This is a genomic window from Plantibacter lichenum (assembly GCF_050587525.1).
Lineage (GTDB): Bacteria > Actinomycetota > Actinomycetes > Actinomycetales > Microbacteriaceae > Plantibacter.
Genome location: NZ_JBOBFT010000011.1, coordinates 57,672 through 113,956, shown reverse-complemented (window position 1 = coordinate 113,956; position 56,285 = coordinate 57,672). Strand labels below are relative to the sequence as shown.

The 56,285-nt window shown below is 67.8% G+C and carries 52 protein-coding genes and 1 pseudogene (1 of these 53 only partly in view); 21 read left to right on the top strand and 32 right to left on the bottom strand.

The features are described 5' to 3' along the window. The first annotated feature begins 6 nt into the window (after window positions 1-6). Window positions 7-1,026 carry a LacI family DNA-binding transcriptional regulator gene (locus tag ACQ3HB_RS15490; protein ID WP_430921127.1) on the top strand — a complete coding sequence of 340 codons (1,020 nt, stop codon included), beginning with the start codon at window positions 7-9 and terminating at the stop codon, window positions 1,024-1,026. Window positions 1,027-1,109: 83 nt separating this feature from the next. Then, window positions 1,110-2,303, top strand: a complete 1,194-nt coding sequence (locus ACQ3HB_RS15485; protein WP_430921195.1) for a CaiB/BaiF CoA transferase family protein — start codon at window positions 1,110-1,112, stop codon at window positions 2,301-2,303. Here the strand turns inward: ACQ3HB_RS15485 and ACQ3HB_RS15480 are convergent. Next, window positions 2,300-3,793: a PucR family transcriptional regulator gene (locus ACQ3HB_RS15480; RefSeq protein WP_430921126.1), complete on the bottom strand. Its 1,494-nt coding sequence runs from the start codon at window positions 3,791-3,793 to the stop codon at window positions 2,300-2,302. The two genes, ACQ3HB_RS15485 and ACQ3HB_RS15480, sit on opposite strands and share 4 nt — an antisense overlap. A gap of 84 nt (window positions 3,794-3,877) precedes the next feature. Here ACQ3HB_RS15480 and gabT point away from each other — a divergent pair, with 84 nt between their 5' ends. From gabT to ACQ3HB_RS15465, 3 genes are all read left to right on the top strand, one after another. Further along, window positions 3,878-5,248 carry a 4-aminobutyrate--2-oxoglutarate transaminase gene (gabT, locus tag ACQ3HB_RS15475; protein WP_430921124.1) on the top strand — a complete coding sequence of 457 codons (1,371 nt, stop codon included), beginning with the start codon at window positions 3,878-3,880 and terminating at the stop codon, window positions 5,246-5,248. 37 nt (window positions 5,249-5,285) lie between these two features. Next, window positions 5,286-6,446, top strand: a complete 1,161-nt coding sequence (locus ACQ3HB_RS15470) for an acyl-CoA dehydrogenase family protein (protein WP_430921123.1) — start codon at window positions 5,286-5,288, stop codon at window positions 6,444-6,446. 99 nt (window positions 6,447-6,545) lie between these two features. Then, entirely contained in the window at window positions 6,546-8,003 is a 1,458-nt protein-coding gene (locus ACQ3HB_RS15465) for an aldehyde dehydrogenase family protein (protein ID WP_430921122.1), read from the top strand. Between the two features lie 94 nt (window positions 8,004-8,097). On the opposite strand, the gene ACQ3HB_RS15460 is transcribed toward ACQ3HB_RS15465, so the two are convergent. Then, window positions 8,098-8,952, bottom strand: coding sequence for a 3-hydroxyacyl-CoA dehydrogenase (locus tag ACQ3HB_RS15460; RefSeq protein ID WP_430921120.1), 855 nt, complete (start codon window positions 8,950-8,952; stop codon window positions 8,098-8,100). 135 nt (window positions 8,953-9,087) lie between these two features. Further along, window positions 9,088-9,723 (bottom strand): TetR/AcrR family transcriptional regulator, encoded by a 636-nt coding sequence (locus tag ACQ3HB_RS15455; RefSeq protein WP_430921118.1) that lies wholly within the window; start codon window positions 9,721-9,723, stop codon window positions 9,088-9,090. A 103-nt stretch (window positions 9,724-9,826) separates the two neighbouring features. On the opposite strand from ACQ3HB_RS15455, the gene ACQ3HB_RS15450 reads away from it, so the two are divergent. The 5 genes and pseudogenes from ACQ3HB_RS15450 (at window position 9,827) to ACQ3HB_RS15430 (ending at window position 13,449) form a co-directional block, all read left to right on the top strand. After that, on the top strand, window positions 9,827-10,717 hold the full coding sequence (locus ACQ3HB_RS15450) for a hypothetical protein (protein ID WP_430921117.1): 891 nt from the start codon (window positions 9,827-9,829) through the stop codon (window positions 10,715-10,717). A gap of 155 nt (window positions 10,718-10,872) precedes the next feature. Then, window positions 10,873-10,998: pseudogene (locus tag ACQ3HB_RS15445) on the top strand (short chain dehydrogenase); the annotation flags it as partial. Between the two features lie 16 nt (window positions 10,999-11,014). Beyond that, window positions 11,015-11,254, top strand: coding sequence for an MmyB family transcriptional regulator (locus tag ACQ3HB_RS15440; RefSeq protein WP_430921116.1), 240 nt, complete (start codon window positions 11,015-11,017; stop codon window positions 11,252-11,254). 546 nt (window positions 11,255-11,800) lie between these two features. After that, window positions 11,801-12,232, top strand: a complete 432-nt coding sequence (locus ACQ3HB_RS15435; RefSeq protein WP_430921114.1) for an SLATT domain-containing protein — start codon at window positions 11,801-11,803, stop codon at window positions 12,230-12,232. Window positions 12,233-12,306: 74 nt separating this feature from the next. After that, window positions 12,307-13,449 (top strand): SIR2 family protein, encoded by a 1,143-nt coding sequence (locus ACQ3HB_RS15430; protein WP_430921112.1) that lies wholly within the window; start codon window positions 12,307-12,309, stop codon window positions 13,447-13,449. A gap of 72 nt (window positions 13,450-13,521) precedes the next feature. Here the strand turns inward: ACQ3HB_RS15430 and ACQ3HB_RS15425 are convergent, their stop codons facing one another. Next, a complete protein-coding gene (locus ACQ3HB_RS15425; RefSeq protein ID WP_430921110.1) occupies window positions 13,522-14,526 on the bottom strand; it encodes a LacI family DNA-binding transcriptional regulator in 1,005 nt (334 codons plus the stop codon). Between the two features lie 222 nt (window positions 14,527-14,748). Between ACQ3HB_RS15425 and ACQ3HB_RS15420 the strand changes: the two genes are divergently transcribed. The 4 genes from ACQ3HB_RS15420 to ACQ3HB_RS15405 all read left to right on the top strand — a co-directional run bounded on the left by ACQ3HB_RS15420 (window position 14,749) and on the right by ACQ3HB_RS15405 (window position 19,972). Beyond that, a complete protein-coding gene (locus tag ACQ3HB_RS15420; RefSeq protein WP_430921108.1) occupies window positions 14,749-15,699 on the top strand; it encodes a carbohydrate ABC transporter permease in 951 nt (316 codons plus the stop codon). Next, window positions 15,692-16,666 (top strand): carbohydrate ABC transporter permease, encoded by a 975-nt coding sequence (locus ACQ3HB_RS15415; RefSeq protein ID WP_430921107.1) that lies wholly within the window; start codon window positions 15,692-15,694, stop codon window positions 16,664-16,666. Before ACQ3HB_RS15420 ends, ACQ3HB_RS15415 begins: the two co-directional genes overlap by 8 nt. Window positions 16,667-16,786: 120 nt before the next feature. After that, window positions 16,787-18,121 (top strand): ABC transporter substrate-binding protein, encoded by a 1,335-nt coding sequence (locus ACQ3HB_RS15410; RefSeq protein ID WP_430921106.1) that lies wholly within the window; start codon window positions 16,787-16,789, stop codon window positions 18,119-18,121. A 3-nt stretch (window positions 18,122-18,124) separates the two neighbouring features. Then, the gene (locus tag ACQ3HB_RS15405) at window positions 18,125-19,972 is read left to right on the top strand and encodes a glycoside hydrolase family 2 protein (protein ID WP_430921105.1); all 1,848 of its coding nucleotides are present in this window, start codon (window positions 18,125-18,127) and stop codon (window positions 19,970-19,972) included. 34 nt (window positions 19,973-20,006) lie between these two features. Here the strand turns inward: ACQ3HB_RS15405 and ACQ3HB_RS15400 are convergent, their stop codons facing one another. Together ACQ3HB_RS15400 and ACQ3HB_RS15395 are read right to left on the bottom strand one after the other, a co-directional pair. Beyond that, complete coding sequence (locus ACQ3HB_RS15400) at window positions 20,007-20,384, bottom strand: hypothetical protein (RefSeq protein ID WP_430921103.1); 378 nt, start codon at window positions 20,382-20,384, stop codon at window positions 20,007-20,009. A gap of 101 nt (window positions 20,385-20,485) precedes the next feature. Further along, a complete protein-coding gene (locus ACQ3HB_RS15395; protein WP_430921102.1) occupies window positions 20,486-21,529 on the bottom strand; it encodes a medium chain dehydrogenase/reductase family protein in 1,044 nt (347 codons plus the stop codon). 111 nt (window positions 21,530-21,640) lie between these two features. On the opposite strand from ACQ3HB_RS15395, the gene ACQ3HB_RS15390 reads away from it, so the two are divergent. Beyond that, entirely contained in the window at window positions 21,641-22,270 is a 630-nt protein-coding gene (locus ACQ3HB_RS15390) for a TetR/AcrR family transcriptional regulator (RefSeq protein WP_430921101.1), read from the top strand. A gap of 43 nt (window positions 22,271-22,313) precedes the next feature. Here the strand turns inward: ACQ3HB_RS15390 and ACQ3HB_RS15385 are convergent, their stop codons facing one another. The 5 genes from ACQ3HB_RS15385 to ACQ3HB_RS15365 form a co-directional block, all read right to left on the bottom strand. Further along, a complete protein-coding gene (locus ACQ3HB_RS15385; RefSeq protein ID WP_430921100.1) occupies window positions 22,314-23,348 on the bottom strand; it encodes an SDR family oxidoreductase in 1,035 nt (344 codons plus the stop codon). 201 nt (window positions 23,349-23,549) lie between these two features. After that, window positions 23,550-24,173 carry a Fic family protein gene (locus tag ACQ3HB_RS15380; protein WP_430921099.1) on the bottom strand — a complete coding sequence of 208 codons (624 nt, stop codon included), beginning with the start codon at window positions 24,171-24,173 and terminating at the stop codon, window positions 23,550-23,552. Between the two features lie 263 nt (window positions 24,174-24,436). Next, a complete protein-coding gene (locus ACQ3HB_RS15375; protein ID WP_430921097.1) occupies window positions 24,437-26,158 on the bottom strand; it encodes an ABC1 kinase family protein in 1,722 nt (573 codons plus the stop codon). A 5-nt stretch (window positions 26,159-26,163) separates the two neighbouring features. Next, window positions 26,164-26,721: a PadR family transcriptional regulator gene (locus tag ACQ3HB_RS15370; RefSeq protein WP_430921095.1), complete on the bottom strand. Its 558-nt coding sequence runs from the start codon at window positions 26,719-26,721 to the stop codon at window positions 26,164-26,166. 104 nt (window positions 26,722-26,825) lie between these two features. Beyond that, window positions 26,826-27,191, bottom strand: a complete 366-nt coding sequence (locus tag ACQ3HB_RS15365; RefSeq protein WP_430921093.1) for a DoxX family protein — start codon at window positions 27,189-27,191, stop codon at window positions 26,826-26,828. A gap of 101 nt (window positions 27,192-27,292) precedes the next feature. On the opposite strand from ACQ3HB_RS15365, the gene ACQ3HB_RS15360 reads away from it, so the two are divergent. Continuing rightward, complete coding sequence (locus ACQ3HB_RS15360; protein WP_430921091.1) at window positions 27,293-28,087, top strand: alpha/beta fold hydrolase; 795 nt, start codon at window positions 27,293-27,295, stop codon at window positions 28,085-28,087. A gap of 3 nt (window positions 28,088-28,090) precedes the next feature. Here ACQ3HB_RS15360 and ACQ3HB_RS15355 read toward each other — a convergent pair whose 3' ends face one another. From ACQ3HB_RS15355 to ACQ3HB_RS15340, 4 genes are all read right to left on the bottom strand, one after another. Beyond that, window positions 28,091-30,226, bottom strand: coding sequence for an iron ABC transporter permease (locus tag ACQ3HB_RS15355; protein WP_430921090.1), 2,136 nt, complete (start codon window positions 30,224-30,226; stop codon window positions 28,091-28,093). Continuing rightward, window positions 30,223-31,278, bottom strand: coding sequence for an iron-siderophore ABC transporter substrate-binding protein (locus ACQ3HB_RS15350; protein ID WP_430921088.1), 1,056 nt, complete (start codon window positions 31,276-31,278; stop codon window positions 30,223-30,225). The genes ACQ3HB_RS15355 and ACQ3HB_RS15350 overlap by 4 nt, the downstream gene beginning before the upstream one ends. After that, a complete protein-coding gene (locus tag ACQ3HB_RS15345) occupies window positions 31,275-32,150 on the bottom strand; it encodes an ABC transporter ATP-binding protein (protein WP_430921086.1) in 876 nt (291 codons plus the stop codon). Before ACQ3HB_RS15345 ends, ACQ3HB_RS15350 begins: the two co-directional genes overlap by 4 nt. A gap of 299 nt (window positions 32,151-32,449) precedes the next feature. After that, window positions 32,450-33,274: a helix-turn-helix transcriptional regulator gene (locus ACQ3HB_RS15340; protein ID WP_430921084.1), complete on the bottom strand. Its 825-nt coding sequence runs from the start codon at window positions 33,272-33,274 to the stop codon at window positions 32,450-32,452. A gap of 117 nt (window positions 33,275-33,391) precedes the next feature. Between ACQ3HB_RS15340 and ACQ3HB_RS15335 the strand changes: the two genes are divergently transcribed. Beyond that, entirely contained in the window at window positions 33,392-34,036 is a 645-nt protein-coding gene (locus ACQ3HB_RS15335) for a hypothetical protein (protein WP_430921083.1), read from the top strand. On the opposite strand, the gene ACQ3HB_RS15330 is transcribed toward ACQ3HB_RS15335, so the two are convergent. The 15 genes from ACQ3HB_RS15330 to ACQ3HB_RS15260 form a co-directional block, all read right to left on the bottom strand. After that, window positions 34,003-34,374, bottom strand: coding sequence for a hypothetical protein (locus ACQ3HB_RS15330; protein ID WP_430921081.1), 372 nt, complete (start codon window positions 34,372-34,374; stop codon window positions 34,003-34,005). The genes ACQ3HB_RS15335 and ACQ3HB_RS15330 overlap by 34 nt on opposite strands. A 35-nt stretch (window positions 34,375-34,409) precedes the next feature. Continuing rightward, window positions 34,410-35,300 carry a siderophore-interacting protein gene (locus ACQ3HB_RS15325; RefSeq protein ID WP_430921080.1) on the bottom strand — a complete coding sequence of 297 codons (891 nt, stop codon included), beginning with the start codon at window positions 35,298-35,300 and terminating at the stop codon, window positions 34,410-34,412. Then, window positions 35,297-37,159: an ABC transporter ATP-binding protein gene (locus tag ACQ3HB_RS15320; RefSeq protein ID WP_430921078.1), complete on the bottom strand. Its 1,863-nt coding sequence runs from the start codon at window positions 37,157-37,159 to the stop codon at window positions 35,297-35,299. Before ACQ3HB_RS15320 ends, ACQ3HB_RS15325 begins: the two co-directional genes overlap by 4 nt. After that, a complete protein-coding gene (locus tag ACQ3HB_RS15315; protein WP_430921077.1) occupies window positions 37,152-38,798 on the bottom strand; it encodes an ABC transporter transmembrane domain-containing protein in 1,647 nt (548 codons plus the stop codon). The genes ACQ3HB_RS15320 and ACQ3HB_RS15315 overlap by 8 nt, the downstream gene beginning before the upstream one ends. Before the next feature lie 2 nt (window positions 38,799-38,800). Next, window positions 38,801-39,589, bottom strand: a complete 789-nt coding sequence (locus tag ACQ3HB_RS15310; RefSeq protein ID WP_430921076.1) for an ABC transporter ATP-binding protein — start codon at window positions 39,587-39,589, stop codon at window positions 38,801-38,803. Window positions 39,590-39,659: 70 nt separating this feature from the next. After that, window positions 39,660-40,772, bottom strand: a complete 1,113-nt coding sequence (locus ACQ3HB_RS15305; protein WP_430921075.1) for a FecCD family ABC transporter permease — start codon at window positions 40,770-40,772, stop codon at window positions 39,660-39,662. Then, window positions 40,769-41,899 carry a FecCD family ABC transporter permease gene (locus ACQ3HB_RS15300; protein WP_430921074.1) on the bottom strand — a complete coding sequence of 377 codons (1,131 nt, stop codon included), beginning with the start codon at window positions 41,897-41,899 and terminating at the stop codon, window positions 40,769-40,771. The genes ACQ3HB_RS15305 and ACQ3HB_RS15300 overlap by 4 nt, the downstream gene beginning before the upstream one ends. Beyond that, window positions 41,896-42,957, bottom strand: coding sequence for an ABC transporter substrate-binding protein (locus ACQ3HB_RS15295; protein WP_430921073.1), 1,062 nt, complete (start codon window positions 42,955-42,957; stop codon window positions 41,896-41,898). The genes ACQ3HB_RS15300 and ACQ3HB_RS15295 overlap by 4 nt, the downstream gene beginning before the upstream one ends. 210 nt (window positions 42,958-43,167) lie before the next feature. Further along, window positions 43,168-44,010: a helix-turn-helix transcriptional regulator gene (locus ACQ3HB_RS15290; RefSeq protein ID WP_430921071.1), complete on the bottom strand. Its 843-nt coding sequence runs from the start codon at window positions 44,008-44,010 to the stop codon at window positions 43,168-43,170. 54 nt (window positions 44,011-44,064) lie between these two features. Next, window positions 44,065-44,382, bottom strand: a complete 318-nt coding sequence (locus ACQ3HB_RS15285) for a metal-sensitive transcriptional regulator (protein ID WP_430921070.1) — start codon at window positions 44,380-44,382, stop codon at window positions 44,065-44,067. Between the two features lie 89 nt (window positions 44,383-44,471). Then, entirely contained in the window at window positions 44,472-45,059 is a 588-nt protein-coding gene (locus ACQ3HB_RS15280; protein ID WP_430921069.1) for a hypothetical protein, read from the bottom strand. A 177-nt stretch (window positions 45,060-45,236) separates the two neighbouring features. After that, window positions 45,237-45,530 carry a YHS domain-containing protein gene (locus ACQ3HB_RS15275; protein WP_430921068.1) on the bottom strand — a complete coding sequence of 98 codons (294 nt, stop codon included), beginning with the start codon at window positions 45,528-45,530 and terminating at the stop codon, window positions 45,237-45,239. An 80-nt stretch (window positions 45,531-45,610) separates the two neighbouring features. After that, window positions 45,611-47,899: a heavy metal translocating P-type ATPase gene (locus ACQ3HB_RS15270; protein WP_430921067.1), complete on the bottom strand. Its 2,289-nt coding sequence runs from the start codon at window positions 47,897-47,899 to the stop codon at window positions 45,611-45,613. After that, on the bottom strand, window positions 47,896-48,153 hold the full coding sequence (locus tag ACQ3HB_RS15265) for a hypothetical protein (protein WP_430921066.1): 258 nt from the start codon (window positions 48,151-48,153) through the stop codon (window positions 47,896-47,898). Before ACQ3HB_RS15265 ends, ACQ3HB_RS15270 begins: the two co-directional genes overlap by 4 nt. Continuing rightward, window positions 48,150-48,362, bottom strand: a complete 213-nt coding sequence (locus ACQ3HB_RS15260; RefSeq protein ID WP_430921065.1) for a heavy-metal-associated domain-containing protein — start codon at window positions 48,360-48,362, stop codon at window positions 48,150-48,152. Before ACQ3HB_RS15260 ends, ACQ3HB_RS15265 begins: the two co-directional genes overlap by 4 nt. 193 nt (window positions 48,363-48,555) lie before the next feature. On the opposite strand from ACQ3HB_RS15260, the gene ACQ3HB_RS15255 reads away from it, so the two are divergent. Next, entirely contained in the window at window positions 48,556-49,983 is a 1,428-nt protein-coding gene (locus ACQ3HB_RS15255) for an MFS transporter (protein ID WP_430921064.1), read from the top strand. Window positions 49,984-50,095: 112 nt separating this feature from the next. Here ACQ3HB_RS15255 and ACQ3HB_RS15250 read toward each other — a convergent pair whose 3' ends face one another. After that, the gene (locus ACQ3HB_RS15250; RefSeq protein ID WP_430921062.1) at window positions 50,096-50,947 is read right to left on the bottom strand and encodes a DUF1684 domain-containing protein; all 852 of its coding nucleotides are present in this window, start codon (window positions 50,945-50,947) and stop codon (window positions 50,096-50,098) included. Window positions 50,948-51,075: 128 nt separating this feature from the next. Here ACQ3HB_RS15250 and ACQ3HB_RS15245 point away from each other — a divergent pair, with 128 nt between their 5' ends. Next, a complete protein-coding gene (locus ACQ3HB_RS15245) occupies window positions 51,076-52,092 on the top strand; it encodes an LLM class flavin-dependent oxidoreductase (RefSeq protein ID WP_430921060.1) in 1,017 nt (338 codons plus the stop codon). Between the two features lie 185 nt (window positions 52,093-52,277). Here ACQ3HB_RS15245 and ACQ3HB_RS15240 read toward each other — a convergent pair whose 3' ends face one another. Continuing rightward, window positions 52,278-54,542, bottom strand: coding sequence for an FAD/NAD(P)-binding protein (locus tag ACQ3HB_RS15240; RefSeq protein WP_430921058.1), 2,265 nt, complete (start codon window positions 54,540-54,542; stop codon window positions 52,278-52,280). Between the two features lie 176 nt (window positions 54,543-54,718). On the opposite strand from ACQ3HB_RS15240, the gene ACQ3HB_RS15235 reads away from it, so the two are divergent. Continuing rightward, window positions 54,719-55,873: an LLM class flavin-dependent oxidoreductase gene (locus ACQ3HB_RS15235; RefSeq protein WP_430921056.1), complete on the top strand. Its 1,155-nt coding sequence runs from the start codon at window positions 54,719-54,721 to the stop codon at window positions 55,871-55,873. 43 nt (window positions 55,874-55,916) lie between these two features. Further along, window positions 55,917-56,285 carry the 5' portion of a GNAT family N-acetyltransferase gene (locus ACQ3HB_RS15230; RefSeq protein ID WP_430921054.1) on the top strand. It continues 249 nt past the right edge of the window, so the window shows 369 of its 618 coding nt (coding positions 1-369); the start codon lies at window positions 55,917-55,919; its stop codon lies beyond the right edge, outside the window.

Below are 56,285 nucleotides of genomic sequence, written 5' to 3'. Positions count from 1 at the left end.
CGCGACATGCAGGAGCGGGGACCGGCCAAACTCATCGATGTCGCGCGCCTCGCCGGCGTCGCCAAGACCACGGCGTCGGACGCCCTGAGCGGCGGCGGCCGCGTCTCGGAGGCGACGCGGGAGACCGTGCTCGCGGCCGCACGCGAACTCGGCTACGCGCCGAACTCGGCAGCCCAGTACCTCCGGAAGGGCGCGACGGGGACGATCGCCGTCGTCCTGCCGGAGATCCTCTCCCGCTCCCCGTACTACATGGCCGTCGTGTTCGGCATCGTGGGCGAAGCCGCCCTGCACGACTACGACGTGACGATCGTCAGCCCGACCGAGCACCAGCGCCGCGATCGCGCCATCCGCGCCGACGGCATCATCATCGGCGACCCTCGCCGCGGCGACCCGTCGCTGCCCGTGCTCCTCGGCTACCCCGTCCCCGTGGTCTCGCTCGAGCACGTCATCGGCGTCGAACAGGGGCCGGACGGGCTCGTCTGGTCCGCGCACGAGCGGGCGATGACGGAGCTCCTCGGCCGCGTCGACGCCACGGGGGCGACGCGGCCGGCCCTCATCGTCGCGGCCGACGACACCGACTGGACCGCTCAGCTCGCGCGGTCCTTCCGCGCCGGCTGCGAGTCTCGCGGCGTGGAGCCGATCGTCGGAACCGTGCCGTTCGAGGCGCTCAACGTGCAGGTCCGGGCGGCTGCCGAACGCCTGCTCGACGAGCACCCCGACATCGATGCGATCGTGTGCGCCCCTGACGCGAGCGCCGTCGAGGTGACCACACTGCTCCGCGAGCGCGGTCGGGTGCCAGGTGAGGACATCGTCGTCGTATCGTGCGTCGACAGCCTCAGTCTCTCCCACGTCCAACCGACCGTCACGGCGATCGACCTGCGCCCTCGGGACGCGGGGATCGCCTGCGCCTCGCTGCTCTTCGACCTCATCGACGGCCGCTCCCCCACCGGCACGGAGATCGAGTACCCGCTCACGATCGTCGACCGCGAGTCGACGGCGGCGCGGATCGGTTCGGGGCGGGTCTGACCGTTCGATTCGAACGACCGTCCTGGACGGATCGGACAACCCTCGGGTGAGCGAGCGCGAGTAGTGTCCGGCAGGTGAACGCCATTGCCGCCGAACCCGCTGCTGCACCGTCGACCGATGCTGCGCCACCCACCGATGCCGCGCCGCTCGCCGGGGTGCTCGTCGCCGACTTCTCGCGCGTGCTCGCCGGCCCGCTGGCCGCGATGACGCTCGCGGACCTCGGTGCCACGGTCGTCAAGGTGGAGCGACCGGGCACAGGCGACGACACGCGCGCCTGGGGTCCGCCGTACGGCGAGCGCGGCGCGACCTACTTCGAGAGCGTGAACCGCAACAAGCAGTCGATCGCACTCGACCTGACCGACCCGGAGGACCTCGCGACGGCCCGCGAGCTCGCCCTGCGCGCCGACGTGCTCATCGAGAACTTCCGCCCGGGCACCCTCGAACGGCTGGGACTCGGGCACGAGGAGCTGAGCGCAACGAATCCGCGGCTCGTGTCCGCGTCGATCAGCGGGTTCGGCTCCGGCGCAGGGGCATCGTTGCCCGGCTACGACTTCGTCGTCCAGGCCGTCGGCGGACTGATGCACATCACGGGTGAGCAGGACGGCGATCCGATGAAGGCCGGCGTCGCCCTCGTCGACGTCCTGACGGGCAAGGACGCCGTCATCGCGATCCTCGCAGCCCTCCAGCGCCGCGAACGGACCGGCCACGGCTCGCACGTGGAGGTCAATCTGCTGTCGAGTCTCCAGGGCTCGCTCGTCAATCAGGCGGCGGCCCACCTCGGCGCCGCCGTGAATCCGACGCGCCTCGGCAACGTGCACCCGTCGATCGCCCCGTACCAACTGCTCGCGTGCGCCGATGAGCCGCTCGCCGTCGCGTGCGGCAACGACGGCCAGTTCCGCGCCCTCGTCACGGCGTTGGACATTCCCGCACTCGCCGATGATGCCCGGTTCGCCACGAATCGCGAGCGCGTCGGACATCGCGTCGAGCTCGTGGCGGCGCTCGAAGCCGCACTCGCCTCGGACTCCGCGGAATCGTGGCAGCGTCGTCTCACCGCGGTCGGCGTGCCGGTCGGCGTCGTCGCCGACATCCCCACCGGGCTCGCGTTCGCGGCGGAACTCGGCCTCGAACCCGTCATCGAGGTGCTCGACGACACGGGCGAGGTCGTCGGCCGTCAGGTGCGCAACGCCATCTCGTGGACGCCGTCGTTCCCGGTCCCCCGCCAGGCACCGCCCGCACTGGACGCGGACGGTGCACGCGTGCGCGACTGGCTGCGCTAGAGCGGGCCGGCCTCCGGCGACTCCGAACCCGTCTCACCCGTCTCCTCGGCATCCATCCGTAGCACGAGCCACAGTTCCGCACCGACGTCCGGATCGTCCAAGCTCACGTCGAGCAGCCGCTCCACGAGGTCGATCCGATGCCGCACGGTGTTCCGGTGCACGCCCAGCAGGCGGGACGTGTCCTCCCAGCTGCGTCCGGTCCTGATGTACTCGCGCACCGTCTCGACGAGTGGCGCGCGGTCGTATGCCTGCAGTTCCGCGACCCGCTGCAGCGCGCGGCTGAGCCCGAGTTCGCCGGCCGGATGCGCTGCCGGACCGGTCAGGAGTGCCGCGAGCCGCCAGCAGGCGTCGCGGACACCGGCGAGGGCGACGGAGGGCACGTCGGCGAGGGCAGAAGCGTGTGCAGTGGCATGTGCAGATGCGTGCACGGCGGCCTCAGCGACCACGTCCGCGTCATGCAGCATGAAGCGGACACCGTCGAGCTCGGTGACGAGGGCATGGGCGGGCACCGCTCTGACCGCTTCCGCACCGTGTCCGGCGTCGTCGAGCGACCGCGCGGTCACCCGAACCCGCGCCGGGAGCGTGACGCCGACTTCGCCGGCGAGCAGGCGCGCGGCCTCGACGTGACCGTCGACGAGCAGCCTCGCGCAGAGCCGTCCCGGTGTCGTCGCATCGGTCGACTCACCGTCCGGACGACAGCCGTCGCGCGAGCGCAGCGCAGCCCCCAGCAGGGCCTGCGCCGTGAGGACGAGCTGCTTGTCGGTGCGGCTCGGAGCGCGCCCCGCACCGACGACGAGCGCGCCCGTCGTGCCGGCCCTCGTCGAGATCGGATAGCCGATGACATCGCGCCCCTCGGCCTGGAAGGTCGCGGCCGCGAACCCCGCCGAGCCGAACAGGCGCTCCACCTCCGGACGCAGCTGCGGAGCGATCCCGCTGAGCGAATCGGGCCAGAACACGGTCTCCTCGGCATCATCGAGCGGCAGGTAGGCCGCCCAGCCGCCGAGCGACTGTCCGAGGATCTCCACGATGCGCCGCAGCGCATCGTCCTCTCCTGCGGCACGCGCGAGGCGCGTCTGGGTGCCGAGCTGCTCGAGCACTCCGGCCCGGCCGCTCTCCCCCACGAGGTCCCAGAACGCCCGCGTCACCCGCTGGAAGGGCACACCGTCCGGCACGTGGAGGACGGGGAGCGCGACGGCGGAGCACTGCTCGACGACGTCCCGCGGCACGGTGTCGAGCCCTTCGCCGAGCCCCACGACGAGGCCGGCCACACCGGCGTCGACGAGGCGTGCGACGTAGGCCGCGATCCGATCGGCGCCGCCGTGGAGCGGGATGCCGGTGGTGAGCAGGAGCTCGCCGCCTTCGAGGTACGGGCTGGGGTCGGCGAGTTCGGACAGGTGCACGCCGGAGACGACCGCGGCGGGCGGCGGCGCGCCCGTGCCGGTCTGGAGCGCGGGTCCGAGCCGGGCGGACAACTGCAGGAGGGTCACCATGGATGACCACGCTAGCCGAATCGCTTCGGCATGATGGATGAAACATCCAATGATGGGTCTGACGCTCCGTCCTAGGGTGAGGCCATGACCGCCGTTGCTCTCACCACTCCCTCGACCGCTCCGTACTCCGTTCCGCAGTCCATCGCCGTGACGACCGCCGTCCCCGGCCCGCGCTCGACGGCCCTGCATACGGAACGCCGGAGCCACATCGCCGATGGATTCGGCATCACCCTTCCGGTGTTCGTCGAATGCGCAGAGGGCGGCATCATCGAGGACGTCGACGGCAACCGCTTCGTCGATCTGGCCTCCGGCATCGCCGTGACGAGCGTCGGCGCCAACCACCCGAAGGTGCGCGCACGGGTCGCCGCACAGCTCGAACGCTTCACCCACACGTGCTTCATGGTGACCGAGTACGAATCGTTCGTCCGCGTCGGCGAATGGCTGAACGCGCACACGCCCGGCGACTTCGAGAAACGGACCGCCCTGTTCACGACGGGAGCTGAAGCGGTCGAGAACGCCGTGAAGATCGCTCGCGCGTACACGGGCCGCACAGGCGTCCTGGTGTTCGACGAGGCCTATCACGGCCGATCCCTCCTCACGATGTCGATGACCGCGAAGGAGCACCCGTACAAGACGTCGTTCGGGCCGTTCCCCGTCGAGGTCGTCCGCGCACCGAACGCCAACCCGCTGCGGTCCAACGGCCCGGACGAGGCGGTCGCAGACGCCCTCGCCGCCGCCGAGCGCATCATCGCCGAGCACGGATCCGACGGCTTCGCAGCGATGGTCGTCGAACCCGTCCAGGGAGAGGGCGGCTTCATCGTTCCAGCCCCAGGCTTCCTCGCCGGTCTCAGGAGGATCGCCGACGCACACGGCATCGTGTTCGTGCTCGACGAGATCCAGGCCGGGCTCGGCAGAACCGGCACGCTCTTCGCAGCAGAGCACGAGGGTATCGTTCCCGACCTGATCCTCACCGCGAAAGCGCTCGGCGGCGGCCTGCCGATCAGCGCGGTCACGGGTCGAGCGGAGATCGTCAACGCCGTCCACGTGGGCGGGCTCGGCGGCACCTACGCCGGCAACCCGCTCGCGTGCGAAGCCGCCATCGCCGTGTTCGAGATCCTCGAGGACACCGAGACGCTCGTGAACGTCGGGCGGATCGAAGCAGCCGTCCGCGACGCACTCGATCCACTCGCCAGCGAACTCGATGTCGTCGCAGAGGTCCGCGGGCGCGGCGCCATGATGGCGATCGAATTCGCCGATGCAGGGACCCTCGCGCCTCGTCCCGACCTCGCGCAGCGGGTCGTCGCGGCCTGCCACCAGCGCGGCGCACTCGTGCTCAGCTGCGGCACGCACGGCAACGTCATCCGCCTGCTCCCGCCGCTCCTCATCGACATCGACCTGCTTCGGAGCGGGCTCGCGATCCTCGCCGACGAGATTCGCGCTGCGGCAGCGGCGTGACGACCACCGAACCCAACCCACCCGAGAGGAACCAGCCATGACCGAGTCAGCAGACCTGCTGTCCATCGATTCGCTCCTGAGCGAGCAGGAACTCGCCCTGCGGGCCCAGGTGCGGGAGTTCGTCGACCGTCGCATCCGCCCCTCGATCGCCGACTGGTACGACCGCGCCGTGTTCCCCACCGAGATCATCCCGGAGCTCGCCGAGCTGGGACTCCTCGGCATGCACCTGCAGGGCTACGGCTGCGCCGGGCGCTCGGCCGTGGAATACGGGATCGCCGCGATGGAGCTCGAAGCGGGCGACTCCGGACTCCGCACCTTCGTGTCCGTGCAGGGCTCGCTCGCGATGAGCGCGATCCACAAGCACGGTTCGGAGGAACAGAAGCAGCAGTGGCTGCCGCGCATGGCCGCGGGCGAGGCCATCGGCTGCTTCGGCCTCACGGAGCCCGATTCGGGCTCCGACCCGTCGAGCATGACGACGTTCGCCGCGCGGGACGGCGACGACTGGGTGCTCAACGGCGCCAAGCGGTGGATCGGGCTCGCGTCCATCGCCGACGTCGCGATCATCTGGGCGCGCACCGACGAGGGCGTACGCGGCTTCGTCGTCCCCACCGACACTCCCGGCTTCACGGCGACGCCGATCCCGCAGAAGCTCTCGATGCGCGCCTCCATCCAGTGCGACATCGACCTCGTCGACGTCCGTCTGCCTGCCGACGCGGTCCTGCCGGGCGTCACGGGTCTCCGCGGCCCGTTCTCCTGTCTGAACGAAGCGCGGTACGGCATCGTCTGGGGCGTCCTCGGCGCCGCCCGCGACAGCTACGAGACTGCGCTCGAGTACTCGGGTCGTCGCCTCCAGTTCAACCGGCCGATCGCCTCGTTCCAGCTCACGCAGCAGAAGCTCGTCGACATGGCGCTCGAGATCGGCAAGGGCACGCTCCTCGCCCTCCACCTCGGCCGGTTGAAGGACGCCGGCGCGCTCGAACCGCACCAGATCTCCGCCGGGAAGCTCAACAACACGCGCGAGGCGATCCGCATCGCCCGCGAAGCACGCACGATCCTCGGCGGCAACGGCATCACGGCCGAGTACTCGCCGCTCCGGCACGCCGCGAACCTCGAATCGGTGCGCACCTACGAGGGCACCGACGAGGTCCACACGCTCGTGCTCGGCCAGCATCTCACCGGCATCGCCGCGTTCCGGTAGGCGGGACGCCCCAGCGCCTCCCCGCACCTCCCCACACTCCCCGCTCCCCCACAGTTCCGCCCTCCCTCCGTTCCGCTCACCGCACAGACAGGTAGGCCCATGACCACACCACTGCTCCACTTCATCGACGGATCCTGGATCGAAGGCGCCGGCGAGGAGATCATCGACGAGAATCCGAGCCGCCCGGACGACATCGTCGCCTCGGGTCGCGCCGCGACGACACCGGACGTCGAACGCGCCATCACCGCCGCAGCCCGCGCAGGCAAGGTCTGGGCCGCGACGCCGGCACAGGAACGCGCCGCCGTGCTGCTGCGCGCGGCAGCGATCGTCGAACGGCACATCCCCGACTGGGGCGAGGAGCTCTCCCGAGAGGAGGGCAAGACGCTCGTCGAGGGGCGCGGCGAGGTCTTCCGTTCGGCTGAGATCCTGCGCTACTTCGCCCACGAGTCGGAGCGCGAGCAGGGCGAACTGTTCGCGTCGTCGCGGCGCGGCGAGCGGATCCTCGTCGTCCGGCGTCCCGTGGGCGTGATCGCCGTCATCACCCCGTTCAACTTCCCGATCGCGATCCCGGTATGGAAGATCGCGCCGGCCCTCGTCACGGGCAACACGGTCGTGTGGAAGCCCGCGTCCGTCGTTCCGTTGCTCGCGATGCGCTTCGCCCAGGCGCTCGAGGAGGCTGGACTCCCGCCAGGCGTCCTGTCGCTCGTCATCGGTTCGCCCTCGGTCGGTCAGGCGCTCGTCTCGCACCCGCGGGTCGATGCCGTCACCTTCACCGGCTCGACGGCGGTGGGTCGCGGCATCGCGGCGGAGCTCGCCGGGCGTGGCGTGCCGTTCCAGGGCGAGATGGGCGGCAAGAACGCGTCCGTCGTGCTCGCCGACGCCGATCTCGACCTGGCCGTCGAGCAGGTCGCGCTCGGAGCATTCCGTGCGACGGGCCAGAAGTGCACGGCGACCTCCCGTGTGGTCGTGCACGATGCCGTCGCGGACGAGTTCATCGAGCGTTTCGCCGCGCGGGCCCGTGCCATCGTCGTCGGCGAATCGATCGATCCGGCCTCCGACATGGGGCCGGTCATCGACGGTCGCGCGAAGTCGAACCTGCAGGCCGCCGTGTCCCGGGCGGTCTCGGAGGGCGTCCAACCGATCGTCCTCCCCGAGGCGTACGAGTCAGGTCTCCTCGCCGACGGGCACTTCATCGCACCGACCGTCTTCGCGTTGGCGGAGGGCGGACCGGACGAGCTCTGGCGTCGGGAGCTCTTCGGTCCGGTCGTCGGCATCCGTCGTGCCACGAGCACCGATCACGCGATGGACCTCGTGAACGACAGCGAGTACGGTCTGTCCGCCGCTGTGTTCACGCGAGATCTCGGGCGGGCTCTCGCGGCGATCGATGATGTCCGCGTCGGTGTTCTGCACGTCAATTCGGAGTCGGCCGGTGCCGACCCGCACGTCCCCTTCGGCGGGACGAAGGGCAGCGGTCTCGGCCCCAAGGAGCAGGGTGGTGTCGCCCGCGACTTCTTCACCGAGACGACGACCGTCTACCTGCGCGGCGGCGACGCCTGAGCTGAGGTGTGAGCCAGCGGGGCTGCGCGAGAACGGGCCCGACCTCGTGTGAGGTCGGGCCCATTCTGTGTGTGCCGGTATGCAGCTGTCGCGATTACTTGTAGCTGTAGAAGCCCTCACCGGATGCGGCGCCGAGCTTGCCATGGTCGAGGTAGTTCTCCTTGAGCCAAGCGGCCAGCTGCTGGTCCTTCTCGCCACCGTTCACGAGGATGTTGTACGGCGTCATGAGGCCGACGACGTCATAGATCTGGAACGGTCCCATGGGAGCGCCCGTGCCGATCCGCCACACCTCATCGATGTCCTTCGGCTCGGAGTACCCGCCTGCGGCGAGAGCGAGACCCGCGTTGAGGAACGGAACGAGGAGCGAGTTGAGCACGTAGCCGGCCTTCTCCTTGTGGATCGGGATCGGGACCATGCCGATCTCGCCGGCGAACTCGACGACCGTGTCGAACACGGCGGGGTCCGTCTCCTCCGTGCCCATGACCTCGGCCGTGTTGTACTTCCACACGTGGTTCGCGAAGTGGAGCGCCAGGAACTTCTCGGGGCGCCCGGTGAACGCCTTCATGTCGCTCGGGAGGAGCGTCGAGGAGTTGGTCGCGAAGATCGTCTTCTCGGGGGCCAGGGTGCTGAGCGACTCGTAGGTGGTGCGCTTGAGCTCGAGGACCTCGGGGATCGCCTCGATGATGAGGTCAGCGTCAGCGACGGCTGCGGCGAGGTCGGACGAGTAGGTGACGCGGGCGAGCGCTGCGTCCGCCTTGCCGTCGGCGGCTCCATCGACCTCGGACGTGTAGGTGTTCGCGAGGCCGGCGAACCGTTCCTTCGCGGCGGCGATCACGTCGTCGTTGATGTCGTACGCGGTGACCTGGAAGCCGCTGTACGCGGTCTGGAACGCGATCTGCGATCCCAGGACTCCTGTGCCGAGGACGGTCACGTTCTTGATGGTGCTCATCGGTGCTCTCTCTTTCTGTCGGGTTGTGCCTGATGACGCGCGCCTGCGGGTTGTGCCCTGTGGCGGCGCTCGTCGAGTGAGGTGTGGGTTGGGGTTTGTGGAGTTGTGGCGGACGGCGCCGCGGCGGGTGGCGGCCTAAGGTTGCGCGAAGTACCCGGCTACTATCTGGCCGACCTGGATGCGGAGATCCTCGACCGGGTCGGTATCCGATGCCGTTCCCATCGACGACCGGACGACGGCCAGGTGGACGATCGCGAACACACCGCTGCTCGCAAGGGCCGCACGGCGCTCGTCCGTTTCCGGATTCCGCCTGCGGGCCTCGTCGAGTAGCCGTGATGCGATGCGGGCCTCGAGGTGTGCGACGATCGCGAGCCCGTCCGCACGGAACTGCTCAGTGGCCGGTCCGAAGATCAGTTCACGCTGGTAGACCTGGCTGTTCTCCGGATTCACCTGAACGCGGTCGATGATCGGCAGGACCATCTGGACGATCGATTCGACGACGTCCGTCTGTTCCGCCGCGCGCGCCTCACCGAGGTCCAGGGCTTCGCGGAACTCGTCGTTGTAGACCATGAGGAGCAGCTCCCCTTTGGACGAGGCGTAGCGGAACAGGGTTCCTGCCGCGACGTCGGCTCGCTCGGACACCTGCTGGGTCGAGACGGCGGCGAACCCCCGCTCGGCGAACAGCTCCGCCGCAGCGTTGAAGATCCGCTCACGCTTGTCGCGCATGTTGCGGTCGCGCCGCCCGATGTCACCGGTCGTTGCTTCGCTCACGATGCGCCTCCTGACTGAGTTTCCTCATTAATGAGTCTACTCAGTTTTCTCGGTATGTCGAGAAGGTTACCAAAGTTGGTGGGACGACCAATAAGCTCGCCTCATGAATTTCTGGTGGGCCACACAAACGAGGAATTACGAAGCGGCGGTTAGCGAGGGATCACTGTGGACTGTACGAAGGGTCGATGGTCGATACCCCATTGATCGAGCCAGGATCGATCAGCTGAGTCCTCAAGACGTGGTGTTTCACTACGGGAAGCGCGTGGATGGATCAAATCGCATAGGTGCCGTCAGTCAGGTCCTCGAAAGCGCAACGCACATGCAGCGCACCGAAACATATTCCACTCCCGACCCCCTGCAAAGGAACGATGGCAGATACGTGCCCGTCAAGGTCATCAATGGAAATGTGGACATTAGCTTCCAGCGCGCGTTCGAGCTCATCGGCTATGCACCAGGAGGTCCTTTCGACCGCGATGAGCGGCCTGGTCAGCGCTATCTGTCGAGCCTCACACAACTCCAAGGCAACATGCTCCTGGAGGAGTCAAACACGCCGATCCCAGATGGAGTTTTCGCAGGTATGAACGCTCGCGGCGGGGAGACTGTTCGGCAGGCGATCGTGAATCAACGACTCGAACAGACCTACCTTCGACAGCACCTGCTCGAAAAGCGTGGTGCAGTGTGCGAAATCTGCAGTCGTGAGCTTCCCGCCAACCTCCTCGTTACCGCCCACATCAAGCGTCGGAGTTCGCTGACAGATGATGAGCGCTGGCAGTTTGACCGGATCGCGATGCTCGCGTGCAGCCTCGGTTGCGATGCACTCTTTGAGCACCGTCACATCATTGTGGACGGAACAGGAGTAGTCCGCGCGGGCACGCGTCCAGCGTCCGAGGACGCGCGTGCCGCGGTTGCGTCCCTCGTCGGCAGACGTTGCACAGCGTGGAACCGACGCACACGTCAGCATTTTGCGATGCACGCCGAGATCGACCGCTCGTAACCCCTCCGGCACGAGACGCGCGCTGTGACGACGAGCAGTGTCCGACATCGACGGAACGGACTCCGCAGGCAACTACCCGACACGCATGTCCAACGCGCACAGCATAGGATCGGCAGGCCCTGGATAGAGCGAGGGCGAGTGGCGAGAGTGGAGACATGACACGCACACAACCCGACATCACGATTCCCGACCTGACCGGACGACGAGCCGTCGTCGCGGGAGGTAGCGACGGCATCGGCCTCCAGATCGCGACCAGGCTCGCGCAAGCAGGCGCGGAGGTCGAGCGGGAAGTTCCGCATGCTCTGGGCCAACCAGCAGATCAGCCTCCGGTTCGACGACGTCAAACGGTTCAGCCATTCGCGCGTCGGCACGATGGACCTCGACTGCCAAGTGCTGCACGATCCGGTGCAATCGCACTCGCTTCTCATGAACACGTCCGAGCCGGGCACGGAGAGCGCCGAGAAACTGCGACTCTTGGCGGTCATCGGCATGCAGCCGCTCTTCGTCGGAGTGACGCGCAGCGTGACGGCGCAGTGACTCGCGGAACTTGAGCTCGAATCCGGCAAGCCCCGAACTTTGGGCGCCCGAGACACGTCTTCGGAACACGCCCACCAGGACGCAATAGCCTCATATAAGGATCGTGTCGTCGCACAGAGACTCGGGGAAACTCGCCCCAGGGAGGCTAGACAAATCCTAGAGCAAACACAAGGACGAGTATCAGACGCATGCCCAATCCCTCCGCATAGGCATCGACACAGCTGAAACCTCGACAAATCAAGAGTTCGTTGCGAGGATGGCTTCATCCTCAGCGCCACCTGAGCAAGCATTCCCGAAGAAGTTACGCCAATCGTTCTGTCCACTGATCAGGGAGGTTGATGACCTACAAGACGTAGCTGTAAGGTTGCATCGAAATGCGTTCCCGCCTGAAACCACAACATCTACATTTCACACCCTAGGAAGGCATAAGTGAGCATCCGAAGTCGCGTACATGCAGCGACCGCCCCTGAACATGGTCGGCGACCGGCGTCCTTGCCACCCACTCATGCCCTTGAGCCAGGGCTGAACGCAATAGAGCTTGCCACAATGGTCCGTCAACGCTTCTACGAGGATCGCGACTACTCCCGCTGGCGGAGAAAATCCTGGAGCCGTAGTGCCACGATTGTACGCTTCCTGATACTCATTCTGTCCGCGACGGCGACCGTGCTACTTGGTCTAGCCACACTGGACGGGTTCGCTGCTCTTGGTTTTATCTGCTCCGCCTTGGTGACAACCGCCAGCGCGATTGAACCGTACTTCAACTGGCGATCGCGTTGGGTGATGGCAGAAGAGGCACTCGCGGAGTGGCACAAGCTAGAAGAAGATCTGGCGATATACGTGGCCAGCACACCAGCGACAAACCTGGACTTCAACACGATATTGAACTATGACAAGCAGAGAAGAGCAGTGTGGAACACCTTTAGCGGCCAGTGGATCGAGCAGCGTCAATCCGGTAGCATGACAAGCGGTACATACTAGCCATAATCAATTTCATTTGGCGTCAGCTTTATGCTGCAAATAAGAGGAACCAATAGCGAACTTTGGGGAGTTCAATGCCAGATTCATCTGAAAATATTGCAGTGCTTGTTGGCAACGGTCTGTCGATAGCTTTCAATCCTGATCTGAATTTGCGGGTCATTACCGGAACCATGCTCGATCGCATGCGCAATACAAACGATGAGGGCAGCGATGTAGTGGCCGCCATGAAGGAGATTGCCGAACGCGCCCTGCCTCACGGGACCGTATCAGACGACGATTTCGAGGTCCTCGTGGGAGCATTTGGCGCCGAGAGTACAACGATGAACTATCTGGACCGTCTCGCCCTTCTTGTATCACCACAAGACGAGGAGCTTCGCCAGGCAATTCAGAGAGTGAGCAAGTTTGCTCAACAAGTTAGAGATAATGGACTAAGTCACGTCCTGGAAGTAATATTCGAGAGATCTCGCGCAACGAGAGAAGAAAGCAAAAATCTCATCAAGTTGGTTGAGGCAATCACCCACCGATATTCAGGTGAGATTACTTTCGGCAATCTGAACTACGACACTCTTCTATTATCTGCGCTTTTGGAAACGTGCGCCTCAGATCTTCAGGATTTAGGTCATGGGTTTGTCAAGGTTAAAGTCTCAACAGCGCAGGATGCCACCACGGAGGTGCCAGCGTTGCGGAAGAATATGGCGGAATTTGCGCAGAACCGCAGGGTTCGCCTACTGCAGTTACATGGATCGCTCACATTCTGGAGCAATGGTGATCGGACCGTCTTTGCGAAGCTGGATACCAACTTTTTGCGTAACCACAGTCAGTGGCAGGCAGTGCGTGACCTAAAAACAGATATCAGGCCGGTCATTGTATTGGCCAATCAGCGCGATAAATCTGCGCATGTCAAGGAATTCCCCTTCTCTTTAGCCTATGAAGCGTTTCTATTTGGATTGACTCAATCGCGCAAGTGGATGATCATTGGATACTCATTCAGAGACGAACCGGTCAACGCAATGCTGCGAAAGGAATTCTCTGAACGCGACCCGAAGCCAGACGTACTCATAGTCACGCATGGCGAAGAGCTGACTCGCCATCAGGTCGAGCGTGCTTTCGGTTGGAATGCCGAAGATGCCGACTCGAGCGACTGGCTGACGATCAATCGTGATGGAGCTAATGGACTACAGGAGACTAGCGAATGGGCCTCATTTGCCAAAGAATGATGCAGTAAGCATGACGACGTTTCTCGTAGTCTTCTGAGCGACGACGGCCGACTCAGCGCAATGAGCACCAGCTCAGCGCACCGGCGCAGAGGACTCGCGGACCTTGAGGTCGAACCCGGCACGCTCGGCACGGCCTGGACCAGTGGCGCCCGAGATGCGATCCGCGAGCATCTCGACGGCACGACGGGCGATGGCCGCTTTGTCTGGAGCGATGGACGACAGCGAACGCATCGCGTACCGCCCGTCCTCGATGTCGTCGAAGCCGACGAACGCGATGTCGCGGGGCACATCGAGCCCACGCTCCCAGGCAGCACGCATGGCGCCGAGCGCGAGCAGGTCGTTGAAGCAGAACACACCGTCCGGCGGATCCTCCCGGTCGAGCATCGTCCGCATCGCAGCAGCACCGCTCTCCCGGGTGTATTCCACTCTGGCCATATACCGGAACGGGTCGAGACCAGCCTCGGTCATCGCGGCGACGAAGCCCGCCTCACGCTGAGCCGTCGTACCCGTGGCGCGGGACTGCCGGCCGATCGCAGCGATGCGCGTCCGCCCCGTCTCGATGAGGTGCTTCGTCGCTACGAACGCCGCCTCGACGCCGTCGACCGAGATCTGGTCGATGCCTGGGCCGTAGTCTTCCTCGCCCAGGAGCACGATCGGCTGCGTCGCCGCAGCCTCCTCGATGTCGGCAGCGGTAAGACTGAGCGCGTTGAGGAGCACTCCGTCGAACGTCGCAGATACCGAACCGCCCGACAGCACAGCACGCTCCCGCACCGGGTCGCCGTTCGTCTGATCAACGACGAGCGTGAGTGAGCGCTTGTCCAGCTCGGGGATCAACGATCTGGCGAGGTCGGAGAAGTACGGGATGTCGAGCTCTGGGACCACGAAGGCGATCAGGCCCGTCCGATTGGTGCGCAAGCCCCTGGCATGCGGATTGGGGCGGTAGCCGAGCTCGTCGATCACGGCCTGCACGCGTTTCCGTGTCTCGGCGCCGACACGTCCGGGCAGGTTGACCACGTCGGACACCGTGCGCTGGGACACACCGGCGACCTTCGCCACATCGCGAGCCGTCACGGCCATCGAACACCTCCTGGGATGCCTGGAGCACCCGGACGCCGAGCATCCGTCGTGCACTTCGGCAAGCGTATCGATCCCGGACCGCCCTCGAACGGCAATCGTTTGCCAAAACCTTGTGCTACGTAGCACAAACAACTACCGTAGCTCAGGTTCGCACCGGAACAAGCCATCGAAGGAGATGTGCAGCATGCACCAGAGAACACCGCAGAGCGCCCGGGAGGCCGGATGAGCGCCCTCAACGAACTCCGAACGCTGAAGGTCCCCAAGGGCCCGAACGGAACGAAACCCGTCCGCGACCGGTCGGAATTCCGAGACAACAAGGCGGCCATCGGTTTCCTCGCACCGTGGATCATCGGCTTCTTCGCCATCACCCTCGGCCCCGTGCTCGTCTCCCTCTACCTGTCGTTCACCGACTACAACCTGCTCCAGGAACCCAACTTCACGGGCCTCGAGAACGCGCAGCGGATGCTCGAGGATCCCCGACTCCACCAGTCGCTCGGCGTCACGCTCACCTACGTGGTCGTCTCGGTGCCGCTGCAGCTCATCATGGCGCTCGCCATCGCGGTCCTCCTCGACCGAGGCCTCCGCGGCCTCTCCTTCTACCGCTCGGTCCTCTACCTGCCGTCGCTCCTCGGCGGCAGTGTCGCGATCGCCGTGCTGTGGCGGCTCGTCTTCGGATCGAGCGGCCTCGTCAACGCACTGCTGGCGGTCTTCGGCATCGACGGCCCCGGCTGGATCTCCGAACCGGACACCGCCCTCTCGACGCTCATCATCCTGCATGTGTGGACGTTCGGCGCCCCGATGGTCATCTTCCTCGCCGGACTCCGGCAGATTCCCCGGCAGTACTACGAAGCCGCCTCGACCGACGGGGCGACGCGCTGGCGGCAGTTCCGCTCGATCACGCTCCCCCTGCTCAGCCCGATCATCTTCTTCAACCTCGTGCTCGGCATCATCGGCGCCTTCCAGTCCTTCACGCAGGCCTACGTGGTCTCCGGCGGTTCCGGCGGGCCGTCCGACTCGACGCTCTTCATCACCCTGTACCTGTACCAGAAGGGCTTCGGGAGCTTCCAGATGGGCTACGCCTCGGCGATCGCGTGGCTTCTGCTCATCATCATCGCCGCCGCCACCGCCATCAATTTCTGGGCCTCGAAGTATTGGGTTTTCTACGATGACTGATCAGCAGACCACGAGCGCCACGACGCCCGCCACGCCGACCGCCACCGCGGCTGCCGCGCCCGCCGAACAACTCGGCGACGCGCTCAGCCCGACAGAACGCGCAGCCCGGAACGATGCCGCCCGCGCGGCCCTCGTCCGCAGGCAGCGACTCAGCAGCATCGGCAAGCACGCAGCCCTCATCGTGCTCGGCCTGCTCATGCTCTATCCCGTGCTCTGGATGGTCGTGAGTTCACTCCGTCCGAACGGCTACATCTTCAACAACCCGGGGCTCATCCTCAACACCTTCGCGGCGGAGAACTACACCAACGGCTGGAACGCGCTCGCGCAACCGTTCGGCACGTACCTCGCGAATTCCGCGATCATCGTCGTCGGCTCGATCGTCGGCAACGTCCTCACCTGCTCGCTCGCCGCCTATGCATTCGCCCGCCTGCGCTTCCGATTCAAGCGGCTCGCGTTCGCGGCGATGCTCGTCACGATGATGCTGCCGATCCACGTGCTGATCATTCCCCAGTACGTGATCTTCTCGCAGCTGGACTGGATCAACACCTATCTGCCGCTCATCGTCCCGAAATTCCTCGCGACCGACGCGTTCTTCATCTTCCTAATGGTGCAGTTCATCCGCGGCATCCCGCGCGAACTCGACGAGGCCGCGCGGATCGACGGTGCCGGGCACGTACGGATCTTCGTGCAGATCATGCTCCCGCTCATGACGCCGGCACTCGCGACGACGGCGATCTTCACCTTCATCTGGACGTGGAACGACTTCTTCGGCCAGCTGATCTTCGTGACCGATCCGGACAAGTACACGGCGTCCGTCGCCCTGCGCTCGTTCATCGACACCCAGTCGCAATCCGACTACGGGGCGCTCTTCGCGATGAGTGTCGTCACGCTCCTGCCCGTGTTCCTCGCCTTCCTCCTCGGCCAGCGGTTCCTCCTCCGGGGCATCGCGACGACCGGCGGCAAGTAGACGAGCGGCTGCAAGTAGACGACCGGCGGCGCGTGTCGACGACCGGCGTGGTCCTCTGCACTGCCGTCCAGCACTCCATCCCACCCATTCCCTCCGATTCATTCCCTCCGAAGGAGCATCATGCAATTCAGAACCGGATCCCGTGCCCGCTCGCGCATCCTGGCAGTGGCCGCAGCGACCGCGATCAGCGCCCTCGCACTCAGTGGCTGCGCCGTGAAGTCGGGCGGCGACACGGCCGCCCTCAGTGACGAGGACGTCACGATCACCTTCAACTGGTGGGGAGCCACCGCTCGCGACGAGCGCACCCGTGCAGCCATTGACCTCTTCGAGAAGCAGTACCCGAACATCACGGTGAAGGGCCAGTCGACCGAGTGGGGCGGCTACTGGGACAAACTCGCGACCACGGTCGCCGGCGGCAAGGCGCCCGACGTCATGCAGTTCGACCAGCTCTACCTCGCCTCCTACGCGGAGCGCGGTGCACTCGCAGACCTCGGCGAGCTGAAGAAGTTCCTCGACACCTCCGCGCTCGGCGACGCCGTGCTCGACCAGGGCCGCGTCAAGGACAAGCTCTACGGGGTCCCGATCGGCGTCGGCACCGTCGGCGTGATCGTCAACCGCACCCTGCTCGACCAGTACGGCATCACGCTCCCCGACCCGACCACGTGGACGTGGGGCGACTTGAACGACGTCGCCCTCCAAGTCACGAAGGCCTCCGGCGGGGCCGCGCACGGCATCTCCCCCTTCGGCGGAGACATGCCGACCCTGACGCTGTGGGCCAGGCAGCACGGCAACGACGTGTACGACAAGGACGGCAACGTGATCCTCAAGGAGTCCGTCGTCGCGAGCTACTGGCAGTACGCGCTCGACCAGATCGAGAGCGAAGCGGCGCCGAGCGCATCACAGCTCGCCGAGGGCACGGGCGTCGCGATCGACCAGATGGACGTCGTGACGGGCAAGACCGCGATGACCTTCCAGCCGAGCGCCGTGCTCACCGCGTTCCAGGCGGCCGCCCCCGACGCGAAACTCGACCTCCTGCCGATCCCGGCCGCGAAGGACGCATCGAAGGGATACCAATACCTCAAGCCGTCGATGTACTGGTCGGTCTCGTCGAAGTCCCAGCACCCGGCCGAAGCGGCAGTGCTCGTCAACTTCCTCACGACTGACACGGGCGTCGCCAAACTCTTCAGCACCGAGCGCGGTATGCCGGCGAACCCCGACTTCCAGAAGGTCATCGAGCCGGACTTCACGCCGACGGACCGCATCGTGTCCGGGATCGTCGAGGCCGCCCGCGAGCAGTCCGGACCGGCACCAGCCATCACCCCGGTCGGCGGTGGTGACAGCGAGAAGATCCTCGGCCGATACAACCAGGACGTCCAGTTCGGGAAGACCACCCCGAAGGAGGCGGCGAAAGCGTTCGTCGCCGAACTCACCCAGGCAGTACAGGGAGCCAAGTAACACATGACGATCACCTTCCCCAGCGCACTCGCCAACGGCCGCGCGGACGACGCTCCGCAGCCACGGCCGGAGTACCCGCGACCGCAACTCGTGCGCGAGAGCTGGATCAACCTCAACGGCACGTGGGAGTTCGAGATCGACGCCGGTGACAGCGGCCTCGAACGCGGCCTCCTCGACCGACCGCTCACCGACCGCATCATCGTGCCCTTCGCCCCGGAATCCGCGGCTTCCGGCATCGAGCACACCGACTTCATGGAGGCCGTCTGGTACCGGACGAGCTTCACCGTTCCAGCGGACTGGGTGGGTAAGCGCGGGATCCTGCACTTCGGTGCGGTCGACCACGACACGACGGTGTGGATCGACGGCGTCGAGGGAGTTCGCCATCGCGGCGGCTTCACCCCGTTCCAGGTGCAGCTGGGCGACGTCGAGCCGGGTCGGGAGATCACCATCGTCGTCCGCGCCCGGGACTCGCGCCATGAAGCGAAGGCCGGCGGTAAGCAGGCCACCTGGTACGGCAACACAGACTGCTACTACACGCGGACGACGGGCATCTGGCAGACGGTGTGGGTGGAGGCGGTCGACCCGTTGCACCTCCGCCGCTTCCGGATCACCCCCGACGTCGACTCGACATCGTTCGGCTGCGAACTCGTCCCGAGCCGGAATGCACGAGGCGCCGCGGCGACCGTGCGGCTCTTCGCGGACGGCGAGCTCGTCGCGACCGGCGAGGCAGGACTCGGCACCGCACTCGCGGGCAGCACACGACTGCAGCTCGACGCCGCCGACGTCCGCCTCTGGAGTCCTGAGGACCCCTTCCTCTACACCCTCGAGATCGAGGTGCGTGACGGCGCCGGAACCGTGACCGACCGCGTCTCCAGCTACACCGGTCTCCGCGGCATCGCGATCGACGGGACCGCCGTCCTGATCAACGGCGAGCACGTCTTCCAGCGCCTCGTGCTCGACCAGGGGTACTGGCCGGAGTCGCTCATGACGGCACCCGACGACGCGGCGCTCGTCCGCGACATCGAACTCGGCCTCGAAGCCGGATTCAACGGAGCCCGGCTGCATCAGAAGGTGTTCGAGGAGCGCTACCTCTACCACGCGGACCGCCTCGGGTACCTCGTGTGGGGCGAGTTCGGCGACTGGGGCGTCTCCGGGGCCGGAACGGTCGGCCACAACCAGGGCCAGACCGCGTCGTTCATCACGCAGTGGCTCGAAGCCCTGGAACGCGATGTGAACCACCCGGCGATCATCGGCTGGTGCCCGCTCAACGAGACCCACCAGGCGTTGCACGACCGCATCACGGTGCTCGACGACGTGACGCGCGGCATGTTCCTGGCCACGAAGCTCGCCGACCCGAGCCGGCCCGTGATCGATGCCTCCGGGTACTCGCACCGTGTCCGTGAAGTGGACGTGTGGGACGTCCACTCCTATGAGCAGGATCCGGACGCGTTCGCCGAGGAGCAGGGCGGCCTCGTCGACGGGGAACCGTTCACCAACAGGGAGTACCAGCGGGACATCTCGATCCCCTACGGCGGCCAACCGTTCTTCGTCTCCGAGTTCGGCGGCATCTGGTGGAACGCTGAACTCGCCCAGCAGGACGACGGCAGCGATTCGTGGGGGTACGGCCAACGCGTTGGAGGCATCGAGGAGTTCCACGCCCGGTTCGCCGGTCTCGTCGCGGTCCTCCGGGACGACCGGAACATGTTCGGCTACTGCTACACGCAGCTCACCGACACGTTCCAGGAGCAGAACGGCCTGTTCGACTTCGACCGGAACCCGAAGTTCGAGCTGTCCCGGATCCGCGCGTTCCAGACCGCTCCGGCGGCCTACGAGGCGCGGACCCGCGACTGACGGGCACTTCCGGATCGTCTGACGGGGTCTGGACCTACCGTTTGGCGGGACGGATGTACATCCTCACCAGCAGGGCCACCGCCGCGAGCAAGATGAGGACGAACCACACGGGATGCATGTCCTTCGAGAGGCTCGCGGCGGGGTCCGGGCGGACGTTGAGGATCGCGAGCGGGATCGCGTACGCCACGGCGAGCGCACTCGTCCACCAGCGCAGGATCCGTGCGCGTGGATCGGTGAAGCTGCCGATCAGGACGACGAGGACCGGAACGAGGGCGATCATCGAGAATTGGCTGGCGACCATCACGAGCACGGCCCACGCCGCGATGAACAGGTAGAGCGGGGGTCGCGACGGACGAGTCCGCGCGACGGCATCGGTCGTTGCGGAGGACGTGTGCAGCTGATTCTGCGTCATGGTTCGTGCCTTTCCTGGCTGGAGTGGGTGGGATCGGTGGGATCGGTGGTTCAGTGGGTTCGGTGGGGTGGCGGGTTTGCTGCTGCGGTCGTGCTGCTCGTTCAGGGCAGCAGGACGACCTTGCCGGTGACGGTCCCGGACTCGGCCAGACGCATCGCCTCGGTCGCCTCCGCAATACGGAAGCGCGCGGCGATCTGGGGAACGAGATGGCCGCTGCCGAGGAGCGCGACGATTCGATCGAACGCTCTCCCCTTGGCCGCGCGGAAGCTCGCCGGGCGGCGACGGCCGGCCCAGAAGTTGTAGAAGTGCGCGCGCTTGCCGTTGGGTGCGAGGTTCCAGAGCAGCAGTCGCGCGAAGAGCCGGTACATCGGGAGCTGCGAGTTGCCCTCGTCCTTCATCGTGGACGCGCTCCCGTAGGACACGAGGATCCCGCCGGGACGGACGAGCGCCCACGATGACCGGAGCGCTTCGCCGCCGACGTGATCGAAGACGGCGTCGACTCCCCCCGGCACCAGCGCGCGGATGGTCTTGTACAGCTCGGGATCGCGCGAGTCGACGGGTTCGGCGCCCAGTTCGCGGACGTACTCGTGGTGGCGGGTCGAAGCGGTGCCGATCACGCGGATGCCGGCGTGCTTCGCGAGCTGCACGAGCGTCGACCCGACGCCTCCGTTGGCGCCGAGCACCACGATCGTTCCGCCGACGGGGACGCGAGCGATGTCGTGGAGCATCTGCCACGCGGTGATGCCGTTGACCGTGAGCGTCTCGACGTCGACGGGATCGATGCCGTTCGGCACGGCGAGCAGATCACCCGCGTCGACCTCGACCTGGCTCGACCACGCGCCCGTCTTCGTGACGGCCGCGAATCGACGGCCGACGAGCGCGGCGTCGACCCCGGCCCCTGTGGCTCGGACCATCCCGACCAGGTCGTAGCCCGGAACGAAGGGGAACGGCGGCTGGTCGTAGTACTTGCCGCGCCTCATTTGCTGTTCGGCGAAGGAGACGCCGGTCGCCTCCATCTCCAGCCGGACGTGGCCGGCGGCCGGTAGCTCGGTCGGCACGGTCCGCACGAGCAATCCGTCGGGTTCGACGCGTCCCGGCAGCACGATCTCGGTTCGTTCACTGGTGGCGTTCACTCCGGTGTTCACGAGGGTTCCTCTCATCTGCGCGACGATTCGATCGCCACGCGCTCTTGCCTTACGTTCGTTACCTTACAGGCGTAACCATACGCGTTGACCAAACACGTGTAAAGTGTCGGTATGGCGACTGACGAAACGATCGAACGCACACGCAATCCGCGAGGACAGGGCGCACGGCTCCGCGGCGAGATCATCGCTGCTGCGCGACAGTTGCTCGAGAACGGCTCAGCGGAATCGGTCACGCTGCGCTCGGTCGCGCGCACGGTCGGCATCACGGCACCGTCCATCTACACGCACTTCACGAGTCGCGACGAGATCATGCAGGCGATCGTCGAGGAGGCCTTCGAGGAGCTCCGCGAGATCCTCAGCGTGGGCGCGGACCTCGAACCGGCGGCGCAGCTCCGCGCAGTGAGCGACGCCTATCTGCGGTTCGCCCGGGAACGACCGCAGCGCTACCGCTTGATGTTCGGCGGGGTCTGGAATGCGGCCGATGCGCAGCGCAACGCAACCGTCCCGCCGGATCTGAGCGACCTCGGACAGGCGCCGATGCGCGTCATCATCGGCGTCATCCAGCGCTGCGTGGACGCGGGAGTCATCGACAGCGACTCCCCCGCCGATGACGCGGCTCTCCTCTGGATCTCGCTCCACGGCTACGCGGAGCTCAAGCGCACGTCACCGCTCTTCCCCTGGCCGGCGGACGTCGAGGATCAGGTGATCCGGCGGGCGGTGCGGCTGCGCGAACACGGGTAGACGGCGCTCGCACCAGAGCGCCCGTACCAGCGCGCCCGCATCGTCACTCCGCGATGAGGCCCTTCCGGACGAAGCTCTCGCCGGCGGCGGCGACCGCTTCAGCGGCCGGTCGAGGCCGCCAGCCGAGCACCCGTCGCGCCTTGTCGGCCGAGATCCGCTTGCGGTAGTCCAGGTCTGGCACGATGCCACGGAACTCTGGGTTGAACCGCGCCGCGATCCGGATGACGATACTCGGCATCGAACGGGTCGGCACCCGTTTCGCCGCCTCGCCGAGGTGGGCTCGCAAGATCGAGCCGATCTCCCGCATCGCCGTAACAGGGCCGCTCGCCAGCAGGAATCGCTCCCCTGCCGCCTCCGGCGAGGTCATCGCGAGGATGTGTGCGGCCGCGACATCGCGAACGTCGACGATCGGGATCCAGATGTTTGGGTATGCGGGCATCCCGCCGGAGAGGATGCGCTGGACGATGTGGTTGGAGCCGGAGATCTCGGAGCCCATGACCGGTCCCATCACGGCGACGGGCAGCATCGTGGTGAGCTCGGTCGATCCTCCCTCCGACTCAATGAACGCCCACGCCGCACGCTCGGCGAGTACTTTGCTGCGCCCGTACGCGTCCATGCCGGGGCCGTCGAGGGGGGACCAATCGGCCTCCGTGAAGACGTGGTCGGAATGCGGATGACCGAAGCCGACGGCATGGAACGCCGAGGTGAGCACGACGCGCTGCACACCGGCATCTCGCGCGGCGCGAAGCACGCGCACGGTGCCTTCCCGCGCCGGGTCGATGACGTCGGCCTCGTTCTCCACCGCGCCGATGTGCACAGGAGAGGCCACGTGCAGGACGAAGTCGCAGTCCGCGACCGCCGCCGCCCAGCCTTCGTCGTCCGTGAGGTCGGCCGCGACGAAGCTGAGCGCATCGCCGTGCACCATTTCGGCGTCGGCGAGCACGGCGCGCACCGCGTCCTCCCGGGAGAGGGACCGCACGGTCGTCCGGACGAGGTAGCCCTGATCGAGGAGCTGCAGGATGCAATGGCCGGCGATGAAGCCGGACCCGCCGGTGACGAGGACGCGCTGCTGGGTCATGTGTGGGTTCCTTCGTGGGCAGAGCTGCGAGCGGTTCGGTGAGCGGTGGCCGATCGACCTGCTTCCACCCTCCTCCTCTGCGCCGCGCTCAGCCAGTGCCCTCCCACTCCCAGGATCGTTGGGTCGGGCCGCGCTGCGCTCCCGCTACTCGTGCGGATCGGGACACCCCACCTGACCAACGGCACGAAGAAGATGAATACCCTAGCCGAATGCCGCTTCGCCGACGAAAGCCGACACGTCGAGCGGGTCGCGATGCACGTCGTACTCGCGGAGCAATTCGATGTAACGCCGCTTATCGAGTTGCCAGTCGAAAAGACTCGGCGCTCCGGAGTTCTGAGCGGCGGCGAAAACAAGATCAGCGAGCAGGCGCGTGGATCGTCCGCTCCCCTCAGTGAACGGATGGATACGGACGGTCTCCGCATGCACGGCGATACCGAGCACGTGCGGCGTCCAGTCATCTGTGTTGTGCCAGCGGGAGCGGATGTTCTCAAGCGAGCCGCGGAGTTCGACGGCGATCTGCTCCGGCACGACACCGATGTTGAGCTCTTGCGTCCGACATGTTCCCACCCAGTCCCAGATGTCCCCATACAAGAGCAGATGCACGCGCCTCATGAAATGATCCGTGAGGAGTTCATCGAGAACGATGTCTCCGTTGATCACAAGATCGAAGAGACGCTCCGCGACCTGATCCTGAACTCCTTGCTCAAGGTCGTAGACCGCAGCTCGGAGAACAGGCACGTCCAGAAGCTCACGCGCAGACATCAGCAGAGCATCCAATTCGTCGCCGGGGAACGGGGTCTCACCATAAGCCGGCGCGAAAGCCATCAGGACCGTTGGCTGCGCTCAGCGAGATATCGCTCAACACGTTCCGAACGCACGAAGCCGGTCGGAACCGCACGGCTCTCGAGCTTCGCAGACGCTTTGGTTGATCGCGTGACACTCCGCTTCACGGCTTCCCGGTCTGGGACTCGACGTTCCATGGGTCGCACCTCCGCTCGACCCTCTGCTCGTCGTCCAAGGGTATCGCGCAGCCCTGCGATCTTCCAGGACACTCTCTTGGCGACGACCATGACCGCACCCAGTCCTGCCTACCGCTCGCGCCGACCCGCGAAGAGTGCGTGCAGGAGCGGCAGGACCGAAGCGATCATCAGGACCGTTCCGAAGACGACATCGTTCGCACGGAGCACCGCACCCGCGATGAGCAGCGACCCGAACAGGATCGCGGACACCAGCCGCAGAGCCGTTCGCTCGAGACGGGCGACCCGACGCTCCAGGCGAGGACTCGTGACGGCGAGTGTGCCCTCCTCGAGCCGATCGATCACCGTGTCGAGACGCTTCGGCAACCGCACGGCGATGCCGGCGACGTCCATCGCCTGCTTCGCGAGGTCCTGAACGACGTTGCCGCGCTCGTCCTTCAACAGCTGCGACGCATACGGCTCGACCGAGTCCCACAGGTTGAACTGGGGATCCAGTGCACTGCAGACGCCGGAGGTGAGCGACATTGCACGGATGATGAGCAGGAAGTTCTCCGGCAATTGGAACGGCAACGACCGGACGACGTGCCCGAACTGGTCCGCGAACTCGCGGAATTCCCGCGGATCCACATCGCGCAACTCCGCGAAGCCCATGCCGCCGAAGCGGGCGAAGAGCTGCGTCATCGCCCGTTCGAGCTCGGTCGTCTCAGCCGAGGGCAGGAGCACGCCGACGTCTCGGATCGCATCCACGAGCCCCTTGCCGTCACGCGACGCAGCAGCGATGAGAAGCTTCCGCAGACCACTTCGGGTCGTCGCCGGTACCTCGCCCATCATGCCGAAGTCGATGAACGTCAGCTTCCACGGGCGTGCGCCCGGAGTCGCGCCATCGGCGGCGACGGGCGTCACGAAGATGTTGCCGGGGTGCGGATCGGCGTGGAAGAAGCCGTTCGTGAAGAGTTGGTCGAACATGACCGCTGCGAAGACCGGCGCGACTTCGGCCGGATCGATGCCTGCCGCCCGCAGACCATCGGCATCGGTGATCTTGATCGCGGTCACGTCTTCGAGGGTGAGGACACGGCGCGTCGTCCGCTCCCACACGATCGCGGGAACGGCCACACGATCATCACCGGCGAAGTCCGCAGCGAACCGTTCCGAACTCGTCGCTTCGTGCAGGTAGTCGATCTCCTCGAGGCTCGTGAGGGCGAACTCCTCGACGAGGGCCGGCATGTCGACGCGGTCGGAGACGAGTCGGACTCGGCTCAACCAGCCGCCCACCTTGCGGAGCGCCGCGAGGTCGACGTCGACGATCGCATCGATCCCCGGCCGTTGCACTTTGATGACCACGCCGTCCAGACCGGTGTCTGCGGCGTCGAGCGGTCCGAGGCGGGCACGATGCGCCTGGCCGAGGGATGCTGCGGCCACGGGCACCTCGTCGACCGACACGAACGCGCGGTCGAGCGGCACACCGAGCTCTGCTTCGGCGAGCGCCTTGATCGCCGCGAACGGGACGGGCGGCACCTCGTCCTGCAGTCCTTCGAGTTCCGAGGTGATCTCCGGCGGGAGGACGTCGAGGCGCGAGGACATGAACTGGCCGACCTTGATCATGAGGCCGCCGAGGTCCACCGCGAGCACGTGGAAGCGCTGAGCGAACCGCTTCATCCGCTTCGTGCGGGTGCGCTCGGCGATGCTCACGAGCCCGATGCGCGGCAGGAACAGCTCGTACCACCAGGTGACGGCGAGGTTCCAGCCGGCGAACCGCAGGATGCGGCGGTACCTGGCGCGCGTGTCTCCAGCGCCGGGGTTCGAGTCTCCTCGGCCCCGGCGGTCCGACGCCACTCTCGTCAGTCCTGCGCGAGGATCGAGTAGAGCCGCTTGCGTGCCTCGTCGAGGACCGTCACGGCCTGCTTGATCTGCTCGGGCGTGCCCGTGCGACCGACCTGAGCGGCGGCCTGCGCGAGTTCGACGCCGGCCTTGGGCAGGGCGCCGAAGTTGGCGCCCGGGCCGGTGCCCTCACCGGAACCTGCGGTGTCCCACGGGGTCGTGGCATCAGATCCGGCGACTTCCTCGCGACCCGCTTCGGTCAGCGCGTAGGTCTTGCGCCCATTGGACTCCTCGGCGTTGATGAGACCCTCATCGGCGAGGAGTTGGAGCGTCGGGTAGACGGAGCCGGCACTGGGCTTCCAGCTGCCGCCACTGCGTTCCTCGATCTCGCGGATGATCTGGTAGCCGTGCATCGGCTGTTCGGCGAGCAACGAGAGGACCGCGGTGCGGACATCGCCTCGTCCGACGCGGGTGCCGGCGCGCTTCTCGAACGTCGAGCGCAACTGCTCCATGACCTGCCACATGCCGTCGGTGTGCATGCCTGCACCGAATCCGCCTGCTGGGAATGAACCACCCATGATGACCTCCTCCAAGAACGTGAACGATACTCAACGATATATCGCTACACACCCGACCGACAGACATCCGCAACAGACGTTCAGCAACTCTCAGGAACGGATGTCTACAGCCAGACGGTCGCCAACCAGACGGCGACACCCGCGAGGACGAGCGCCACGATGTTCAGCCCGAGCGATTTCGCCTCGCCACGTGACAGGTGCAGGATGATCGCGCCGATCTGCACGAGCACCAGACCAACTGCGGCGGCGATCGCGAGCCACGGCAAGATCCCGGTGAGCGGCGGGAGGACGAGGCCGATCGCGCCGAGTACCTCGAGGACGCCGATGGCGCGGACGGCGGGCATCGGCATCGTGTCGACCCAGTTCATCATCGGCTGGAGCCGGGCCTGCGAGCGGAACACCTTCGACCCGCCGGAGAAGAGATAGAGCGCAGCCAGGAGTCCGGCGACGATCCAGTACGCGACGATCATGAGACGACCTTCCGACGGCGACGAATGACCAGTACCGACAGTATGGACGGCGGATCCGCCGCGAGAGTGAGCCGCGCCCCACCTCGCCTAGGCTGAACGGGATGTCATTCCTCCAGATCAACGGCTCGGACCTGTACTCGGAAGTGCAGGGCGACGGCGAGCCCGTCCTGTTCCTCCACGGCGGCTTCTGCTCGCTCGAACACCTGCGGGCGCAGTCCGACGCCCTCGCCGCCGACCACCGCGTCTTCGCCTTCGAACGGGCGGGGCACGGACGATCGGCCGATGTCGACGGGCCGTTCGACTATTCGCGCGGCGTCGCCGACACCATCGCCTACCTCGACGCGCAGGGTCTCGAATCCGCCCACGTGATCGGCTACAGCGACGGCGCCATCATCGGCCTCCTCCTGGCGCTCGAACACCCGGAGCGGGTGCGCTCCCTCATCTCGATCAGCGCGAACCTCGACCCGGCTGCGTTCACCTTCTCGGAGGGCGAGCACGGTCCGGTGCTCGACTCTCCCGCGACCCCGCAGCCACTGCCAGAACCTGAGGATGGCAACGCCGCCGCGGAGCCGAAACCGGACACCGAGCGAGAGCACTACGACCGGCTCTCACCGGACGGCGCCGAACACGCCGACGTCGTCCTCGGCAAACTCTTCACCCTCTGGACGAGCGAACCGCACATCGACCCGACCGAGCTCGGCCGCGTCACCGCACGGACGCTCGTCATGTCGGGTGACCGCGACACGATCCGCCCGGACCACAGCCTGCTCATCGCCGCGTCGATTCCCGCTGCACAACTCTGCATCGTGCCCGGCGCGACGCACGGCCTGCTCGCGGAACGACCGGGACTGATCAGCGCCGTGATCCGCGAGTTCCTGAACGACGTCGAAGGGTGACCGTCACTCCCGCGTCCGACGGAGCAACCACACGAAGTACGGCGCCCCGATGAGCGCGATCATGAGGCCGGCCGGCAGCTGAGCCGGTGCGATGAGCGTGCGCCCGAGTGTGTCCGCGGCGCTCACGAGGAGTGCGCCGAGCAGCATCGACACGGGGATGACCCGGCCGTGCCTGGCGCCGACGAGCGCGCGCGCGAGGTGCGGGGCGACGAGTCCGACGAAACCGACGGCCCCGACGGCGACGACGCTCACGGCAGCGAGGACGGCCGCGATCGCGAGCACCGTGAACCGCGTCCGTTCCAGCCGCACTCCGAGGATGCGGGGCGTGTCCTCGTCGATCGCGAGGAGGTCCAGTTGACGGCGCATCCCGAGCAGGAGCGGGACGGCGATGACGAGGACGACGGCGACCGGGAGGACGTCCGGGAGCGTCCGGCCGTAGGTCGTGCCGGACAGCCAGGTGAAGATGCGGGGCGTGTCCCACGGGTTGGAGCGCAGCAGGAGGAACGTCGTGACCGCGCTCAATGCGTACCCGCAGCCGATGCCGACGAGCACGAACCGCTCCGGCAGCATCCCGCCGCGTCGTGACAGCAGGGCGATCAGCGCGAACGTCGCGAGTCCCATCGCGACGGCCATGGCGATGAGCACGGGTCGGCCGCCGGCCATCCCGGAGGTCACGACGATGACCGCTCCGAGTCCGGCGCCGGCCGTGATGCCGAGCACGCCGGGCTCCGCGAGCGGGTTCCGCACGGTGCTCTGGACGACGCAGCCGGCCAGGCCGAGCGCGGCTCCGGCGAGGACGGCCGCGAGCACACGCGGCATCCGCTCGTCGAACGCGCTCCCGATGAGATCCGGCGCGAGGCCCTGCACCCACTGCGCGATGTCGCCGAGCCGCAGCCACAGGCTGCCCGCGAGCATGCCGATGATCGCGGCCGCGACGAGCAGGACGGCCGCGACGATGAAGACGACGACGAATCGACGCGACGAACGGAGACCGCCGCGCGCCTGGGGCGGCTGCCTGGTCGCACCCGAGTCACGCAAGCGCATGGCGAGGATGACGATCAGGACACCGCCGAGGAGCGCCGTCGGCACACCCGTCGGGATCGATGCCGCGCCCTCCGCACCGAGGATCTCGCGCAACGACGCATCGGCCAGGATGATGAGCAGCGCGCCGAGGAGCCCTGCGGCGGGCACGAAGAAGAGGTGCCGGTTGAGGACGCGGACGCGTTTCGCGATCAGCCTGGCCAGCACGGGAGCGCCGAGGCCGACGAACGCGAGCGGACCGGCGAGGGTCACCGAGACGCTCGTCAGGAGGACTGCCGAGAGCACGGCGATGATGCGCGTCGACCGGATCGGGACGCCGAGCGAGGCCGCGGTGTCGTCGCCGAGCCCGAGCACGTCGAGTCGCCGGGACAGGAGCAGCGCGACGGCGAGCACCACGATGATGAGCGGCACCGCACGCACGAAGGCGTCGAGGTTCAGCTGGGCGAGTGAGCCGCTCCCCCACGCGAACAGCCCCGTCGTGTTCTCCTTGAACAGGATGAGCAGCATCGCCGTCGCCGCATCGAGCGCCATCGCGATCGCCGAACCGGCCAGGATCAGCCGGGTCGTCGCCGTCCCGGCGGCGCGTCCGGCGAGCCCGAGCACGATCGCGGCCGCGAGCAGACCGCCGATGAATGCGACGCCGCCCGACGCCCACAACGGAACGGACAGGCCGAGGGCCGCCACGAGCGACAGGGCGAAGTACGAGCCGGCCGTGACCGCGAGGGTGTCCGGCGACGCGAGGATGTTCCGCGTCACCGATTGCAGCAGCGCGCCCGCCACGCCGAGCGCGAAGCCCACCGCGACACCGGCGAGGAGCCGCGGCAGGCGGGAACCGGTCAGCACATCACTGACCGGCACACCTCCCACCTGCTCCCGCTCGCCCGCGAACAGGCGCAGCAGATCCAGCATCCCGACCCCGGACGTCCCCTGGGTCAGATGCCACATCCCCACGAGCGCGATCGCGACCAGCAGCGTTGCGAGGACGGCGACCCCGCCCGTGCCGCCGCTGAAGCGGAGCGCCGGAGCCGGGTGGTCGTCGGGTGCTGACGGGTCGTCGGTCGACGCTCGTTCTGTGGCCGCGACGGGCTGCGTGATCAACCCTTCGTGATGATGTCGACGTAGGCGTCGATCGCCTGCTCGCAGGAGAGCGGTCCGCCCGCTCCCCAGACGCCGGCGGGGAACGCGTGCGCGCGACCCTCCTTGACGGCGGGGAGTGCCGTCCAGATCGAGCTCTTGTCGAGTTCGGTCACGTAGCTGTCCGGCGTCTTGTCGTCCGAGTAGAAGAGGTTGGCCTGACCGACGGCCGTGAGCCCCTCGATGTCGGTCTGCGCAAGACCGTATGCCGGGTCGACGCCTCCGCTGCCGTAGGCCTTGTCGATCTCGTCCGTCCACGCTGTCTTCATGCCGAGCTCTTCACCGAGCGCGGTGAAGAGCGCGCCCTGGCCGTACGGACGGATGGTGACGTTGCCGCCTTCGATCCACCCGTCGAAGAACAGGAAGTCCTTCGTCGGGAGGTCCGCGGAAGCGACCTGCTCCTTGGCATCGGCGAGGTGCTCGTCGAACTGCTTGAGGACCTGCTCCGCGCGTTCGGTGCGGCCCGTCGCCTCACCGACCATCGAGAAGACGTTCTTCATGTTCCCGATGGGGTCCGCGCCGTTCGCGCCGAGCGTCGCGAGCACGGGCACGCCGCGCTGCTCGAGCTGCGTGATGAGCTCGTCGTCCGCGCTGAACGCCTCCACGATGATGAGGTCGGGCTTGCTCGCGTAGAGCGTGTCGAGATCCGGTTCGCCGCGCGTGCCGATGTCGGTGACCCCCTCCGGGAGCTTCTCGGCGCTCACATAGGTGCTGTACCCCTTCGCGTCCGAGACGGCGACGGGGCTGACGCACAGGGTGAGCGCGTCCTCGATCTGCTGCCATTCGAGCACCGCGACTCGTTCGGCCGGCTTGTCGAGCTTCACTTCGCGGCCAACGCCGTCCGTCAGGGAGACGGGGCCTGTCGAGGTCGTCGTCGTGTCGGCTGCGCAGCTGTCCGATGCGGGGGAAGCGACATCGGATGCCGCCCCGACCGTCGTGGTGCCGCAGGCGCTCAGGGTGAGGGCGGCGACGACGCAGGCTGCTGCCGCTGCTGCGAGTCTGTGGGCGCGGATCATGGAAGGTCCTCTCTGGTGGGTGGTGCTGCAGGTGCGGCGGCATCGATGCGCGAGCGCGCACGGTGCCGGCCGACGGGATCGATGCGGAGGCGACGGGTACGAGGGTCGACGTCGACCTCGACGCGGACCTCGTAGACCTCGCCGATGTTCCTGGCGGTGAGGACGTCGATCGGATCGCCGGCAGCGTGGATGCGGCCGGCGGACAGGAGCACGAGCCGATCGGCGACGCGGGCCGCCTGATCGAGGTCGTGGAGGACGATGCCGACGGCGACGCCGTGGTCGTCGGCGAGGTCGCGCACGAGGTCGAGCGTCTCGATCTGGTAGCGCAGGTCGAGGTGGTTCGTGGGTTCGTCGAGCAGCACGACGCCGGTCTCCTGGGCGACGCACGCAGCGAGCCACACACGTTGCACTTCGCCGCCGGACAGCTCGCCGACGGCTCTGCCGGCCATGTCCTGCACACCTGTCGCGCTCATCGCCCGATCGATCGCACGACGGTCCTCCGCGGACAGGCCGGAGAAACCGCGTCGGTACGGATGGCGACCGAAGGCGACGACCTCGCTCACCGTGAGTCCGTGCGGCGCCGTGCGCGATTGGGAGAACAACGTCACTTCCCGAGCGAACTCGCGGGCGGTGAGTGACGAAACGGCGCGTTCTGCGCGGGCTCCGTCGCCGTGCTCGCCGATCGTGACCTGGCCGCCGTCGAGGCGATGCAGGCGGGCGAGCGACCGCAGCAGCGTGGACTTCCCGCTGCCGTTGGGGCCGACGAGCGCGGTCACCCGACCGGGTTCGAGCGTGACGGAGACGCCGTGGACGACCGCGGCCTTGCCGTAGCGCAGGACGAGGTCTGCACCGCTCAGCGAGGAGCCGGTCACGGTCGGCGACCGATGGCTGCGAGCACGGAGGATCGCACGGCGCAGCGATGGAGCGGAGTGGGCATGAGGGGACCTGAGTCGGGAGGCTGGGCGGGGTCGGCGCGGCATGCTCTCGGCGGGCGAGCCACACCGCCGGCGTCGAGCCCGGATGTGACCCTCACGAAGAACGGAGGTTAGGGCTGCCTTGCCTTAGTCAGTATAGGTTCGGCGTCGAAGTGTCGACAATCACGAGTTCACGACGTCCGATACGGATTTTCGGACAGTGTGATGGCTGACGGCCTCGGAGGCGGGTCCTGCGACTACGCCGTCTCGAGGAAAGCGCCCGGCGTGGTGCCCATCTCCCGCCGGAATGCTGCGATGAACGTGCTGGACTGGGCGTAGCCGAGCAGTTCCGCCGTCGCCTGCACGTCATGCCCTTCGGACAGGAAGGTGAGCGCTTGATGGACGCGCAGCACCCGCCGCCACTGCACGAACGACAGTCCGGTCGTCTTCCGGAACGCGCGTGTGATCGTCCGGTCGCTGATCCCGAGCTCGCGCGCCCAGTCCTCGAGGGACCGATCGTCCGCGGGCGCGTCGAGGAGCGTCTCGGCGATCGTGTCGATGCGCGGATCACCCGGCAGACGGAGCGCGAGCTGCCGAGGGGACGGTTCGAGCACGTCGAACACGACCGATTCTGCGCGAGCCCGTGCGTCTGCATCGAGGTCGGTCCGCGACAGATGACCGAGGAGCGATTCGAGGACGGGCGTCATGGCGATGACCGTCGGCCCGTCGAACGCGACCGGGGTGCGGTCCGGTGCGAAGAACGCGTTGGAGAGTTCGACACCGGCGGTCAGCCGGCCGGCGTGCGGCTGTCCGGCGGGAAGCCACAGGCCGCTGCCGTCCGACACGGTGAAGATGCGATCCCCGACACGCGTCGTCTGGGTGCCGCCGCGCACCCACACGAGTTCGTGCATCGGATGCGAGTGCGGTGCCCACTCGGTCGGCTCCGCCGGCACCTCGGCGTCGGCGAAGATGACGAACGGCTCCGACGCACGCACCGGCGACGTCCGCGCGCGGCGCAGCACCGTGCTCGGCTCACGCCGCCATGCACCGAGACCCGTGTCCCCCTGCTGCGTCCGATCCATGTCCCGAGTGTATGCGGCGTGATCGGACCAGTCGGTCTGCCCGGCGTCCCGCACGTGCATCCGATTGCCTTCGCCGACTCGCTCGCCCGGGACCGCGCACGCTGGCATACTCGAACGGTGCCCACCTCCCCACGCCTTCGAGGATCGCTTGCATGGGAGGAGTTGGACGACGGAGCCGTCGAGCTGTCGGTGCCCGCCGTGCGCATGCGGATGGCTACGCTCGTGATCACCATCGTGCTGATCGTGCTCGTCCTGGGGGCGACCGCGGTCGGCTTCCTCATCACGATGGACCTGTCCGGAGTGGACGTCCGCAGGTCGCTCGTCGTCCTCGTGGGCGGCTCCCTCGGCATCGTCGCCTCGATCGCCCTCCTGCTCGTCATGCGGGCAAGGCGACAGCTGTGGCGCATCCGGATCGACGCACAGACGCTCTCGATCAGCTCCGATCGGTCCGACTGGAGCTGGCCGCTGGCCGAACTGCGCCTCGTCCGGCTCCGTCGTCACACCGATTACGCGTGTCTCGTCGTCGTGGGGCCGACGACTCGGGTGAGCCTCCTCGCGAGCATCGGGCTCGCCGCCGACCCGCGCGACACGAAGGCGGCGTTCCTCCCCGAGTTCTCCGCGGACGTCCAGAAGCGATTGCGGTCGGCCGGCCTCGTGGAGCGCCGCTCCCCCAAGTCGCCCGACCTCACGGACTGGCGCCGCCCGGGAGGCGGGAACTCGCCCGACGCTCAGTCGTCGAAGACGTCACCGAAACCGCGGTAACGCCAACCGTCCCCGTCGGGCTCGAACACGGCGGTGAACTCGTTGTTCACGCCGCGAGACCAGTAGTGGAGGCCGAGCCGCCCGTTCCACAGGATGACCTGTGCCAGGTCGGCGTCGGTCACCGCAGGCACTGCGAGCAGCGCGTCGAGACGGCCGAGGACCTGCTCGACGACGGGCGCGACGTCTCGTTCGAGCGCTGCCGCATCGGTCGCGTAGCACTGGACGGCGAACTCCCGGTCCTCGCCCGGGAACAGCTCGCAGGTGTATTCGATGAGGCCGCCTGGCGCTTCGTCGCCCGCGTCGAAGGTCCGGCGGCGAAGTTCGTCGAGATACGTCACGGAGCCAGCCTAGAGAACCGGGCGGATCAGTCCGTCTACAGTCCCAGCTGATCGAGACGCGACTCGAAGCGGAGCTGCGTGTCCTCCGGCTCGGCGTCGGGCTCTGCGGTCCACATGGCATCGAGTTCACGTTGCACGGCCTCAGGGAGCGCAGCGTACTTCGAGTCCCAGTCGTCGATCGGCGTCCAGTAGCCGACGACTTTGAACCGTGTGGACGGAAGCCGCAGCTCACGACGCAGGTACTTGCGCACATCGCGCAGGGCGACGGTCTCCCCCGCGACCCAGATGTAGCCCTCGTCGAGCGGCAGACGGCTGTCCACGATGCTCCGCACCACCTGACCGAGCGCGCTCGGGCCACGACCGTTGCCACCCGTGACCCAGGTGACCTCGACGTGCTCCCCGACGGCCAGCGGGATCCGATCCGACTCGTCGGACGCTTCGACGACGACGCGAGTCCGGACACCGTCCGGGATGTCCGCAGCGATGCGCGCGATGGCCGGCAGCCCGGTCAGATCCGAGACGAGCACCTGCCACGTCGTCTCCGCCGGCGGGTCGTAGAGGCTCGTCGGAGCGTTGAAGCCGAGGACGTGACCAGGCTTCGCCCGTGCTGCCCACGGCCCAGCGACACCGGCCGGGTGGACTACGAAATCGATGTCCAGCTCGCCGTCGTCGGGACGCACGCCGCTGATCGTGTACGTGCGCATCGGCGCTTCCGGCGCGTCCACAGGCCACGTCCACCAGTCGCCCTCCGGCACGGGCAGCGAGACATCGGTCGGATCGTCGCCGTGCGGGAAGAAGACGCGCACGTACTCGTCGCCGACGCCCGTGCTCAGGAAGTCGGCGACGCCATCGCCGCCGAGCGTGACGCGGACGAGATGCGGGGTGAGCTGGATGGTGCTGCTGACGATGCCGCGGTGGATCTTCACGGGGTCTCCGGTTCTGGGGTGGTGGGGTCGGTGGGGAGAACGTCGTTGCGCGTCTGGGCGAGCCAGAAGCTCCGGTACGGCCCCTCGGCGGCGATGAGCTGTTCGTGCGTCCCCTGCTGCGTCGCCTCGCCGTCGGCGAAGACCACGATCTGATCCGCGGTCGCCGCCTGCTGCAGTCGATGCGCGATGAGGACGGCCGTGCGATCGTGACGGAGCCGGGTGATCGCCTCCTCGACGACGTCGCGATGCTGCAGCCCGACGTCGGCGGTCGCCTCGTCGAGGATGACGACGGCGGGATCGGCGAGGAGCGCCCGTGCAACGGCCAGCTGCTGGATGCGGCCTTCGTCCAGCGGGACGCCCGAGCGGTCCGCGGATTCGCGTGCCGCGCCATCGGTGGATCGCATCGAGGTCACGGCCCAGTCGGCGCCGACGGCTCGCAGCGCCGCATCGATCTCGTCGTGGCTCGCATCGGGGACGGCGAGCCGCATGTTGTCCACGACGCTGCCGCGGAAGTGGTGGAGCTCCTGCGAGATGTAATACGGGGTCGTGCCCGGGTCGTCGAGGCTGAGCTCTCCGGAGGTGGGCGGGTGATGCCCCGCGATGACCCGGGCGAGCGTGCTCTTGCCGGAACCGGACGTCCCGACGAGGGCCGCCGTGGTTCCGGGATCGACCCGCAGGGTCACGCCGCTCACACCGCGGCCGGTCGTCGGATAGTGGAAGCCGACGCCTCGCAAGGAGATGCCGGTCCGAACACGGGCGGGGGCGGTGCGGGGCGCGGCCTCGGCGTCGGCGTCGGCCTCGGGCGTGACGGAACCGACGCCCACGCCCGCAGCCGCAGCCGTCGTATCGGCAGGCGCGAGTCGGATGACGCCGACGAGTCTGGCGAGACCGATCACCGCCCGCTGGATGTCGTCGAGCCCGAAGATGAGCTGGCCGATCGGATCGAACAGGCGGTGGAAGACGAGCGCGGCCGTGGTGACCATCCCGATCGTGATCGCACCGTTCAGGTGTAGGACGAACCCGGTGGCGAGGAGCGCTGCCAGCCCGACCGCCTCTCCCCCGTTGATCCAGCGGAACAGCCGGTTGCGCAGCCGGACGCCCTCGATCTGGACGCGGATCGAGTCCTCGGCCCGACTCCGCACCAGCTCGAGCGCGTGAGACTGCTCGTTGAGAGCCGTGAGCGTCTCCATGCCCTCGACGGCCTCGATCACGGCCTGGCTGCGAGCCGCTTCACGCGCGCGCACCTCGCGGAAGACGACCCGCGAGCGTCGCAGGAACGCGCGCGTGCCGAGCACGTAGAAGGGGACGCTGGCGATGCCGGCGACCGCCAACCAGGGATCGAGCGCGGTCAACGCGACGAGGGAGACGGCGATCGCGAACGCCGCGGACAACAGCGTCGGCACGACGTTCCCGCCCGCCTCCGCGACCGCGTCGACGTCGCCGGTCACCCGGGACAGCAGGTCGGCGCTCTCGCCGTCGTCGACGGTGCTCACGGGCAGGCGCATCGCCGAGGCGAAGACGTCCTCCCGGAGGCTCGCGAGCGTGTCCTGGACGAGCGCCGTCAGCACGCGCATCCCCCACAGGGTCACGCCGGCCGCGGCGATCGCACCGACGCCGGCGCCCGCCACCCAGCCGGCGATCGTCGGGAATCCCGCATCGGAGGCGACGGCGTCGACGATCCGCCCGAGGCAGGCCGGCATCACGAGTCCGAGGCCGGAGGCCAGGAGGAACAGGACGGCGACGGCCGCCGACCTCCCTCGATGACGGCGGAGGAGCGCGAGGACCACGGCGCGCACATGGGCGCCCGTGGCGATCGGCAGCGTCGTGTCCGGGAGCGCTTCGCCCCTGAACTCACCCATGTGCGGAATCCGTTTCGTCAGCGGCCATCTCGATGACCCGATCGCACGCCGCCAGGAGGACGGGCGAGGTCGTGATCACGATCGTCGTCCGACCGTACGCGGCGAGCGCTTCGGCGATGTGCGCCTCCGTGACCGCGTCGACGGCGGAAGTCGGTTCGTCGAGGACGAGCACGTCGGCGTCGCTGTGCAGGCCTCTGGCGAGCCCGATGCGCTGCCGCTGCCCGCCGGACAGGCGCCTGCCCGCTTCGCCCACCTGCGCGTCCCACCCGCCGACCTGGCCGATGGTGTCGTGGAGCGCAGCGATGTCGACGAGCTCCTGCCGCGGAGGCTCGGTCGAGCCGCGCCCTCGCACGGCCTCGCCGAGGGTGCCGCTCACGATGGTCTGGCGGTGCGGCATCGATGCGACACGGTTCCGGTAGTCCACGGGGTCGAGGTCGAGCAGGTCACGTTGGGCGCCGTCGATGAGCACGCTGACGGTGCCGCGGGAGACGTGCGATCGCATGCCGAGGCGGCGGGACAACTCGCGCGCGGCGTCGCTGTCCGCTGGACGGATGCCGAGTAATTCGCCGTCGCGGACGTCGATGCGGGCGTGTGCGTCGTCGCTCGCCCCGGCACGGAAGGACAGCACGACCCCCGCCGGCCGCTCGACGGCGCCCCCTGACCCCGGCTCGTCGAGGAGGTCCTCCGCGTTGATCACCTCGGCGAGCCGCCTGGCCGATGCGAACTTGTGGATCCAGTTGGAGGGGAACGATCCCGCGTAGGCGAGCGATCCGCTCACGAACTGCGCGAGGCCGAGCACGGTCACGAGCTCGCCGATGCTGATCTGCCCGTCGGCGGCGAACCATGCGGACATCCCGGCGAGCGCAGTGGTCGTGAGCGCGGCCAGGGTCGATGCGACGGCTTCGTAGTCGGCCAACGAACGACCGGCTGTCGTCGCTGCGACCCGTGAGGTGTCGCTCGCCGCGACGTATCGACGCACCGCCTCACCGCGTGCCCCCATCCCGACCAGGACGCGGAACCCGCTCATGAAGTCGGCGGCGACCGCTCCCGCCTCCGTCGCCGCCTCCTGCTCCGCGAGGCCGCGACGTTCGAGCGGGCGTGAGACCGCGCGCATCACGAGCATCATGGCGACCGTCGCACCGAAGACCACGATGGTCGCGATCGGCGAGATCACGAGCATCGCGAGAGCCGCCCCCGCGATGGCCGCGATCGTCGCGCACTGCTGGGCGACGGACCACGCGACGCCCGCGACCCGGTAGGTGTCGGAGGTGACGAAGGTCAGCGCCTCCCCCGGAGTGAGCGAACGGCGCGACAGTCGCGGCCGCAGGATCCGGGACAGGGCGAGCTGGCGCAGATGCTGCTCGCCGTACCCGTAGATCGTGACCATGAGCCTCGACGCCGCCTGGTAGCTGGTCGTCAGCACGAGGAAGACGCCGACGAGGACGCCGAGCCAGAGCCCGAGCGCTGCGGGATCCGAAGGCAGCACGGCACGGTCGATCGTGACGCCGATGATGACCGGGATCGCCGCTTCCGCGAGCGAGTGGACCATCAGCAGCAGCGTCGCCCCCGTCAACGCGACGCCGCGTCCCTGAGCCGAGAGCGCGATGCCGAACAACCGGCCGGGCGTCGTGGTCGTCACGGTCACTGCGGACGCCGACCGAGCGGGAGCACCAGCGGGGTGCCGGCGACGGGGTCGGTGATGACCTTGCACGGCAGGTCGTAGACCGCCTCGACGAGCTCCGCCGTGATGATCTCACGCGGATCGCCCTGTGCCACGATCGCTCCGTCGCGCATCGCGACGAGGTGGGTCGCGTACCGTGCGGCGTGGTTGAGGTCGTGCAGCACGGCGACCAGGGTGGTCCCGTTGCGATGCAGGTCCGCGAACAGTTCGAGCAGGTCGATCTGGTGGGCGATGTCGAGGAAGGTCGTTGGCTCGTCGAGGAGCAGGTGGCCCGTCTGTTGAGCGAGCGCCATCGCCACCCAGACCCGCTGCCGCTGTCCGCCGGAGAGCTCGTCGACGAGTCGACGCGACAGTTCCGTCGTGCCTGTGGCCGCCATCGCCTCTGACACGGCGCGCTCGTCGTCCCGACTCCACGTCCGCAAGGCGTTCTGATGCGGGAACCGGCCACGCCCCACGAGGTCCGCGACCGTGATGCCGTCCGGCGCGATCGACGACTGCGGCAGGAGCCCCAGCTTCCGGGCGGCCTCCTTCGGCTTGAGCGTCCGGAGTTCCGCGCCGTCGAGCAGCACGGCGCCCGTCGACGGCTTCAGGAGGCGGGCGAACCCGCGCAGCAGCGTCGACTTCCCGCACGCGTTCGGGCCGATGATGATCGTGAACGACTTGTCGGGCACCTCCAACGACAGATCCGAGATGATGCGGGTGTCGCCGTAGCCGAGCGTGATGTCACGGGCGAGCAGTGAAGCGGTCATGTGTTCCTGTGTTCTTTCGGGATGCGTGGGCCGAACGGGCGAAGCCGGGATCGCCGGTCAGGTGCGCCGCTCAGGTGCGTCGCGCGTACTGTGCGGCCAGGAGCCAGGCGAGGTAGAGGCCGCCGACGGAGACCGTCACGACGCCGACGGGCACCGCCACGATCTGCGCGACCATGTCCGAGACCACCACGAGGGCGGCACCCGTCAGCATCACGGGCAAGGTCCCCATGGGCGTGTTCGACCGGGTGAGCCGCTGGGAGATCTGCGGCGCCGCGAGGGCGATGAACGAGATCGGGCCGGCGGCCGCCGTGACGAGCGCCACGAGTGCCACGCCGAACACCATCGCCGCGAGCCGCGTCCGTCCGGGACTGATCCCGAGCGCTGTGGCCGCGTCGTCGCCCATCTCGAGGACGGGGAGCGTGCGATTGAGCGGCAGCGACGCGAACATCACGATCGCGAAGACGATCGCCGCGGGGACGAGCTGATCGAAGCCGAGCGACGCGATCGATCCCGCGCCCCACGTGGCCGCCATCATCGCCTTCTCCACGCTCACCGAGATGAGGATCCACGAGGTGAGCGATCCGAGGCCGGCGGAGACGCCGATGCCGACGATGATGAGCCGGAACGACGACATCGTGTTCTTGTTCGCGAGGACGTAGACGAGCAGCGCCGTGACGAGGCCTCCGACGAGCGCACCGACCGCTTTGTACATGTAGGTGTTGAGTTCGAGGACGACCATCATGAGCGTCACGCCGAACTGCGCGCCGATGCCGAAGCCGATGATGTCCGGTGACCCGAGCGGGTTCCGAGTGAGCGACTGGAAGATCCCGCCCGCGAGGGCGAGGGCCGCACCGCACAGCACGGCGAAGAGGACGCGCGGCAGCCGCCATTCGAGCACGACCTGCCGGACGTCCGGATCGGAGGCCGGGTCGAAGAACGCGCGGACGACGGCCCCGAAGTCGACGTCGTAGGCGCCGAGCGTCATCGATGCGAGGCCGGCGACGATGATGACGACCATGAGGATCGCGCACACGACGACGGAACGGACGGGGATGAGCGTGGCGATGCGCGCCGTGTCGATGCGGACGTTGCGGCGCCCGAAGTCGACCGTCGCCTCCTCCGCCGGCGAAGCTGCTGCGAACTGCGCGGGTTCTGTCGGCGCGGATCGTTCGTCGATGCTCACAGGCCGCTCACCTGCTTCCGTCGGACGAGGGCCACGAGGACGGGGGCGCCCAGGAGGCCCGTGATGATGCCGACCCGCAGTTCACCGTTGGGCAGTGCGACGCGCCCCAGGATGTCGGCGAGCAGCAGGAAGATCGGCCCGATGATCATCGAGTACGCGAGGACCCAGCGTTGATCCGGGCCGGTGAACCAGCGGACGACGTGCGGGATCATGATGCCGACGAATGCGATGGGGCCGGCGGCGGCGACACTCGTTCCGGCGAGGAGGGTGACGGCGATGATGACCATGATGCGGGTCACGCCGACGCGGGCGCCGAGCGATTGGGCGAGGTCGTCGCCGAGCGCCATCGCGTTGAGCGAGCGAGCGCACAACAGGCCGATGACGAGCCCGACGGCGATGAGCGAGAGCGCCCAGGCGAGCTGGTCGAGCGTCCGGCCGCCGATCGACCCGACGCCCCAGAAGCGCATGACGTCGAGGGTGCTGCGGTTCTGCAGGACGATCGCCGTCGTGAAGCCGGTGAAGGTCGCGCCGAGGGCGACGCCCGCGAGCGTCAGCTTCATCGGGGTGGCGCCGGAGGAGCCGAACGAGCCGAGGAAGTAGACGAGCACCGTCAGGACGAACGCTCCGAGAAGTGCGAAGGGCACGTAGGCGCCGGGCGTCGTGAGGCCGAGCACGGCGACGGCGAACGTCACGGCGAAGGAGGCGCCCGCGTTGACGCCGAGGATGCCGGGGTCGGCGAGCGGGTTGCGGGTGAAGGCCTGGATGAGCGCGCCGCAGACGGCGAGCGCCGCTCCGACCCCGATGCCGAGCACGGTCCGGGGGACGCGGAGCTCCTGGACCATGAGGTGCAACGGGTTCGCGTCGTCATAGTCGGTCAGCGCGTTCAGGACCGTCATCGGGTCGATCCCGCGGTTCCCGATCGCGAGCGACGCGATCGCGGTGAGCACGAGCACGACGGCTGCGACGATCAGCCCGACCACGCGCACCCCGGTGCGGTGCGGGGCGTCGCCGCGTTCGCGACGACCCCCCGCATCGACACTCGGGGCGCCGGTGTTCGAGGCGTCGACGACGTCGCCCTGCACCGGCCGGGCCGGCGTCGGGGTCGGCCTGGACACCTCGGTCGTCACTTGCCGGTGATCGTCGGGTCGCCCTGCAGCGCGGCTGCGAGGTTGTCGACGTACTTCGGCAGGATGTACTTGAGCGAGAGCACGGTGGGTGCGCTGATGGCGGATGCTTCAGCGTCGTCGCCGTAGATCACGTACGACTTCGCGGCGATCGGCTCCCATCGCGACACGACCTTGTTCTCGACGGTGTACGTGCCCTCGTCGGCGCTGGCGCCCCAGGCTGCGAAGAGGTCGGCCTGCACGTCGTAGAGCTTCTCGAGGCTGACACCCGTGTACCAGTTGTCGCCTTCAGCGGTCGAGAGGAAGCTGTCCATCGCGGAGGTGGAGGTGAAGCCGAGCGCCTCGGTGATGCGGACGCGCGGGTCGTAGTTGAGGTACACGCCGAGGTCCGTGCCGCCCTCATTGAGCGTGAGCCCCCAGACGAAGGTCTTTCCCGTGAATTCTGGGTGTTCGCCGGCGAGCGTCGAGATCTGCTCCTCGGTCTCACTGATGAGTTCCTCTGCCTTGTCGTCCGCCCACATCGCGGTGCCGACGGTGCGCGTCATGTCCTCCCAGGTGCCCGGGTTCCACGGTCCCTTGATGTAGGGGACGGTGGGGGCGATGTCGGTGAGGCGCTGGTACTCGACGTCGGTGATGCCCGAGTACAGGCCGAGGATGAGGTCGGGCTTGAGCGCCTTGATCGCCTCGTAGTTCGGGCCTTCCTTGGCGTAGGGGATGATCTCGGGGGTGTCGCCGTATTCCTTGGTGACGTAGTCCTTGAACCAGGGCTGGTAGCCGCTCTCGTCGGCGCCCCAGACCTCCTCGATGCCCACGGGGTTCTCACCGAGCGCTGCCACGATGTCCGGTGTCATCCAACCCAGAGCGACGATGCGCTTGGGTTTCTCGGCGATCGTGGTCGATCCGTGGGCGTGCTTGATGACGACGCCGTCGGTGGCGCTGGCGGAGGACGACGTGTCGCCTCCGGTGGACGCGCATCCGGTCATGGCGAGGACGGCGGCGACGGCTACGGCGACGAGCGCTGAGACTCGACGCGTCTTCGGGCGCGCAAAAGCGTGCGGCATGGTTCTCCTTACGAGAAGTGGGGGGAGGATGCCGCGACCTCGCGGCGAGAAGTTAGGTAAACCTCACCTAACAGAACGATGCTAGGCCGCGCAGCACGCCGCAAGTGTTGTGGAAAAGACGACTTGTGTCGGAAAACCGACAGCCCGAGGCGAATCAGCGAGAGATGCAGATGCCTTCCGTCGAGATCGCGCTGCGGCCTCGCCTCGACCTCAGCGCCAGTACAGCTGGTGCGCCGGATCCGCCTGGACCCGCGTGACGTGCTGTCTGGGTGTGGTTCCGAACCGATCCTTGAAAGCGGCGGAGAACGCACTCGTCGTGGCATACCCGCATCGGTTGGCGGCCGCACCGATGGGCGTTCCGTCGACGATGAGCCTCGCGGCGAGCGTCATCCGGACACCGGTGCGCCACCGCCCGAAACTCATTCCGATGTCGGTGTTGAACACGCGGAGGACCGTTCGCTCATGCAGGCCGTGGGCGGCGAAGAGCTCCCGGGCGGTGCGAGGGTCTCCCGGATCGGTGAGGACCGCCTGCACGAGCGCACGGACACGTTCATCGGCCGGCAGCGGGACCTCGCTCCAGTCGTCCGGCGCCTCCGCCCCCGGCTGCTGCAGCATCTCGATGAGCACGGACTGGATGCGGATCCGCAGCGCGTCAGGCATGTCGTTGATGCCCAGGTGCAGGAGCATCTCCTGCACGGCGCGCGGCACGAGCACCCGGGCGATGTCCGGCACGGGAGCGATGAGCGACGGGTCGGGGATGTAGGTGTAGCAGCCCGTCGAATCCTTCTCGTGCCGCGTCGTGTGCGGTGTGTGCGCGGGGATCCAGACGCCCTGCCCCGGCGCGAGTCGCCACATCGCGTCGGGCAGGTACACCCAGACCGTTCCGCGGTAGCACCAGGCGAGCATCGCATCCGGATGGGTGTGCGGCGGGGAGATGGGCCTGGAGTGCCCGTCGTCGCCCGTGACGACCCCGGTGCCCATGAGGTAGGGAGCGTGGACCGACGACGGATGCGCGACGCTGGCGTCCCAGTCGGCCTGACGATACGAGTTCATGCGCGGCTCAGAGCATCACGAAGCGGCGGGGCGGCGAGGAGCGGATGTCGGCGGTCAGGACCGGACGAGGCGACCGATCGCATCGCTCGCTTCCTTGATCTTGATCGCGGCTTCGTCGCCGTCGAGCTTGGCCGCGTCGAGGACGCAGTGCTTCAAGTGGTCGTCGAGGAGCCCGAGGGCGACGACCTCGAGCGCACTCTTCATGGCGCTGATCTGCGTGAGGATGTCGATGCAGTACTTCTCATCGTCGATCATCTTGGAGATGCCGCGCGCCTGACCTTCGATGCGGCCCATGCGCTTCAGGTACTTGTCCTTCTCGGTGATGTAGCCGTGCGGCGCCGCGGACGTGGGGGTCTCGGATGATGTCGACATTGTGCGTTCCTCACGTTCCGGCGGCTCCAGGGGCGCGGGCGGCACGCAGCACCAGCCGGAGCAGCCCGTCAGCACCAGACTATCGGCCGTCAGTCGGCGTCGTCCTGGCCGGTGACGTGCACGGCGTAGCCGTCACAGCCCGCATTCTCCCAGTTGTAGGGCGTTCCGTCGGTGAGGTTGGCGCCCCACAGGGCGAGTGCCCCCGGGGTGCCGATGGGGTACAACGTCGGCTGATCGCCGCCGTTGCGTTCCCAGTAGGGAGAGAAGTGATAGTCGAAGCCCTTGTCGGCCATGCACTGCGCCACGATGAACTGCTGCTTCACCCACAGTTCCGCCCTCGCCCGCTCCTCCGGCGACAGGGAATCCGGATAGGTGACGGATGCGGGATCGGACGTGTTCGTGTAGATCCGGTTCCCGAAATCGTCGACGCTGCCGTCGTGCGCGGCAACCGTCGGCGTCGCAGCCGGAACAGGATCATCGGTGGGTGGCGCCGTGGCTCCGGGGGTACCGGCCAGGAACCGATCGAGGGAGGCCCCTCCCGCTTCCACGGCGACGGCTGTGCCGGCGCCGGCGATGATGAGGACGCCGAGGGTTGCGGCGATCAGAGCGATGTTCCGGCGGCGCCTGCCTCGCGGCGACGGCGCGTCGATCTCGGTCGGGGTGAGGAGATCATCCATCTGACCACGTGCCTTCCGTCGCACTCGGAGGACGCACACCCCCGATCGAAAACTAGCGCACCTGCGGCGGTTTCAGGCTGGCAGTCTGCTTGAAACCGCGCGCAGTCGACGGAGGCGAACGGACGGGGCCCGCGACCGCATAAGCGGCCCGGACCCCGTGCTGGTGCGCGGCGTCGGTTACGCGGCGCTTGCGGCGTACTTCGCTGGGTCCGCGTCGAACGCCGGACCGCAGCCTGCGCAGCAGAAGTGGTACCGGTTGCCCTCGTAGTCGCGGTAGAGGCCGGCCGCCTCAGCCGTTGCGATGTCGACGGCGGTGCCGGCCATGACGACACACGTCGTCGAGTCGGTGCTCGAAGCGGTCGAAGCGTTCGGAGTCCCACCCAAGAGGGTGCCGCGGCCGTTCGCATCTGCTGCGGGGTTGGTGGCGCCGGTGCTGCAACAGCTCGCGGGCGCCTGCTGGTCGTTCGTCATCGGTGTGATTCCTTTCGTGTGTTTCAGGGGTGCGGCCGATGGCCGTGGATGCGGTGATACGAGGTGATGCGAGTGGTCCGCTACGGCTTCGCGATGCTCCTAAAGCCACGAAGACGCAGGCTGTTGCCGACGACGAACACGCTCGAGAGCGCCATCGCCGCACCCGCCAGCATCGGGTTGAGCATGCCGAGCGCTGCGACGGGGATCGCCGCGACGTTGTAGGCGAAGGCCCAGAACAGGTTGGTCTTGATCGTCCCGAGGGTCTTGCGGGACAGCCGGATCGCATCGACCGCACTGCGCAGATCGCCGCGCACGAGCGTGATGTCGGAGGCTTCGATCGCGACGTCGGCGCCGGTCCCCATGGCGAGACCGAGGTCCGCTTGGGCGAGGGCGGGTGCGTCGTTGACGCCGTCCCCGATCATCGCGACCACCCTGCCCTCGCTCTGGAGACGCTTGACGACGTCGACCTTGTCCTTCGGGAGCACCTCGGCGATGACCTCGTCGATGCCGACCTCGGTGGCGATCCGCCTGGCGACGGCCGTGTTGTCCCCCGTGAGGAGGATCGGCGTCAGGCCGATCGCCGTGAACTGCGCGATGGCTTCCGCGCTCGTCGGCTTGACCGTGTCCGCGATGACGAGGATGCCCCGCGCCTGTCCGTCCCAGCCCACCGCGACGACGGTCTTGCCCTCGTCCTCCGCGCGAGCCTTCGTCGCGGCGAGTTCACGGCTGAGCTGCAACGACCACTCGGCGAGGAGCGAGTCGCGGCCGACGAGGACGGCGTGGCCGTCGACGACGCCCTGGACGCCCTTCCCCTCGATGTTCGCGAACCCGTCCACGGCCGGCAGCACGCCGACCTCCTGCGTCGCGCCCTTGGCGATCGCCTGCGCGATGGGGTGCTCCGAAGCATCCTCGAGCGCGCCGGCCAGCCGCAGCAGCTCGGCGCGATCGATGCCGGCCTCCAGGACGACGTCGACCAGGGTCATCTTGCCGGTGGTGACGGTTCCCGTCTTGTCGAGGACGACGGTGTCGACCTTGCGCGTCGATTCGAGGACTTCCGGCCCCTTGATGAGCACACCCATCTGCGCTCCGCGACCGGTTCCGACGAGCAGAGCGGTCGGCGTCGCGAGCCCCAAGGCACAGGGGCAGGCGATGACGAGGACGGCGACGGCGGCCGTGAACGCTGCAGTCACGGGGAACCCGGCGCCCAACCAGCCGCCGAGTGCGACGACGGCGATCACGATGACGATCGGCACGAAGACGCCGGAGATCCGGTCGGCGAGGCGCTGCACTTCCGCTTTGCCGGTCTGCGCGTCCTCGACGAGCTTGGCCATCTGCGCCAGCTGCGTGTCGGAGCCGATGCGGGTCGCTCGGATCACGAGTCGTCCCCCGGCGTTCGTCGTTGCGCCGGTGACGGCATCGCCTTCCGCTACCTCGACGGGAACCGCTTCGCCCGTGAGCATCGATGCGTCCACTGCGGACGTGCCGGAGACCACGACGCCGTCCGTGGCGATCTTCTCCCCCGGGCGGACGATGAACTCATCACCGACCACCAGGTCTTCGACCGGGATCTTCGTCTCCACGCCGCCGCGCAGGACCGAGACCTCCTTCGCGCCGAGTTCGAGCAGGGCGCGGAGTGCCGCACCGGCCTGCTTCTTGGACCGCTTCTCGAAGTACCGTCCGGCGAGGATGAACATCGTCACGCCAGCACCCACCTCGAGGTAGATGTTCGCGGCGCCGTCCGACGGCGCCAGGGCGAATTCGAACGAGTGCGTCATCCCCGCGACGCCCGCCGTGCCGAAGAAGAGCGCGTAGAGCGACCACAGGAACGCGGCGGAGGTGCCCATCGAGATGAGCGTGTCCATCGTCGCTGCGCCGTGCGTGAGGTTGGTCCATGCGGCCTTGTGGAACGGCCAGGCGCCCCACACGATGACGGGTGCGGCGAGCGCGAGCGACGCCCACTGCCAGGAGGTGAACTGCAGGGCCGGGATCATCGCCATCAGGATCACCGGGACGGTCAGGATGACCGAGCCGATGAGCCGGTTGCGGAGGGAGCGGAGTTCGGGGTCCGACTCGCCGTCGACGTCGCCGGATGCTGCATCGTCACGTCTGCTGCGCTTGGGGACGGGCAACACGGCCGTGTACCCGGTCTTCTCCACTTCGGCGATGAGCGCCGCGGTGTCGTAGCCGTCCGGGACGGTGACCTTGGCCTTCTCTGTCGCGTAGTTCACGGTCGCGGTGACGCCGTCGAGCTTGTTGAGCTTCTTCTCGATCCGCATCGCGCAGGACGCGCAGGTCATCCCGCCGATCTCCAGTTCGACGCCGGTTCCCGCGGTGCCGGATCCGGTGCTGGCGGGTGCTGCTGTGCTCATCTGTGGGTCCTGCTCGTGGGGTCTGGTGTGCTGGGGTGCGCCGGAGCACTCGGAGCATCCGGGGCGCTTGGGGAATCAGGGGCGCTTGGGGAATCAGTGGCGTGGGGCGTGTCGGTGTGCGCGTCGGTGTCGGCACCGGTCGTCCACGCCGTCACGACGCTCTCGGGGACGACGGCCCCGGCGATCGCGTACGCGCCGCCGAATGCCACCACGAGCCCGAGTCCGTAGAGAGCGAGGCGAGTGCCGGTCTTCATGCCGTTCGCACCGCCGAGTAGCCGGCTTCCTCAACGGCCGCCAGGATCTGCACGTCGTCGAGGTCGGCGGGGCCGGTCACGGCGAGCTTGCCCGTCTGCGCACTGACCTGGATGTCCTCGACTCCAGCGATCTGGCCGACCTCTTCACGGACCGACATCTCGCAGTGTCCGCAGGTCATGCCCGTCACCTGGTATTCGTTCGTGGTCATCACAGTTCCTTGTCGTCTCGTGGTACCCCGGCTGGGTATCGGTACAGCACAACCGTATACCCCACTGGGGTATTCCGCAACGTCGAGAGATTGCGCTGGCGGACTCCATCGGCTCGTTTGACAATGGTACCCCCTGGGGGTATACGGTATACCCCGCCCGGGTATCCCAGGCACCGCACACCAAGGAGAGCACATGTCATCCCACCCACCCGGATCATCAGCGAAACGATGGCTCGGCCTGGTCCTGATCGCAACGGCGCAGTTCGTCGTCATCATGGACACGTCGATCATCGGCGTCGCCCTGCCCGACATCCAACGCGACCTCGGATTCACACCGGAGTCGCTGTCGTGGGTCTTCAACGCCTACGTCGTCGCCTTCGGCGGCCTGCTCCTGCTGGGCGGACGCCTCGCCGACGCGTTCGGTGCGCGGAAGATCTTCGTCCTCGGCTGGACCGTCCTGATCATCGGCTCACTCGTGGCGGGAGCTGCGAACTCCGTCGGGATCGAGATCGCTGGTCGCGCCATTCAAGGAGCCGGATCCGCGATGATCGCGCCCGCCGCACTCACCCTGCTCATGATGCTCTTCGGCGGTACGCGTGACCTCCCGAAGGCATTCGCCGTGTACGGCGCCGCCGCACCCATCGGTGGTTCAGCCGGCGTCTTCCTCGGCGGCGTGCTGACCGAGTTCGCGAGCTGGCCCTGGGTGTTCTACGTGACGATCCCGATCGCCGTCTTCGTCCTCGCCTTCACGGCGAAGACGCTCCCCCGCACCGTCCGTCAAGCGTCCGGTTCGATCGACGTCCTCGGCGCCGTCATGGTCACCGGGGGCCTCGCCGCGGTCGTCTATGCCGTCGTCAACGCACCGGAGATCGGCTGGCTCACCGTCCAGACGCTCAGTGTCCTCGCCGGCGGCGCCGTGCTGCTCGCGATCTTCTTCCTCATCCAGGCGCGCAGCCGCAGCCCGCTGCTGCGACTCGGTCTCCTTCGGGCGCCTCAGCTCGCCGCCGCGAACGGCGCGCAGCTCCTGCTCGGCGCATCATGGGTGTCGATGTGGTTCTTCCTGAACCTCTACCTGCAGCAGGTGCTCGGTGCGAACGCCTTCGCCGCCGGAGCCGCGCTCCTGCCGATGACAGGGCTCGTCGTTCTCGTGATGGTCGCGTGGGCGCCCAAGCTGCAGGCGCGGTTCAGCGCGAAGGCCGTGATCGTCGCCGGCCTCCTCGCTCTCGCCGCCGGGCTCGTCTGGCTGTCCTTCGTGCGTGCCGACGGGAGTTACGTGGTCGACGTGCTCCCCGCGACGCTCGTGGCCGCGTTCGGCATGTCCCTCGCGTTCGTGCCGTCGCTCGGCACGGCGATCAACGCGGCACCTCCGGCGGAGACCGGTGTCGCCTCCGGTCTCGTGAGCACGAGTTACCAGATCGGCTCCGCACTCGGCCTCGCCGCGCTCACGGCGATCGTCTACGGCGTCTCCGGCAGCGAACCGACCCGCGTCGCGCTCACGCAGGGCTACTCGGCGGCCTTCCTCGGCGCAGGTGCGCTCGCGCTTCTCGGCGCGGTGGTCACCGCGTTCGCGATGTCGAAGCCGCAGGCCGCGGAACCCGTGGCCGAGTCCGTCTCGGCGTAGTCCGCTCCGACTGGCGTCCTGTGCTGGATTCATCGCACGTCGATGAATCCAGCACAGCCGTCTGTACCTGGACAGCCGTCTGCACCAGCACAGCCGTCTGTACCTGGAGAGCTCAGAGGATCGGCACCCCGTCCGCGTCGACGGCATTGCGCTCACCGGCGCGAACCGGGATCGGGAGGCCGTTCTCGGCGGGAGGCAGCGGGCAGTTCCAGGCCAGGCTGAATGAGCACGGCAGCAGTTCCGCGTGGTTGAAGTCCAGCTCGACGACTCCCCCACCGGAGTTCCGCACGCGGAGGCTCCGTCCGGAAGCATACGATTCGGAGCCGTTCGTCGCATCACGGAAGTGCACGAGAAGCTCGTGATCGCCCTCGGGTCCCGGTGTCGCGAGGAGCCGATGCTCGCGTCCCTCGCGGGTGAACGCGAGCTCGGCGACGACCGGCACGGGGACCGGGCGAGGATCCCGATGATGCGTGATCGCGACCGTCCGACCGGGCGCGACCGGAAGCACGGTGGCCGAAACGACCCACTCGGCATCCCACGGATACGCCGCGATGTCGTCGAACCGCTTCGCCCACGCCGAGTCCGAGCGCCACACCTGCAACGCGTATGTCGTGTCGTCGTAGCTGAAGAGCACGCCTTCGGCGCCGTCGGGGAACTCGGCGATCGCCGGGCCGGTCGAATCGTCCGCGTGGAGCACGGCGTCTCCGTCGACGAGGCGACCGCCGATCCTCACGCCCTCGGATGCCGCGGCCCGCACGAGCAGGCCTCGCTCTCCGGGAGCGAGCGGTGACCACAGACCGGGCGCACCGTCGATCCGACTGTCCGGTTCGGTCACGAACTCGCCGGCGAGGAAGGCGGCGGGCCCGCGACGGGACGTCACGTGGCCGCGTCGATCAGCACGGCGTGCGGCGAGCGCCGCAGCGGCCGGGTGAAGCGTGTCGGTGCCGTCATTCGGTGCGCTCATAGGACGAGGCTAGGCGGGCTCCGCGGGAACCGCTCGCGAGGCTGCAACGGGAGGTCACACACGGTCGTGCACAGTGACGCTCCGATGGTTGGATAGAGCTGTTCAGCAGCCCAGCGAAGGACGGAACCATGCCAGACACCACGACTCCGCTGCGACACCTCGGCGTCCTCACCCTCGGTCGATTCGACCCGGCCGACCCCGTGCGCGGACACGAGTCCGCGCTCTGGCTGTTCGAACAGGCTGAAGCGCTCGGCTTCGACAGCGCGTGGCTGCGACAGCGTCACCTGGAGACGGCGATCTCTTCGCCGCTCTCAGTCATCGCCGCCGCGAGTCGCAGCACGGAGCACATCGCACTGGGCACCGCAGTGATCCCCCTCGGCGGCGAGAACCCGTTCCGGCTCGTCGAGGACTTCAACACGGTCGACCTCCTCACGCACGGCAGACTCAACCCGGGCTTCAGCGTCGGCACTCCCATGAACTGGGAGTACTACAAGGAAGCGATGTACCCGGCGTCGTGGGAGTCCGAGGACCTCACGCACGCACGCGCCGAGCGGCTGCTGCAGTTGCTGCGCGATCCCCTCGTGTACCAGGACGAGGTCGGCGGCGAACTGTCGACCAGGACCATCCAGCCGCACTCCGCCGGGCTCGCCGATCGCGTCTGGTACGGCGCCGGGAGCACCCGATCCGCCGAGTGGGGAGCACGCCAAGGGCTCAACCTGCTGACGAGCAACGTCGTGAAGAGCCACGACGGCGACCTCGATTTCGCCAGCAACCTCGCCGCGGTCATCCGCACGTACCTCGATGCGCATCCCGATCCTGCGTCCGCGCGGATTTCGAGCGGGCTCGTGATCATCCCGACCGATGGCGCGACGCCATCGCAACTCGCGAAGTACCGGGAGTTCGCGCGGGAACGCGACGGACGAGCCGGCGTCGCGTTCGGGCCCGGCCGGAACCTGTTCCAGCGGGACGTCATCGGGACATCCGCAGAGATCGTCGAGCGGTTGCAGGAGGACCCGGCCTTCGCACTGTCCACCGATACGGCCTTCGCACTGCCGTTCCCCTTCGACGACGAGGACTACGCCCAGATCCTCGGCGACATCCGCCATCTCGTCGCGCCGGCACTCGGCTGGACGCCCGGTCGCTGAGCCTGTCGAAGCGTCGGCCCCAACTCTCCCTGCCTCTGTTCACAACTCAGGAGCGATCCGGCGTGTCGGCGCCGACACGCCGCATCGGGCGCCCGACACGCCGGGGCCGTCCTGAGTTGTGAACACAGCGAGCAGGTTCGCCGCGCACGATGGTGTCGACGTCTCCGGTCACCCGCGGGGAGAAGTCACCCGCGCGGCACCGCCGCGAACTCGAACCACAGGCGGTCGGAGAACATCCCGGGGCGGATGGACTCCGGCGGCTGCGGCGGCGGCACACGCTCTGCCTCCAACGCCGCGAGGTGCGTGAGCAGCGCGCGAGCGACCCGATCGTTCTCGCGGAAGGAGACGGCGTTGGTCTGTGGGCGGGAGAACGCGCCGACGAAGGGCGAATTCGTGTAGGGGCCGATGGCGTAGTGCCGCTCCGCCGGCGATCCGGTGCCCTGCACCACCCGCCGGTCATCGGGCCGCACGGTGAGCCGCCCCGTCGATGCAGCGAAGCCCGCCGGTCCAGCCGGGTCGGCCAGGCCCCGAGGCCCGTCAGGCCCGGCCGCCCCCGGATCCCGTGCGATCTCCTCCAGTGCCTGCCCCGAGTCGAGGAGCACCCGCAGCAGCTCGTTGTCGCTCCGCGCGACGCTCGTGTCCGGCAGCCGCGCATCGACGAGCGCGCTCGCACTCACGACCCGGTCGTGGTTCGCGCTTCCCGCATGGAACGTGCCGTGCTCTTCATCGGCGTCGACCCACATCTCCCCGCCGATGAACTCCACGATCCCCGCCTCGGAGAGCGCGAGCAACTCGTCGAGGCGGTGCGCGGGCGGGCCGCTCGCGATGAAGCTGAAGTAGCCGAGCCACCAGCCGTTGAGGTCGGCGACCCGGGATCTCGCCGACCACTTCGGCGAGGCGATGAGGTCTGCGAACACGAACATCGCGGTCAGGATCGACATGAACAGTCCGAGTGTCGCGCTGTGCTCGGGGAGCGTGCGCAGCCGCAGATCGCGTTCGATGTACGCGCGCGTGGCCTCTTGGAGCTCTTCGACGGTCTCGAATCGCGCGCCGTCGAGCGGCCGATCAAGTTCCGGCAGGAACAGTCGATCGAGTTCATCCGGCACTGAGGACTCGATCAATGCGGTCAGCGATGCCGCGTCCGCTCGGACACGGGCGTGCTCCTCGGCGCTGCCTTCTACCGGCAGCGGGTGTCCGGTCGTTCGTGCGGCCCGCCGCGAGCCTGTTGCCGGCCGGCCGGGCGTGGCCTGACGGGTGCTGCTGTCGGGGCGGGCGGATGCCGTCGCCACGATGGCGGCCCGCGCGTCGATCGCCTCGAAGCGTTCCGCGAACTCCGTCCAGGGCAGGCTCACCCGATCGGGATGCCCCGTGAACAGTTCACGGTAGTAGCCCCAGAGCATCTCCTTGGCGATGAGCGGCCAGATGTCCGCAGCGAAGTCGAGCGATTCGCTCTCGGCTTCCAGCCGCGCGGCCGCCTCCGCGGTGAAGAACCGCAGCGTCGGTGGATCTCCGACGAGCCGCGACCCGATCTTCGAGTGGTACGGCACACCGCGTCGTGAGCCCACGGCGATCCGGGGTTCCCGGCCCGAGGGAACGTACCGGAGTCGCGCGCTGCCCGCATCGCTCTCCGTCTGCTCGAACCGTCCGCCCCTCCCCTCGGTGAGCAACACGATCAGGTCGACGGCCGCCAACCCGAACCCGCGCACGATGACGCGTTGGCCCGGGCCGATGGGGCGGGTGTCGGCGTCGGCGGTGAACGCGGGCGGCAGGTAGTAGAGGTCGCGGCGGGAGGCGAAGTCGATCAGTCGTGCGTGCTCGGGCTCCGGATCCGCGCCGGTGTGGCCGAGCGAGTACAGCACGAGATCAACGGTGAGCTCCGTGCCGTCATCCAGTTCGACCGTCTGACGGCCGTCGGACGCATCGCTGACAGCTCGGGCCATGGTGCGGTGCTCCTGCACGCGCACTTCATCGCCGAGGAGCGCGACGGCCTCGTCGAAGAACCATCGAAGGTACAGACTCTGCAGCCGCCTCGTCGGGAAGCTCGCCGGTCCGAGGTGCCGCAGTTCTTCGCGGAGCACGTCGTCGAGGCCGCCCTCGTCCCCTTCCTGCTCGGGCAGGCGGACGTCTCCCCGTCGAACGAGGTCCGCCCACTCCACGAGCGACGGTCCCGGCCGCACGGGGCCCTCGATGGTCGAACGCTCGTCGGTGAACATCGTGACGTCGGCGGCCATCGAGTTGAGTTTGAGGAGCGGCGACTGGTCGTGGCGCCAGATGCGACCGGGGCCGGCCGGGTGCGGGTCGACGAGATGCACGACGAGCGGGTTCCCTGCTGTCCAGAGCTCTCCGAGATTCGCGGCGAGCCGCTCGAGCACTCCAACTCCGCGGGGTCCAGCGCCGATGACGGCGACGGAGGCCACGGTGGGCGACGGCGGCTGGATGGGGGCTGACATCCTCCAAGAATCGCCAACCGATCGACGTTCACGGCCAGTGTGACCGCGAAAGACAGGCATGACGATTTGTGAATGCGGATCGTTGCCGCCTGCCGAGTCCTGCTCCTAGGGTCGGGCAACCGGAAGCAACCGCCATCCCGGCACCACCGGTCACCACGATTCGGACAGGAGTTACCGTGCCCATCGAATTTCTCGGCATCGCAGCACTCAACGACGGCAGCGAGACCCGCGCACGCAGCGGATCGAGCTTCGACAAGGAGTACACGCTGCGCTTGGCCCGCGCTCATGAGGACAACGGCTGGGACCGCATCCTCTTCGCGTACCACTCCGGATCGCCGGACCCCGCAACCGCAGCGGCCTTCGTCGCCTCGAAGCTCGACCACCTGAACCTGCTGCTCGCCCACCGCCCGAACGTCTCTGCGCCAACCTACGCGGCGAAGGTCGTGGCGACGCTCGACCAGATCAGCGACGGCCGCGTCAACGTGCACATCATCACGGGCGGCTCATCGGCCGATCAGGCGGCCGAGGGCGACTTCCTCACGAAGGACGAGCGATACGCCAGGACCGGCGAGTACATCCGGATCCTCAAGCGGGCGTGGACGAGCCACGAACCCTTCAGCTTCGACGGCGAGCACTACCGCTTCGAGAACTTCGTGAGCGATGTCTGGGCTGCGCAGGCGGACGGTCCTCAGATCTCCTTCGGCGGGTCATCGGCCGCCGCGTACGCGATCGGCGGAGCGGAGAGCGACATCTACGCGCTCTGGGGCGAACCGCTCGCGAACACGGCGGAGCAGATCCAGACCGTGACCGATGCCGCGCTCGCGGCGGGACGCACCTCACGTCCGCGGATCCAGGTGGCGTTCCGGCCCATCCTCGGAGCGACGGAGGAACTGGCCTGGGCGAAGGCGGAGGAGATCCTCGGCAGGATCGAACGACGGACCGCCGCCCTGCCCACGGCGGTCACACGGGATCTGCACTCCCCGGAGAACGCGGGATCCCAGCGCCTCCTGTCGATCGCGGAGCAGGGTGACCGCTTCGACCGGGCACTGTGGACCAAGGTCTCGGCGGCGACGGGCGGACGCGGCAATTCCAACGCCCTCGTCGGCACACCGGAGACCGTCGCAGCAGCCCTCCTCGACTACGTCGACCTCGGTGTCGACATCATCTCGGCCCGCGGCTACGACTACGTCGACGACACGATCGATTTCGGTCGCTACGTCATTCCGCTCGTGCGCGAGGAGGTGGCTCGGCGCGATGCTGCAGCCAAGCCCTCCCGCGGCGGCGCAGCGACGGCCTCCTCGTCAGAGGAACAGACCGATGCCGCTGCTTGAGGGACGGAGCCAGGGGGCTGGGAGCCGGACGTCGGACGCTGCTGTGCAGCCTGCACCGTTCGAGGAATTCGCCTACGTCAGCCCCGGCGATCCGAGGGCGTTGCCGCTTCTGACGGAGCTGCAAGAGGAGTACGACGGCCGCTACGGGAACCTCTTCGGCGAGCCCGCTTCCGAGGAGCTCAACCGCTATCCGGCCGAGGAGTTCATCGAGCCGAAGGGCGCATTCCTCCTGTTGCTGCGCGATGGCGTCGCGGTCGCAGGCGGTGCGTTCAAGACGTTCGACGAACACACCACGGAGCTCAAGCGCATCTGGGCGTCATCGGAGCACCGGCGCCAGGGACTCGCCCGCCGGGTCGTGACCGAGCTTGAGAACGAGTCACGTCGGCGCGGCTTCACCCGCTCCTACCTGACC

What these genes read in the sequence shown, in the direction of transcription:
- ACQ3HB_RS15410 (WP_430921106.1), top strand. Translation starts at nt 16,787, where the DNA reads ATGCAATTCAGAACCGGATCCCGTGCCCGCTCGCGCATCCTGGCAGTG.
- ACQ3HB_RS15450 (WP_430921117.1), top strand. Translation starts at nt 9,827, where the DNA reads ATGAATTTCTGGTGGGCCACACAAACGAGGAATTACGAAGCGGCGGTT.
- ACQ3HB_RS15490 (WP_430921127.1), top strand. Translation starts at nt 7, where the DNA reads ATGCAGGAGCGGGGACCGGCCAAACTCATCGATGTCGCGCGCCTCGCC.
- ACQ3HB_RS15460 (WP_430921120.1), bottom strand. Translation starts at nt 8,952, where the DNA reads ATGAGCACCATCAAGAACGTGACCGTCCTCGGCACAGGAGTCCTGGGA.
- ACQ3HB_RS15245 (WP_430921060.1), top strand. Translation starts at nt 51,076, where the DNA reads ATGCCAGACACCACGACTCCGCTGCGACACCTCGGCGTCCTCACCCTC.
- ACQ3HB_RS15320 (WP_430921078.1), bottom strand. Translation starts at nt 37,159, where the DNA reads ATGGGTGAGTTCAGGGGCGAAGCGCTCCCGGACACGACGCTGCCGATC.
- ACQ3HB_RS15240 (WP_430921058.1), bottom strand. Translation starts at nt 54,542, where the DNA reads ATGTCAGCCCCCATCCAGCCGCCGTCGCCCACCGTGGCCTCCGTCGCC.
- ACQ3HB_RS15285 (WP_430921070.1), bottom strand. Translation starts at nt 44,382, where the DNA reads ATGTCGACATCATCCGAGACCCCCACGTCCGCGGCGCCGCACGGCTAC.
- ACQ3HB_RS15340 (WP_430921084.1), bottom strand. Translation starts at nt 33,274, where the DNA reads ATGGATCGGACGCAGCAGGGGGACACGGGTCTCGGTGCATGGCGGCGT.
- ACQ3HB_RS15465 (WP_430921122.1), top strand. Translation starts at nt 6,546, where the DNA reads ATGACCACACCACTGCTCCACTTCATCGACGGATCCTGGATCGAAGGC.
- ACQ3HB_RS15425 (WP_430921110.1), bottom strand. Translation starts at nt 14,526, where the DNA reads ATGGCCGTGACGGCTCGCGATGTGGCGAAGGTCGCCGGTGTGTCCCAG.
- ACQ3HB_RS15385 (WP_430921100.1), bottom strand. Translation starts at nt 23,348, where the DNA reads ATGACCCAGCAGCGCGTCCTCGTCACCGGCGGGTCCGGCTTCATCGCC.
- ACQ3HB_RS15290 (WP_430921071.1), bottom strand. Translation starts at nt 44,010, where the DNA reads ATGAACTCGTATCGTCAGGCCGACTGGGACGCCAGCGTCGCGCATCCG.
- ACQ3HB_RS15310 (WP_430921076.1), bottom strand. Translation starts at nt 39,589, where the DNA reads ATGACCGCTTCACTGCTCGCCCGTGACATCACGCTCGGCTACGGCGAC.
- ACQ3HB_RS15270 (WP_430921067.1), bottom strand. Translation starts at nt 47,899, where the DNA reads ATGAGCACAGCAGCACCCGCCAGCACCGGATCCGGCACCGCGGGAACC.
- ACQ3HB_RS15480 (WP_430921126.1), bottom strand. Translation starts at nt 3,793, where the DNA reads ATGGTGACCCTCCTGCAGTTGTCCGCCCGGCTCGGACCCGCGCTCCAG.
- ACQ3HB_RS15350 (WP_430921088.1), bottom strand. Translation starts at nt 31,278, where the DNA reads ATGATCCGCGCCCACAGACTCGCAGCAGCGGCAGCAGCCTGCGTCGTC.
- ACQ3HB_RS15415 (WP_430921107.1), top strand. Translation starts at nt 15,692, where the DNA reads ATGACTGATCAGCAGACCACGAGCGCCACGACGCCCGCCACGCCGACC.
- ACQ3HB_RS15420 (WP_430921108.1), top strand. Translation starts at nt 14,749, where the DNA reads ATGAGCGCCCTCAACGAACTCCGAACGCTGAAGGTCCCCAAGGGCCCG.
- ACQ3HB_RS15265 (WP_430921066.1), bottom strand. Translation starts at nt 48,153, where the DNA reads ATGAAGACCGGCACTCGCCTCGCTCTCTACGGACTCGGGCTCGTGGTG.
- ACQ3HB_RS15275 (WP_430921068.1), bottom strand. Translation starts at nt 45,530, where the DNA reads ATGACGAACGACCAGCAGGCGCCCGCGAGCTGTTGCAGCACCGGCGCC.
- ACQ3HB_RS15405 (WP_430921105.1), top strand. Translation starts at nt 18,125, where the DNA reads ATGACGATCACCTTCCCCAGCGCACTCGCCAACGGCCGCGCGGACGAC.
- ACQ3HB_RS15260 (WP_430921065.1), bottom strand. Translation starts at nt 48,362, where the DNA reads ATGACCACGAACGAATACCAGGTGACGGGCATGACCTGCGGACACTGC.
- gabT (WP_430921124.1), top strand. Translation starts at nt 3,878, where the DNA reads ATGACCGCCGTTGCTCTCACCACTCCCTCGACCGCTCCGTACTCCGTT.
- ACQ3HB_RS15280 (WP_430921069.1), bottom strand. Translation starts at nt 45,059, where the DNA reads ATGGATGATCTCCTCACCCCGACCGAGATCGACGCGCCGTCGCCGCGA.
- ACQ3HB_RS15470 (WP_430921123.1), top strand. Translation starts at nt 5,286, where the DNA reads ATGACCGAGTCAGCAGACCTGCTGTCCATCGATTCGCTCCTGAGCGAG.
- ACQ3HB_RS15365 (WP_430921093.1), bottom strand. Translation starts at nt 27,191, where the DNA reads ATGATCGTCGCGTACTGGATCGTCGCCGGACTCCTGGCTGCGCTCTAT.
- ACQ3HB_RS15255 (WP_430921064.1), top strand. Translation starts at nt 48,556, where the DNA reads ATGTCATCCCACCCACCCGGATCATCAGCGAAACGATGGCTCGGCCTG.
- ACQ3HB_RS15250 (WP_430921062.1), bottom strand. Translation starts at nt 50,947, where the DNA reads ATGAGCGCACCGAATGACGGCACCGACACGCTTCACCCGGCCGCTGCG.
- ACQ3HB_RS15360 (WP_430921091.1), top strand. Translation starts at nt 27,293, where the DNA reads ATGTCATTCCTCCAGATCAACGGCTCGGACCTGTACTCGGAAGTGCAG.
- ACQ3HB_RS15430 (WP_430921112.1), top strand. Translation starts at nt 12,307, where the DNA reads ATGCCAGATTCATCTGAAAATATTGCAGTGCTTGTTGGCAACGGTCTG.
- ACQ3HB_RS15370 (WP_430921095.1), bottom strand. Translation starts at nt 26,721, where the DNA reads ATGGGTGGTTCATTCCCAGCAGGCGGATTCGGTGCAGGCATGCACACC.
- ACQ3HB_RS15295 (WP_430921073.1), bottom strand. Translation starts at nt 42,957, where the DNA reads ATGCCGCACGCTTTTGCGCGCCCGAAGACGCGTCGAGTCTCAGCGCTC.
- ACQ3HB_RS15440 (WP_430921116.1), top strand. Translation starts at nt 11,015, where the DNA reads ATGCTCTGGGCCAACCAGCAGATCAGCCTCCGGTTCGACGACGTCAAA.
- ACQ3HB_RS15400 (WP_430921103.1), bottom strand. Translation starts at nt 20,384, where the DNA reads ATGACGCAGAATCAGCTGCACACGTCCTCCGCAACGACCGATGCCGTC.
- ACQ3HB_RS15390 (WP_430921101.1), top strand. Translation starts at nt 21,641, where the DNA reads ATGGCGACTGACGAAACGATCGAACGCACACGCAATCCGCGAGGACAG.
- ACQ3HB_RS15435 (WP_430921114.1), top strand. Translation starts at nt 11,801, where the DNA reads ATGGTCCGTCAACGCTTCTACGAGGATCGCGACTACTCCCGCTGGCGG.
- ACQ3HB_RS15380 (WP_430921099.1), bottom strand. Translation starts at nt 24,173, where the DNA reads ATGGCTTTCGCGCCGGCTTATGGTGAGACCCCGTTCCCCGGCGACGAA.